Source organism: Polynucleobacter sp. MG-28-Ekke-A2 (assembly GCF_035012985.1).
In the GTDB taxonomy this organism is placed as follows: domain Bacteria; phylum Pseudomonadota; class Gammaproteobacteria; order Burkholderiales; family Burkholderiaceae; genus Polynucleobacter.
In genome coordinates this window covers 1-57,671 of sequence record NZ_JAYGQU010000009.1, presented here as the reverse complement: position 1 = coordinate 57,671, position 57,671 = coordinate 1, and the positions used below count along the sequence as shown (strand labels likewise).

Here is a 57,671-nt window from a genome sequence, read left to right as displayed (position 1 = left end):
GCGCGATGGTGAGCAATCACCAGGTGCATCTATGACCAAAGACGAAAAAGTACGCATTGCGCGTCAGTTAGAGCGTCTTAAAGTAGATGTGATCGAGGCAGGCTTTGCTGCTAGCTCGGAGGGTGACTTCCAGGCAATATCTGCAGTTGCAGCTGCCGTTAAGGACTCTATTGTTTGTTCATTGGCTAGAGCTAACGACAAGGACATCACACGAGCCGCTGATGCATTGCAAGCAGCAAACGCAAAACGTATCCATGCATTCTTGGCAACAAGTCCATTGCATATGGCCGTGAAATTACGCATGTCTCCAGAAGAGGTTTTAGAGCAGGCTAAGCGTTCCATTCGTTTTGCTCGTAACTTAGCTGAAGATATTGAATTTTCAGCTGAAGACGGTTATCGCTCGGAAATGGATTTCTTATGCAGAGTAGTTGAGGCGGTTATTAACGAGGGCGCATCTACCATCAACATTCCAGATACCGTAGGTTATGCAACTCCCGAGTTATATGGCGAGTTTATTAAGACCTTGCGAACCCGCGTGCCTAACTCTGATAAGGCCGTTTGGTCAGTGCATTGCCATAACGACTTGGGAATGGCTGTTGCCAATTCCTTGGCGGGTGTAAAGATTGGCGGCGCCCGTCAAATTGAGTGCACGATCAATGGCTTGGGCGAGCGTGCAGGTAATACTGCCTTAGAAGAAATTGTGATGGCCTTGCGGACCCGCAAGGACTACTTTGATATGGTCTGCGGTATTGATGCAACGCAAATTGTTCCAGCATCTAAATTGGTATCTCAGATCACCGGCTTTGTAGTCCAGCCTAACAAGGCGGTCGTCGGTGCAAATGCCTTTGCGCATACTTCAGGCATTCATCAAGATGGTATTTTGAAGAACCGCGACACCTATGAAATCATGCGTGCAGAAGATGTGGGCTGGTCTGCTAACAAGATTGTTTTGGGTAAGTTATCTGGCCGCAATGCCTTTAAGCAGCGCCTGCAAGAATTGGGAATCACCGTTGAAGCCGAGGCTGATTTGAACGAAGCCTTCACCAGATTTAAAGCATTGGCCGACCAAAAGTCTGAGATATTTGATGAAGATATTATTGCCATCATGTCTGATTCTGCGGCAGCAGAAGAGGGTGAGCACTATAAATTTATCTCATTGAGTCAGCATTCTGAAACTGGTGAGCGACCTAAATCACGTGTGACATTTCGTATGGGTGATAAAGAGATAAGCTCCGAAGCAGAGGGTAATGGTCCAGTGGATGCCAGCTTGAACGCAATTGAGGAGATTGCTAAGAGTGGGGCTGAGCAGTTGCTCTATTCTGTCAATGCCATTACTTCAGGTACGCAGTCTCAAGGTGAGGTGACAGTACGCTTGGCAAAAGGCGGTCGTATTGTGAATGGCGTAGGCACAGACCCAGACATCATTGCTGCTTCTGCAAAAGCCTATTTATCAGCTTTGAATAAATTGCATGATCCGAGTCAGGCCAAGCTCAATGCGCAGATGACCCCTTAATCATAGGGTCATCTGTAACGATTTTTGTTGATGCTTTACTTATTTAAGTCAGTGTTTTTATAGTACTTGGTGCCTTTGCCGGTGATTTCAGCGGCAAGGCCAGAGTCTGTTAGTTGGTACATTAAAACTCCTGGAGCTACTACGGTTGCGTCCTGGTATGCGCCGCCATCTTTTTCGTATTTCGCAGCAGCAGTTATCTGGCCACCGAAAGTCCAGCCTGAGTTAATAAAGTCATTCATGGCCGCTTCCGTTTCAAATACAAAAATATTTTGGAATGATTTAATGCCAAGACCCAAGCCAGCCTGAACTTCGGCCATATTCATGTAGACGGGCTTCTTATTTGCTTTGTTGATCACAACGCCGCTACCAGTTCCGCCCCCTGCAATCAGAATTTTCATGCCGAAGTTACTAAAGGTCGCATAGCCAACTGACTTTTCAATGAGCTCCTTTGCTTTTGGCTGCGCCTCATAAAGCTGCTTCAGAATTGCCTGGTTTTTGATCAAAATATCCTGGCGTTGCTCGGCAACGGTTTTGTCTTGCCCAAAAAAGGATCCAAATTGGGCATAGGCAGGTTGAAAAAGGCCAAATCCGAGGCAGAGAAATGTGATAAGCGGGCGAAATAGTAAGGACATATTTTATAAGTTATTGTTTATTAAGAGAAAAGTGTATTTATTTGGATAAATCTAAGCCTACAGGATAACAAGTTCTATGGCGTAATCCAGCAAATGGGGTCTGGCTCTGCTACAATTCGATGGCTTTGATTTTTAAAGCTTTTTTTGATTTATTTTGTTAATCGCACGACACGGATTGGGTGAAAGCTCAAGTGTTCGCAAGTAAGGAGTATTAAAAATGGCAGTTGCTGATATTAAAACGGCGGAAATCGTCAAAGATAACGCGCGCAGCGCAAACGATACGGGTAGCCCTGAAGTTCAAGTTTCATTGCTCACAGCCCGCATCAATGAATTAACCCCCCATTTCAAGGCTAACGCTAAAGATCATCACAGCCGTCGCGGTTTGTTGAAGATGGTTTCACGTCGCCGTCGCCTCTTGGATTACCTCAAAGGCAAAGATTTGGATCGCTATCGCGCATTGATTGAGAAATTAGGTCTCCGTAAGTAATTCTTATCGGTATGCAATGCCATCTATCTTAGGGTTGTTTCTTAGCGGATTCAGTCTTAAGCAGATGGCATGTTTTTTTGGGCGCTTCAAGATTATTTGTGTAGGGGATTGTGTCATTCCAATGAGCTTCTGAAGGTGGATTCAGAGTCTCCCTGGAATGGCATCCCTTGTGATCTTAAATCGCTCCAGTGTTGTCGTGACACTGCTTTATCCCACGACAAGCGCAACTCTCATGTGAGTTTTGTGTGAACAATTTGGAGAAGATCAGAATGACAATGTTTAAAAAAGCAGTAAAAAGTTTTCAATGGGGCAATCATCAGGTAACTATGGAAACAGGCGAGATCGCCCGTCAATCCGGTGGCGCCGTTATTGTTAACGTCGATGACACAGTGGTAATGGGCACAGTAGTGGCCTCTAAGTCTGCAAAGCCAGGCCAGTCTTTTTTCCCGTTGACTGTTGACTACCTAGAAAAAACATACGCAGCAGGTAAGATTCCCGGCGGCTTCTTCCGTCGCGAAGGTCGTCCATCAGAAGGTGAGACATTGATCTCCCGCTTAATCGACCGTCCATTGCGTCCTTTGTTTCCAGAGGGCTTCTTGAACGAAGTTCAAGTAGTGGTTCATGTGTTGTCTATCAACCCTGATGTTCCTTCTGATATTCCTGCTTTGATCGCTGCTTCTGCAGCATTAGCTATTTCAGGTATTCCATTTGCTGGCCCAGTTGGCGCAGCACGCGTTGGTTATGCTAATGGCCAATACCTCTTGAACCCAACTCGTACAGAGCAAGCTACTAGCGAACTTGATTTGATCGTTGCTGGTACACAAGCCGCTGTATTGATGGTTGAGTCTGAAGCTAACCAGCTTTCTGAAGAAATCATGTTAGGTGCAGTTGTATATGGTCACGACCAAATGCAGACTGCGATTAACGCTATCAACGAATTGGTTTCTGAAGCTGGCAAGCCAGAGTGGGATTGGACTGCTGCTCCTAAAGATGAGCCATTTATCGCCAAGGTTACTGCTTTGGCTGAAGCGCCATTGCGCGAGGCTTATCAGATTCGTCAAAAAGGGGCTCGTTCAGACAAGCTCAAAGAAATTACTAAAGAAGTAGTTGCTAAGTTACAAGAAGAGGGTGATGTTGACGCGGTAGCTGTTAACGACATTCTGTTTGAAATCGAAGCGAAGATTGTTCGTAGCCAGATTTTGAACGGCGAGCCACGTATTGATGGTCGTGACACACGTACTGTGCGTCCGATTGAAATTCGCAATGGCGTATTGCCACGTACACACGGCTCTGCATTATTTACCCGCGGTGAAACACAGGCGCTCGTTGTAGCTACATTAGGTACTGCACGTGACGAGCAAATCATTGATGCGCTTGAAGGTGAGTACCGTGATCGTTTCATGTTCCACTACAACATGCCTCCATTCGCTACTGGCGAAACTGGCCGTGTAGGTAGCCCAAAGCGTCGTGAAATTGGTCACGGCCGTTTAGCTAAGCGCGCATTGATTCCAGTATTGCCAAGTGCTGAAGATTTTGCATACAGCATCCGTGTTGTTTCAGAGATTACTGAGTCCAATGGTTCATCTTCAATGGCTTCTGTTTGCGGCGGCTGTTTAGCAATGATGGATGCTGGTGTTCCAGTTAAAGCACACGTTGCTGGCGTAGCAATGGGCTTGATCCTTGATGGCAATCGTTTTGCTGTATTGACTGACATCTTGGGTGACGAAGATCACTTGGGCGATATGGACTTCAAAGTAGCGGGTACTGCTAACGGTATTACTGCTCTCCAGATGGACATTAAAGTTCAAGGTATTACTAAAGAAATTATGCAAGTGGCTTTAGCGCAAGCCAAAGAAGGCCGTTTGCACATCTTGAGCAAAATGCAAGAAGCGATGGGTTCAGTTCGTACAGAATTGTCAGCTCATGCCCCACGTATGGTTTCTTTCAAGATTCATCCAGACAAGATCCGTGAAGTAATCGGTAAAGGCGGCGCAACAATTCAAGCCTTGACCAAAGAAACTGGCTGCAGCATCGACATCAAAGATGATGGCACTGTAACAATTGCTTCTACTTCCGCTGAAGGTATGGCTGAAGCTAAAGCGCGTATCGAAGGCATTACCGCTGAAGCTGAAGTAGGTAAGATCTACGAAGGCCCAGTTGTGAAGTTGCTCGAATTCGGCGCTTTGGTCAACATTCTTCCTGGTAAAGATGGCCTCTTGCATATCTCTGAGATTTCTAATGAGCGTGTAAAAGAAGTTAAAGACTATTTGGCAGAAGGCCAAGTGGTTCGCGTGAAATTGCTTGCTGCTGATGAGCGTGGCCGTTTACGTTTGTCATTGAAAGCTGCGATGGCTGATGAAGGCGGCACGATTGCTCCTTTAGCTGGCGTTGCTGTTGAAGCAGCTCCTGCATCTGACGAAACTGCCTAAGCAAGAAGCCTCGGGAGTATCTATGCGCGTTATTGAAATCAAGGAATTTGGCGCCCCAGAAATGCTGGTGCCAACTACTCGCCCTGATCCAGCGGCTCCTGCTGCAGGGACTGGCGAAATTCTGATCAAAGTTCTGGCGGCTGGAATTAATCGACCTGACGTTTTGCAGCGTAAGGGGCATTACCCGGTTCCAGCTGGCGCATCTGATATTCCCGGTCTTGAAGTTGCTGGTGAAATCGTTGGTGGCGATTTGGCTCATGCTGATAATGTTTTTAGCTTAAAGCTGGGTGATAAGGTTTGCGCTCTCGTTCAAGGTGGTGGTTACGCTGATTTGTGTACTGCGCCTGTAGCCCAGTGCTTGCCTTACCCTAACGGGTTTACTGACCAAGAAGCTGCAGCATTGCCTGAAACGTTTTATACCGTATGGAGCAACGTCTTCATGCGGGGTCAATTGGCCGAAGGCGAAACATTATTGGTTCAAGGTGGCTCTAGTGGTATCGGCGTGACTGCAATCCTGATTGCTAAAGCTTTGGGCCATAAAGTATTCGTAACTGCTGGTACGGATGAAAAATGTGCCGCATGCGTAGCATTAGGTGCTGATCTCGCTATCAACTACAAGACGCAAGATTTTGTAGAAGAAGTGAAGAAGGCAACTGACGGTAAGGGTGTCAATGTTATTTTAGATATGGTCACCGGCGCTTACGTGCAAAAAGAAATTGACTGTCTCGCTGATGATGGTCGCATTGTGATTATTGCCATCCAAGGCGGCTCAAAAGCGGAAGTGAGTACCAATCAGATTCTGCGCCGTCGCTTAACGATTACCGGCTCAACATTACGTCCACGCCCAGTTTCATTTAAGAAGCAAATTACCAAGCAGCTTTTTGAGAATGTTTGGCCTTTGCTCAATGCTGGCAAACTGAAGCCAGTCATTTATAAAACGTTTTCGCTAGATCAGGCGGCTGATGCTCATGTATTGATGGAGTCATCCGAGCACGTTGGCAAAATTGTTTTAACAGTTTAGAAATATTCATTATCCCTATGCGACCACTCATCGTTATCGGCAATTGGAAAATGAATGGCAGTCTTGCAAGTAATCAGGACTGGATCAAAACCGTTGCTCGTGGCATGGAGAGTGGCATGCCATCAGGACGTAAATATGCGGTCTGCCCGCCATTTCCGTATTTATCTCAATGCGCACAGTTAATTAAAGAGCATTCTTTGGCTTTTTTGAATCTAGGCGCACAAGACGCATCAGCCCATAGTTCAGGTGCTTATACCGGTGAAGTTGCCGCTTCTATGCTCCAAGAGCTCGGTTGTACTTATGTCATCGTTGGGCACTCTGAGCGCCGTCATATGCATCAGGAGGTCGATGAGGTCGTTGCTGCTAAAGCCCTCGAGGTGTTGGACAGTGGGATGACTCCAGTGATTTGTGTTGGTGAGACTGCTGATGAAAGAAATTCAGGTAGGGCTGAAGAGATTGTTTGTGCTCAGGTTGCAAAGCAGACGGGTGTTTTACAAGACCGGCTTGCTGACTGCTTAATAGCTTATGAGCCAGTATGGGCAATCGGTACAGGCAAAGTTGCCAGCGCCCAAGTTGCACAAGATATGCATCGTGCTATTCGTCTGCAATTGGCTGAATTTAATGAGGATGTTGCATCTCACGTTGGAATTTTGTACGGCGGCAGTGTCAAGCCTGATAATGCTGTTGAATTATTTGCCATGCCAGATATAGATGGTGGATTGGTTGGGGGAGCATCCTTGAATCCCCAGGACTTTCTAGCTATTTGTCAGGCATAGATTTTTTATTTGGAGATAAGCTGTGGAATGGTTTAAGACTTTATTGATCGTATTGCAGGTAATTTCAGCTTTGGCTGTCATTCTATTGGTGCTATTACAGCAAGGTAAGGGTGCCGATATGGGTGCAGCCTTTGGCTCAGGCTCTTCTGGCAGCCTCTTTGGTGCTAGCGGATCCGCTAATTTCTTGTCCCATACAACGGCTGTTTTTGCAGCAGTTTTCTTCCTTTGTACTTTAGGAATTACTTGGATTGGTAACAAGAAGGAAATAAGTCCTGGTGTTCTCTCCGGAACTGTAGCCCCGGCAGCAATGCCAGCCGCTCCAGTAGCCCCAACACAGGATCCAAGTAAACCAGCAGTTCCTAAGTAAAACAGTAGGCTTTTACAGATTTTCTAGCCCAGAATTTGGGGTAGTGCACTTGTGCAATGCAGTAGAATTGATGAGTTTTGCAAGATGCCGACGTGGTGAAATTGGTAGACACGCTATCTTGAGGGGGTAGTGGCTTAGGCTGTGCGAGTTCGAGTCTCGCCGTCGGCACCAAAAAAGGGTATTGATGAGCGTTTTTTGCTCCAAATCAATGTCTTATGTAGTGGAATAAGTAATAATTTGTTGTTTTTAGGATTTACCAGACAAACGAATCAGGGCTATTTTGAATCTCGCTAATTACTTTCCTGTTCTGCTTTTTATCCTCGTAGGTATTGGGGTGGGATTAGTCCCCATGTTCCTCGGAAAAATCTTGGCTCCTTCGAAGCCTGACGCTGAAAAACTCTCTCCCTATGAGTGCGGTTTTGAAGCTTTCGAAGATGCGCGTATGAAGTTTGACGTGCGTTACTACTTAATCGCCATTCTCTTCATCCTATTTGACTTAGAAACTGCATTCCTATTCCCATGGGGTGTAGCGCTACGTGACATTGGATGGCTTGGCTACGCCTCTATGGTGATTTTCTTATTGGAATTCATTGTGGGATTTGTATATATCTGGAAAAAGGGCGCTCTCGACTGGGAGTGATAGATATGGCATTAGAAGGCGTACTTAAAGAAGGTTTTGTAACTACCACTGCGGATCAGTTGATTAACTGGACGCGTAACGGCTCCTTATGGCCTATGACCTTTGGTCTGGCTTGTTGTGCGGTAGAGATGATGCATGCGGGCGCTTCCCGTTATGACTTGGATCGATTTGGTGTTGTATTCCGCCCATCTCCACGTCAATCCGATTTGATGATTGTCGCCGGCACTTTGTGCAACAAGATGGCTCCAGCACTCCGCAAGGTTTATGACCAAATGCCAGAACCACGTTGGGTAATCTCTATGGGTTCCTGCGCCAATGGCGGTGGTTATTACCATAACTCTTATTCAGTAGTACGCGGTTGCGACCGCATTGTGCCAGTCGATATTTATGTTCCAGGCTGCCCCCCAACTGCAGAAGCGTTGATCTATGGAATTATTCAGCTGCAATCTAAGATTGCTCGTACGAGCACGATTGCGCGGAAGGCTTAATTTATGTCAGATCGTTTAATTCAATTAGCAGCCAACTTAGAAAAAGTTTTAGGTAAGCGCGCTAAATCCATTGAGATTTCATTGGGTGAGGTGACTGTAGTTGTTAATGCGGACACTTATTTTGAATCTGCCATGTTGTTGCGTGATGATCCTTCGCTTGCTTTTGAGCAATTGATTGATCTATGTGGTGTTGACTATCAAGATTTCCGTGATGGAGCATGGAGCGGTCTGCGCTTTGGTGTTGTAAGCCATCTACTTTCTTTGCAACACAACTGGCGTTTACGTGTTCGTGTTTTTGCGCCCGATGATAGCTACCCATTAGTAGCCTCAATTACACCAGTTTGGGCTGCAGCCAATTGGTTTGAGCGTGAAGCTTTCGATCTCTACGGCATTCTGTTTGACGGTCATGAAGATTTGCGCCGCATTCTGACTGACTATGGCTTTATTGGCCATCCATTTAGAAAAGATTTCCCAATCAGCGGTAATGTGGAAATGCGTTATGACCCAGAGTTAAAACGTGTTGTCTATCAACCGGTCACGATTGAGGCACGAGAAATTACTCCACGCATTGTTCGTGAAGAGCAGTACGGAGGCCCGGTTTAAGTTATGGCACAAATTAAGAACTACACCCTCAATTTCGGTCCTCAGCATCCTGCTGCGCATGGCGTATTACGTCTAGTGCTTGAGCTCGATGGTGAAGTGATCCAGCGCGCTGACCCGCATATCGGTTTATTACATCGCGCGACAGAAAAATTAGCTGAAACACGTACTTGGATTCAAAACGTTCCCTACATGGATCGTTTAGATTATGTTTCCATGATGTCCAATGAGCATGCCTATGTCATGGCCATTGAAAAATTACTGCAAGTTGATGTTCCGTTGCGTGCTCAATATATCCGCGTGATGTATGACGAGCTCACTCGTTTGCTGAATCACTTGCTTTGGATTGGTTGTCATGGTCTGGATGTTGGTGCGATGGCTGTTTTCTTGTACGCTTTCCGTGATCGCGAAGATATCTTTGATATGTATGAGGCGGTATCTGGTGCACGTATGCATGCCGCTTACTATCGTCCAGGTGGCGTTTATCGTGACTTGCCTGATCAAATGGCTCAGTACACCAAGAACAAGATTCGCAGTGCATCTGCTATCAAGCGTTTGAATGAAAATCGTAGTGGCACATTACTTGATTTCATCGAGCAATTTACCAATGGGTTTGATGCCAATGTTGACGAGTATTGCAACCTCTTAACTGATAACCGTATTTGGAAGCAACGTTTAGTGAATATCGGTATTGTGACTCCTGAGCGCGCATTGCAGCTCGGCTTCACAGGTCCAATGCTTCGTGGTTCAGGTATCGAGTGGGATTTGCGTAAGAAGCAGCCATATGAAGTCTATGACCGTTTAGATTTTGATATTCCAGTGGGCGTGAATGGCGATTCTTATGATCGTTATTTAGTGCGCATGGAAGAAATGCGTCAATCTAATCGCATCATCAAACAGTGCGTAGCTTGGTTAAAGGCTAATCCAGGTCCTGTGATGAGCGACAACCATAAGGTTTCCCCACCAAAGCGCGTGGATATGAAAACCAATATGGAAGAGTTGATTCACCATTTCAAATTATTTACTGAAGGCATTCACGTTCCAGATGGCGAGGCTTACTCAGCTGTTGAGCATCCTAAAGGTGAATTTGGTATTTACTTAATTTCTGATGGTGCAAATAAACCCTATCGCATGAAGATTCGTGCGCCAGGATTTGTGCACTTGTCGGCAATGGACGAGATGTCACGTGGCCACATGTTGGCTGATGCAGTAACCATTATTGGTACCCAAGATATTGTGTTCGGGGAGATTGACCGCTAATAGGCGTGCCAAGGAATATTTAATGACTACGACTCTGCAACTATCCGATAAAACACTAGCTGATATTCATCGCAATATCGCTAAGTATCCTGCTGAGCATAAGCAATCCGCTGTGATGGCTTGTTTGATTGCTGCTCAAACTGAGGTGGGCTGGGTTTCTCCTGAAGTTATTGAAACGGTTGCCCAGATTTTAGAAATGCCCAGCATTGCTGTTGATGAAGTCGCAACTTTCTACAACATGTACAACACCAAAAAAATTGGTAAATACAAATTGGTAATCTGCACTAATTTGCCATGCCAATTAACTCATGGTGAAACCGCAGCAACATACCTCAAAGAGAACTTAGGTATTGGCTACAACGAAACTACCCCATGTGGAACGTTTACCTTGAAAGAGGGTGAGTGTATGGGCGCCTGTGGTGATTCACCAGTGATGCTGGTGAATGACAAGCGCATGTGCAGTTTTATGAGCAAAGAAAAGATTGATGCTTTATTGAGTGAGTTACGTGCAGAAGGGAAAGCAGCATGACCAGCTTGCACGATCGCCATATCAAGCCTTTAATCCTCGCTGGATTAAATGGAGATAACTGGCGTTTAAAAGATTACGAAAGTCGTGGCGGTTATCAGCAACTACGTCGTTTAATTAACGACAAAGTATCTCCTGATGCCATCATTGCTGAATTAAAGGCTTCTTCATTACGTGGTCGCGGAGGCGCAGGCTTCCCAACGGGTTTGAAGTGGAGCTTTATGCCCCGTCAATTTCCGGGACAAAAATATTTAGTTTGCAATAGCGATGAAGGTGAACCCGGTACTTTTAAAGACCGTGACATCATGCGCTATAACCCACACGCTTTGATTGAAGGCATGATCATCGGCGCTTACACAATGGGTATTACAGTTGGCTACAACTACATCCACGGTGAAATCTGGGATGTGTATTCTCGCTTCGAAGAGGCGCTTGAAGAAGCGCGAGCAGCAGGATATCTGGGTGACAAAATTTTAGGAAGCGATTTTTCCTTCCAGTTACACGCATCCCCAGGTTGGGGTGCTTATATTTGTGGTGAAGAAACGGCCCTGCTTGAATCTTTAGAAGGTAAGAAAGGGCAGCCACGCTTTAAGCCACCATTCCCGGCAAGTTTTGGTTTGTATGGCAAGCCAACAACCATTAATAACACTGAGACATTTGCTGCTGTGCCATTTATTTTGGCCATTGGCGGTCCAGCCTATTTAGAGCTTGGAAAACCCAATAATGGTGGAACCAAAATATTCTCGGTATCGGGTGACGTGGTTCATCCAGGCAACTATGAAATTCCGTTGGGTACTCCATTTGCAGAGCTCTTAAAGCTTGCTGGCGGTATGCGTGATGGCAAAGCTTTGAAGGCTGTGATTCCTGGAGGATCTTCTGCGCCAGTTGTTCCTGGTGCACAGATGATGGATCTGACTATGGATTACGACAGTATTGCAAAAGCAGGATCTATGTTGGGTTCTGGTGCCGTGATCGTGATGAACGAAACCCGTTGTATGGTCCGCGCCTTAGAGCGTTTGTCCTATTTCTATCACGAAGAATCATGTGGTCAATGCACACCATGTCGCGAAGGTACTGGTTGGTTATGGCGCATTGTTCATCGCATTGAACATGGTGAGGGGCGTCCAGAGGATTTGGATTTGCTTAATGACGTAGCTGCCAATATTCAAGGTCGTACGATTTGCGCTTTAGGTGATGCAGCAGCAATGCCGGTACGTGGCATGTTGAAACATTACATGGATGAATTTGCGTATCACGTAGAACATAAGCGCTGCTTAGATTCTGCACAACCTTTATAAAGATTTAGAGCACGGGATATCTAAAAGTGAGCATGGTAGAAATCGAATTAGATGGTAAGACTGTAGAAGTTCCGCAAGGTTCGATGGTGATGCACGCCGCGAACAAGCTCGGCACCTACGTTCCTCACTTCTGCTATCACAAGAAGTTATCGATTGCCGCTAACTGCCGCATGTGTTTGGTTGAAGTAGAGAAGGCTCCTAAACCTCTACCCGCTTGTGCTACACCAGTAACTCAAGGCATGAAGGTGTTTACGCATTCTGCCAAAGCCGTAGAAGCCCAGCGTTCTGTCATGGAATTCTTGCTCATTAACCATCCATTAGATTGCCCAATTTGCGATCAGGGTGGCGAGTGTCAATTACAAGACTTAGCGGTTGGTTATGGAAAATCAAACTCACGCTACGATGAAGAGAAGCGTGTTGTCTTCCATAAAAATGTTGGCCCATTGATCTCCATGCAAGAGATGACACGTTGCATCCATTGCACTCGTTGTGTACGCTTCGGCCAAGAAGTTGCCGGCGTTATGGAGTTAGGTATGGTCAACCGCGGTGAGCATTCCGAGATCACCACCTTCGTTGGTCAGACGGTAGATTCAGAGTTGTCTGGAAACATGATTGATTTGTGTCCAGTTGGCGCTTTAACCAGCAAGCCATTCCGTTATGCAGCGCGTACATGGGAACTCGGACGTAAGCGTTCAGTTAGTCCGCACGATAGCTTAGGTGCCAACACTACAGTTCAGACTAAAGCTAATAAAGTCATGCGTGTAGTTGCTCTAGAAAACGAAGCCATTAATGAATGCTGGATTAGCGATCGTGATCGCTTCTCTTATGAAGGTTTAAATAGTTCTGACCGTGTAACCACACCAATGGTGAAGCAGGGCGGCCAGTGGTTAGAAACAGATTGGCAGTCAGCTTTAGATTATGTTGCTCATTCTCTGAAAACAATTTCAGCAGAAAGTGGTCCTGAGTCCATTGGTGCTTTAGCCCACCCAATATCTTCTACTGAGGAATTGCACCTCTTGCAAAAGTTAGTGCGTGGCCTTGGCTCCAATCAAATGGAAACTCGATTGCGCCAAACTGATGTAAAAGCTGCAGCAGCAGCGCCATGGTTGGGTATGCCAATCGCCAAGATCAATGAACTGGATCGTGTATTGGTTGTCGGTAGTTTCTTACGTAAAGACCAGCCTGTATTGGCTGCTCGTATTCGTACTGCCAGCAAACGCGCTTTGCAAGTATTACGTATTGATGCAGGTGGTGATGACTGGTTGATTCCAAGTAGCGGTATTTCAGTAGCTCCAAGCGAATGGTTGAATGCATTGAGTGAAGTTGCACTTGCTGTTGCAAAAGCAAAATCAGTAACAGCGCCAGTTGGCACATTTAATCTAACCATTTCTCCTGCGGCGCAGAAGATTGCCGATAGTTTGCTTTCCGGCGAGTCAAAAGCTGTATTGCTTGGTTCTGCTGCTATTGCGCATCACCATGCTTCTGACTTGCACGTCATGGCGCAATTTATTGCTGATCAGACTGGTGCTACTTTGGGCTTCTTACCAGTTGGCGGCAATGCCGTTGGCGCATCTTTAGTGAATGCTAACGGCGTGGGTGTTGAGTCAGTCTTATCTGGCGAACGTCGCGCAGTGATCTTGATGAATATCGAGCCAGATTCAGATTTGCCAAATCCAGCAACTGCTCGTGCGGCTTTGGCAAAGGCTAATACCGTTATTGCTTTGAGCGCTTATAAGAGTGCTGACTTGATGGAGGTAGCTGATGTCATTCTGCCTACTTCAGTGTTTTCAGAAACAGTCTCTACCTTTGTAAATTTAGAGGGAAGAGTTCAAACAGTCCAGCCTTCAGTAAAACCTTTAGGTGATTCACGTCCAGCATGGAAAGTATTGCGTGTATTGGGTGGGCTCTTAGGTTTAGACGGTTTCTTGTTTAATGCTCCTGAGGAAGCGCTAGGAGAAGCATTGGACGATGGTTATTGCAATCGCTTAAATAACAAAGCTACAAGCTCTTCGATTGCCAATGGAAATCTAGCTCCTTTCAATGGTCTCGAGCGTTTGGCAGATGTCAACATTTATGCTGGGGACCAAATCGTACGGCGTTCTTCAGCCTTGCATTTAACGCGTGATGCTAAGCGCGGCAATCAGGTAGGCTTAAATAAAATTACTTTCGCTGAATTGGGTCTCAAAGAGGGTGATGCAGTGCGCGTTACCCAAGACACTCATTCAGTCGATATGCCGGCAACATTAGAAGTTAATTTAGCGCCTGGAGCTGTCAGAATTTCTGCTGGCACCATGGCAAGTGCCAAATTGGGATCGATGTTTGGTCCAGTAACTATTAGTAAGGCATAAGGGACGAGATGGATAATTTCTTGAACCTCATTACCACTCAAGGTGAGGCTATTTTTGGCTCATTGTGGCCCTTGGTTTGGGCATTGATGCGTATTGTGATCATCGTATTGCCGATGTTTGGTTGCGTTGCCTATCTAACCCTTTGGGAAAGAAAGTTGATTGGCTGGATGCATATTCGTCTTGGCCCAAATCGCGTAGGTCCACTGGGTTTATTGCAGCCAATTGCTGACGCATTAAAGCTCTTGATGAAAGAGATCATTGCACCTGCTCAAGCTAGTAAGGTTTTGTACTTCATTGCACCAATCATGGTGATCATGCCTGCATTTGCTGCTTGGGCTGTGATTCCATTTCAGGCAAAGATGGTTTTAGCTGATGTAAACGCAGGCTTGCTGTACATCATGGCTATTTCTTCTATTGGTGTTTATGGGGTTATCTTGGCTGGTTGGTCTTCTAACTCTAAATATCCGTTCCTCGGTGCAATGCGCGCATCAGCCCAAATGATCTCCTATGAGATTGCAATGGGATTTGCATTGGTTACCGTCTTGCTTACCTCGGGTTCATTAAATTTAAGTACCATCGTTACTTCACAAGAGCAGGGCTACTTTGCCAGCATGGGCCTTAATTTCCTCTCGTGGAATTGGTTACCTTTATTACCAATGTTCTTGATTTACTTTATCTCTGGCGTGGCTGAAACAAACCGCCACCCATTTGACGTAGTTGAGGGTGAGTCTGAGATCGTAGCTGGACACATGGTTGAGTACTCAGGTATGTCTTTTGCAATGTTCTTCTTGGCAGAGTATGCCAACATGATTTTGATTGCAGCTGTTGCATCTATCATGTTTTTAGGCGGTTGGTTGCCGATTGTTGACTTGCCAATCTTGCGTGATATTCCAGGCTTCTTCTGGTTATTTGGTAAAACATTCTTCCTCTTATCCTGCGTTATCTGGTTACGCGCCACATTACCGCGCTATCGCTATGACCAAATCATGCGCTTGGGTTGGAAAATCTTTATTCCCATCTCAGTTTTCTGGGTGGTTGTTATCGGCGCGTGGGTTGTCTCCCCATGGAATATTTGGAAATAAGTTGATAAATCATGTTTAAGAAAATTTCCCAATTCCTCGATAGCTTGATGCTAAGAGACATCTTGGTCGGTATGTCTATTACGGGCCGCTATCTCTTCAAGCCTAAAATTACTGTTCAATATCCGGAAGAAAAGACGCCTTTATCCAGTCGCTTCCGCGGTTTGCATGCTCTTCGTCGTTATGAAAATGGTGAAGAGCGTTGTATCGGCTGCAAGCTTTGTGAAGCAGTTTGTCCAGCTTATGCCATCACTATTGAAACTGCCGAGCGTGATGATGGCACTCGTCGCACCAGTCGTTATGACATCGATCTCACGAAATGTATTTTCTGTGGTTTCTGTGAAGAGGCTTGTCCAGTAGACGCCATTGTTGAAACAAATATTTTTGAGTATTTCGGCGATAAGCGCGGCGACTTGTATTTCACTAAAGACATGCTTTTAGCTGTGGGCGATAAATATGAAAAAGATATCGCCGCTAACCGTGCAGCCGATGCACCTTACCGTTAATCGAATCGAGCTTAACTAATATGACATTCGATCCATCTACTTTATTTGCCATGTTCTTCTATGGTTTTGCAGGCTTATTGGTGATTTCTGCGCTTCGCGTGATCACTGCTCGTAACCCAGTGCATGCAGCGCTATTTTTGGTATTAGCGTTCTTTTGCGCATCAGGCCTTTGGATGTTGCTCAAGGCTGAATTCTTAAGCTTGGCTCTGATACTGGTTTATGTTGGCGCAGTGATGGTCTTATTCCTCTTCGTAGTGATGATGCTGGACTTAGATATTGAACATTTACGTCGCGATTTCAAAAAGTTTCTGCCAGTCGCCTTCTTGATGGGTGCCGTTATTGTTCTAGAATTATCGATTGTGATCATTCGTAGCTTTATTGGAACCAATGTTCCAGTGCAGCCTATGCCTGAAGAAATGATGGCTAACAATACCCAAGCTTTGGGTATGCTGATCTTTGTAGATTATGTATACGCCTTTGAGGTTGCTGGTGTGATCTTACTAGTGGCGATTATTGCCGCAGTTGCATTGACATTGCGTAATCGCAAAGACTCTAAATCGCAGAATATTCACGAGCAAGTCAATGTCGTTGCGGCAGATCGCATGCGCATTGTGAAAATGGGTTCAGACATGGCTGCAAAGCAAGATACAAGAGGGGAGAAAAAATGAATATCACTCTCGCTCATTATTTAGTGCTGGGTGCAATCTTATTTGCAACTAGCGTTATCGGAATTTTCTTAAACCGTAAGAATGTCATCGTTTTACTAATGGCAATTGAATTGATGCTTCTCTCGGTGAACATGAACTTTGTGGCTTTCTCCCATTATTTGGGTGATATGGCTGGTCAAGTATTCGTATTCTTTATTTTGACTGTGGCAGCTGCCGAGGCAGCTATCGGCCTGGCAATTTTGGTTGTGCTCTTCCGTAAGGTTGACACAATTAATGCCGATGATCTTGACCACCTAAAAGGCTAGTCATGCAATTGACCTTAAACATACCTGTACTTTGCGCTATTCCTTTGGCGCCATTAGTCGGATCTATCATCGCTGGTTTCTTTGGCACCAAATTAGGCGGCAATCGCATTGGTCATGGGGCCAGTCAGTTTGTAACTATTTTAGGTGTAACCATTGCATTCGTGCTTTCCTGCAATGTATTAGTTCAAGTGATGGATGGCTTCTATTTCAATGGAACTGTTTACCATTGGATGCAATTAGGCGAACTCAATTTAGATATTGGCTTCCTGATTGACCCATTAACAGCAACTATGATGTGTGTAGTGACCTTTGTGTCATTGATGGTTCATATCTATACCATTGGCTATATGCACGGTGAAGAAGGATATAACCGCTTCTTCTCCTACATCTCCTTATTCACCTTTGCTATGTTGATGTTGGTGATGAGTAATAACTTATTGCAACTCTTCTTTGGCTGGGAAGCAGTGGGTGTGGTTTCTTATTTATTGATTGGTTTCTACTTTGAGCGCCAATCCGCAGTGTTTGCCAATATGAAGGCTTTCTTAGTTAACCGAGTCGGTGACTTTGGCTTCATCTTGGGCATCGGCATTCTGTTGGCCAGTACTGGCTCGATGCAATATGACGTGATCTTCTCTCAGAATTCCGCTCTAGCAGCCCAGACATTACCTGGTACTAGCTGGAATTTGATGACCGTTACCTGCATCTGTTTATTTATTGGTGCAATGGGTAAGTCAGCTCAATTCCCATTACACGTTTGGCTACCAGATTCGATGGAGGGTCCAACACCAATCTCTGCATTGATTCATGCAGCAACCATGGTTACAGCCGGTATTTTCATGGTGTCACGGATGTCGCCACTGTTTGAGCTTTCAGATGTCGCGCTGAGCTTTATCTTGGTGATTGGTTCAATCACAGCGCTCTTTATGGGCTTCCTCGGTATTGTGCAAAACGATATCAAGCGCGTTGTTGCGTATTCAACTTTGTCTCAGTTGGGTTACATGACAGTCGCATTGGGTGTTTCTGCATATCCGGTAGCCATCTTCCATTTGATGACTCACGCTTTCTTTAAGGCATTGTTATTTCTTGCAGCAGGTAGCGTGATTCTTGGTATGCATCACGAACAAGATATGCGCAAGATGGGCGGTCTCTGGAAATATATGCCAATTACTTGCTTGATGATGTTGTTAGGCAATCTGGCTCTGGTGGGAACTCCATTCTTCTCAGGCTTCTATTCAAAAGACTCCATTATTGAGGCGGTAGCTGCAAGTCATATCCCTGGTTCAGGCTTTGCCTACTTTGCAGTCATGGCTAGCGTATTCGTGACAGCCCTGTACTCATTCCGTTTGTATTTCTATGTATTCCACGGTAAAGCACGCTGGGGTCATGAGGATTCACATGCCCACAACCATCATCATGATCATGCGGAGCAGGGTGACGATCATGCGCATCATGGTTTAGCTCCAGGTCAAAAGCCCCATGAATCCCCGTTCGTTGTCACTTTGCCATTGATCCTTCTGGCAATTCCATCCGTGATCATTGGCTTCTACACAATCTCACCGCTGTTATTCGGAACTTACTTTGGCGACTCCATCTTTATTGACTTAGCACGCCATCCGGTGATGAAAGAATTGGAAGATGAGTTCCATGGTCCAGTTGCAATGGCAATTCATGCATTCACTTCACCAGTTTTATTGCTGGTAGTGCTTGGTGTGTTGACTGCTGCGATTGGTTATCTCTGGGCCCCTAAGCTACCAGCCAAAGTTGCCGAAACATTTGCACCAATTAAGAAATTATTTGATAACAAGTATTACCTCGATGAAATTAACCAAGCCGTGTTTGCTAAAGGCCTTATTTGGATAGGCAGTTTCTTATGGCATCGTGGCGATCAAAAGATCATCGATGGTTTCTTTGTTAATGGTAGTGCCCATGCAGTAGGGCGCTTTGCCGGAGTAATTCGTCATTTGCAATCCGGCTATCTCTACCACTATGCCTTCGCAATGATTGCGGGCCTAGCTGTATTGTTAGCTTGGGTTTTGTATGCTTACCTGCCTTTTGTTCGCTAGGCCTTTGTTACTTAAGTAGCCACTATGATTCTTTCTTACGCCATTTGGACCCCGATTGTCTTTGGACTCATTATTTTGTTTTATGGGTCTGAAAGATCAACTGCCGGTGTACGCTGGTTGACCCTGATCGGAGCTGTGCTTAGCTTTATTGCAACGCTTCCATTGTTGATTAATTTTGATATCGCTAATTCTGGAATGCAGTTCGTTGAAAAGATCAGCTGGATTCCACGTTACGACATTAACTATTACCTAGGCATTGACGGCATTTCTGTTTGGTTCATCGTGCTTACTGCATTCATCAACGTCATTGTGGTGATTGCAGCATGGGAAGTGATTCAAACCAAGGTATCGCAATACATGGCATCGTTCATGATCCTGTCTGGACTAATGATCGGCGTATTTTGTGCTCTTGACGCATTGCTTTTCTATGTGTTCTTTGAAGCGACATTAATTCCGATGTACATCATCATTGGTGTATGGGGCGGCCACAATCGTATTTATGCGGCATTTAAGTTCTTCTTGTATACCTTGCTTGGCTCTTTGCTTACCTTGATTGCCATGCTGTATTTGTACAACGTGACTAATACATTCGATATTTTGGCTTGGCAAAATGCCCGACTAGATATTGTTGAGCAGATCCTATTGTTTGCAGCATTCTTTATGGCGTTTGCTGTCAAGGTTCCAATGTGGCCATTACATACTTGGCTACCAGATGTCCACGTTGAAGCACCAACAGGTGGCTCAGTAGTCTTGGCTGCCATTATGTTGAAGCTCGGTGCATATGGCTTCCTGCGCTTCTCTTTGCCAATTGCGCCAGATGCAAGCCAGTACTTAGGCCCTTTTGTAATATTCTTATCTTTGGTTGCGGTGATCTATGTAGGTGCAGTTGCTCTTGTTCAAAAAGACATGAAAAAACTGGTTGCCTATTCTTCAGTTGCTCACATGGGCTTTGTAACCTTAGGCTTCTTCCTCTTTAGTCCGCTGGGTATTGAGGGCGGTATTGTGCAGATGATTTCACACGGCTTTGTTGCCGGTGCGATGTTCTTGTCCATTGGCGTACTTTACGACCGTATGCATACCCGACAGATCGCTGATTACGGTGGCGTAGTGCATCGCATGCCTGCATTTACTGCGTTTGCCGTATTAATGGCGATGGCCAACTGCGGTTTACCTGCTACCTCTGGGTTTGTTGGTGAATTCATGGTGATCTTAGCTGCTGTTGACTATGACTTTGTCATCGGTATCCTAGCTGCTACAGCATTGATCTTAGGCGCCGCTTATTCCTTGTGGATGGTGAAACGTGTATTTTTCGGTACCGTTAACAATGCCCACGTTGAAGAGTTAAAGGATTTGAACGGTCGTGAATATTTCTTGATGGCAGTTTTATCTATCTGTGTAATTGGTATGGGTGTCTATCCAAAACCATTTACCGACATCATTCATCCAGCTGTAATTAATCTGTTGCAGCATGTTGCTGTCAGCAAACTTTGAGTAAGTACAAATGCAAGCATTCGACCTTTACGCCATCCTGCCGGAACTTGTTTTACTTGTAGCAACCTGTTTGTTATTGGTTGCTAGCGTTTATGTTCGCGAAAGAGTGGCATCTACCCCTGGTGTTGAGCAAGACATCTTTCATACTCCGCGTGGAGTTGGCTTCGTGTACTTTTTCTCGCTGATCTTATTGGCGTATCTCATTTTTGCTTTCATTGGACGCATGGGCGATCCAGCGCTTGTAGCAATGAATGGGCTATTTCAGTCTGACCCATTTTCTAACTTACTCAAGGCATGTTCTTGCATCGCTGTTTTGGTGAGCTTGATTTATTCTAAGCAATATTTGATGGATCGCGCTTTATTTCGTCCTGACTTCATCGTATTAGCTCTGCTTGCCTTGCTTGGCCAGTTCGTGTTGATCTCCGGTGCAAATCTATTGACTCTATATCTTGGGTTGGAGCTAATGGCTTTGCCTACGTACGCTTTGGTTGCTATGCGACATAGCAGTGAGAAGAGTGTTGAAGCCGGTATTAAGTACTTTATCTTGGGTGCATTAGCATCCGGTTTCTTGCTCTATGGTATGTCTATGCTTTACGGTGTAACAGGATCATTAGATCTGATTGAGATCTTTAAAACGGTTGCTGACCCACGTGTAAATCACTTGGTTATGGCTTTTGGTTTGGTGTTTATTGTTGCTGGCTTGGCCTTTAAGTTGGGTGTGGTGCCATTTCACATGTGGGTGCCTGACGTTTATCAAGGCGCGCCAACTGCTGTGACTTTGATGATTGCTGCGGCTCCAAAATTAGCTGCATTTGCTTTGTTATTCCGTTTATTGGTCAACACATTGTTGCCTTTACTAGGTGACTGGCAGCCAATGCTGGTCTTGCTCGCAGTTCTATCATTAGTTGTTGGTAACGTCACCGCCATTGCGCAAACCAATATCAAGCGCATGCTGGCTTATTCTGCAATTGCACAAATGGGCTTTGTACTCTTGGGCATGCTGTCTGTTTTTGATGACCATGCATTTAGTGCGTCGATGTTCTACGCAATTACTTATGTATTAACAACGCTTGGCACCTTCGGTTTATTGATGGCATTGTCGCGCAAGGGTTATGACTGCGAAACTTTGGATGGTTTAAAGGGTCTCAATAAGAAACATCCATGGTTTGCTTTTATTGGTCTAGTCATGATGTTTTCCTTGGCTGGCATTCCACCTACCGTTGGGTTTGCTGCTAAGTTAGGTGTTTTGGAAGCCCTGGTGGACGCACAGCATACTTTCTTGGCTGTCATTGCGGTAATCGCTTCCTTGATCGGTGCTTTCTACTACCTCAGAGTGGTTAAGGTAATGTACTTTGATGAACCAGAGCATGACATTACAGTTTCCGGTTCCGGCTTTGCGAAGGGTATCCTGAGTCTTAATAGCATTTTGGTTCTAGTTATCGGGATTGTTCCTGCAGGCTTAATGAGTCTTTGTTTGGATGCAATGCGCCGTACTTTGCTGGGCTCCTAATACGAATCAATGTTTTTCTAAAGGCTCCGTAAGGGGCCTTTATTGTTTTAACTGCCATCAAAATGACATTCAATTTAGTTAAGCTGGTTCAATTATCTACAGACGGAAACTTACCAAATCCCATGACTGAAAAATCATTTGAAGACCTAGCTACCGGTGATAAGCATTTGCGTGAAGAGCGTATTTCTGGTGAAGATATTTATGGTGGAATTTTCTTAAAGATGAAGCGGGATAAGGTCTCGTTGCCTGATGGAGAAGAGGCGATACGCGAATATTTAACACACCCCGGAGCGGTAGCCATTGTTGCGATTTTGGATGATGGTCGGGTCTTACTTGAGCGCCAGTATCGCTATCCGATTGCAAAAACCTGTATTGAAATTCCTGCAGGAAAACTAGACCCTAAAGAGGATCATTTGGTATGCGCGCAGCGAGAGCTTAAAGAAGAAACTGGGTATACGGCAAAAAAATGGAGTTTCATTCGCCGTATTCATCCCGTGATTTCGTATTCAACAGAGTTCATTGATATCTATCTGGCAGAGGAGCTGATCCCCGGTAAAAGCCATCTTGATGATGAAGAGTTTTTGGATGTATTTGCTGCTCCATTGGAGCTATTGATTTCTTGGGTTGAGGATGGCGAGATTACGGACGTCAAAACCACGATAGCCACCTATTGGCTTGATCGCTATCGTAGGGGCTTACTAAAACCGCATCCAATCGAATAGGGTGCATTCAAACCCGATTAAAATAGGGTATTGAATTTATCGTTTTTGCCCCTATATACGTTTTATGAAAGTTTATAACTTAGCCTGCCCGCTAGACCATCGCTTTGAAGGGTGGTTTGCTTCAGAACAGGATTGTCTTGCTCAGCAGGACAAGGGGATGCTTGCGTGTCCAGTATGCGACAGCACAGAGATTACTCGCATGCCCTCAGCTCCGCATATTGGTAAATCATCGTCTACCGAGTTAACTGTATCCAAGTCTGAATCTGAAAGTCTTAGTGGGGGCGTTGTTGCTTTGACTGGTAGCGATCATTCTCAACTTGAGGCTCAAGTACAGGCAGCCTTTTTGAAAGGTATGCGTGAGTTAATGGGTCGCTCAGAGGATGTTGGCAATTCTTTTGCCGATGAGGCTAGAAAAATTCACTATAAAGAATCTCCCGAGAGAAGCATTCGGGGTCAAACTACTTTAGATGAGGCTGAGGCTTTAAGAGAAGAGGGTATTGATGTCCTCTCAATGCCAATGATTCCCGCTCTTAAAAATACACTCCAGTAATTTCTAATTTAATCCTGGCAAATAAAAAAGCGATCCGAAGATCGCTTTTTTACCAACTGCTACCTGATATTACTTAGAGGTAGGCATTACAAACTCCGCCCCCTTAGCAATGCTCTCAGGCCAGCGTTGCATTACGCTCTTTTGCTTGGTATAGAAACGTACACCTTCTTTGCCATATGCATGCATATCGCCAAAGATGGATTTTTTCCAGCCGCCGAAGCCGTGCCAGGCCATTGGCACTGGAATAGGTACGTTAATGCCAACCATACCCACTTGTACGCGACGAGCAAATTCACGCGCAATATTGCCATCGCTTGTGAAGCAGGCTACACCATTGCCAAATTCGCAAGAGTTCACCAAGTTCAGAGCATCCGTAAAGTTAGCAACACGCAAGCAGGATAGAACTGGTCCGAAGATTTCTTCTAAGTAAATCTTCATGTCTGGGGTGACATTGTCAAAAAGTGTGCCACCAATAAAGAAGCCATCCTCATAGCCGGGAACTTTAAGTCCGCGGCCATCTACGAGGAGTTTTGCACCAGAAGCTACGCCAGCATCAATATAGCCAGTAATGCGCTCAAGAGCTGCTTTAGTAACGATTGGACCCATTTCGGCATCGAGCTCCATGCCGTTTTTAACTTTGAGTGTCTTAGTGCGCTCGATCAGCTTTGGCATGATCTTCTCTGCCACATCACCAACTAATACAGCTACAGAAATCGCCATACAGCGTTCGCCAGCCGAGCCGTAAGCAGCGCCAACCAAGGCATCAATTGCTTTATCAATATCAGCATCAGGCATGATCACCATGTGGTTCTTTGCGCCACCTAAAGCTTGGGAGCGCTTGCCAAAGTGAGCGCAACGCTCATAGATGTAATTAGCAATTGGAGTGGAGCCCACAAAACTCACTGCTTTAACATCTGGATTTTCAAGTAGGGCATCAACCGCTTCTTTGTCGCCCTGAACAACGTTGAATACGCCGTCAGGCAAGCCAGCTTCCTTGAGGAGCTTAGCCATGAACAGTGAAGCAGAAGGATCTGTAGGGCTAGGTTTGAGAATAAAAGTGTTGCCGCAAGCAATCGCAACCGGGAACATCCACATTGGCACCATGACTGGGAAGTTAAATGGCGTGATACCAGCAACTACACCTAAAGGTTGACGCATAACCCAGTTATCGATACCTGTCGATACTTGCTCTGTGTAGTCTCCTTTGAGAAGCTCAGGAATGCCAGTAGCAAATTCCACAATTTCAATACCGCGTGTCACCTCGCCTTGGGCATCAGTAAATACCTTGCCATGTTCGGCTGTAATAATGGCAGCCAATTCATCGCGATGAGCGTTTAGCAATTCAAGATACTTAAACATGATGCGTGCACGGCGCAATGGGGAGGTTTGACTCCATGACACAAAGGCTGTTTGGGCATTGGCTACAACTTCATCAACTTCTTTACGGCTAGCAAGCGCAACACGGCGTGCTACTGTTCCTTTGGTTGGGTTGTAAACATCGGCAAAGCGACCATCTTTAGGGTTAACTACATTGCCGCCAACAAAGTGGCCAATATCTTCTTTTGATTCAAAGGCTTGAGGTGCGTTCATAATCTCTTGTGGTGAGTATTTTTCAGGTTTTGGGTAAAAAAGCCGTTTGGCCAATTAGCCTGCACGACTTCGCTGTCTCGTTTATTCTGCTTTTTGAGTATTCTATCGCTTTACGGTAATTTTCGTATCTTTGACCTATTTTTGGGCTTTTAAAGGCATTCTATGAGTCTTTTATTTTCAAGCTATACCCTCAGTTCCCCAAGAGGGCCTCTAGACCTGGCAAATCGCATCGTGGTTGCCCCGATGTGCCAGTATTCGGCCAATAACGGCGAGGCAACTGACTGGCACCTCATGCACTGGGGTAATTTGCTGAATAGTGGCGCAGCACTCTTCATTATTGAGGCTACAGGGGTAAGTCCGGAGGCCAGAATTACGCCTGCTTGTCTTGGGCTCTGGGATGATCGCACTGAAGCAGCTTTGAAAGACAAATTAAGTCGAGCGCGCGGGTTGGCTCCTGCCGTACCTGTTTTTATTCAGTTAGCGCATGCAGGTCGCAAAGCATCCAGTGCAACCCCCTGGGATGGCGGACAATTGCTCCCAACGGATCAGGGCGGATGGGAAACTCTAGCACCCTCAGCGATCCCCCAGTTAGATGGAGAGCGTTTACCTCATGAATTGAGTAAGACTGAATTAAAAAAGCTGATTGATGATTTTGTGGCATCAGCAAAACGCGCAGATCGTATCGGAATTGATGGGATTGAACTCCATGGTGCTCATGGATACTTGTTACACCAATTTTTATCTCCTATAGCCAATCAACGCACGGATGAGTATGGTGGCTCATTTGAAAACCGCATTCGCTTTCCATTAGAGTTATTTGCTGCCGTAAGAGCCGCATACCAAGGAGTTCTTGGCATACGGATTTCAGCTAGCGACTGGATAGAGGGTGGCTGGACTCCAGAAGAAACGGCGAATTTTGCAAAACAACTTAAACCTTTGGGTTGTGATTTTGTACACATTTCTTCTGGTGGTATTTCGCCAAAACAAAAGATTGCAATTGGTCCAAACTACCAAGTGCCTTTTGCAAAGATTGTTAAAGATCAATCGGGTTTGCCAACTATGACTGTTGGACTCATTACCGAACCACAGCAAGCCGAAGACATTTTGCAGGCGGGTGATGCGGATCTCATCGCTTTGGCTAGAGCATTCCTATACAAGCCTCGCTGGGGTTGGGAAGCTGCAGCAGCCCTTGGTGGCACAGTTACCGCAAATGAGCGTTATTGGCGTTGTTTACCTCGAGAAGCCCAGGCCGTATTTGGTGATGTAAAAGTAGGGCAGCGATAAACATTAAAAAATCATATGTTGGGGGAGCGCTAATGAAAAAATATTCGGTGATACGCAGTGCGCTTGTAATTTTGGGGTTTGGGATTTCATGCCTAGTTATGGCTGAATCCTTTCCGGATCGTCCAATTACTTTAGTAGTCCCCAATCCACCTGGTGGGCTGGTTGATACTTCGGCACGTCTATTAAGTGAGCCGTTGACGCGTGTGATCGGTCAACCGGTGATTGTTGACAACAAGCCGGGAGCAAGTGGCAATACCGCCTATCAGTATGTTGCCAAAGCAAAACCCGATGGCTACACCTTATTGATTTCCTATTCTGGTTATCACGTTGGTAATCCCGCTTTATTCGATAAGCTTCCGTGGGATCCCATTAAAGATTTTTCTCCAATTGCCTTACTGACTGTTTCAACCAATGTCATTGCAGTACACCCTTCAGTTCCAGTAAACAATCTGAAAGAATTCATTGCATATGCAAAAGCTAATCCAGGTAAATTAAATTACGCCTCACAGGGCAATGGTTCTGTATCGCATATTGGTACGGAGATCTTCAAGCAAACTACCGGTGTGGATATGGTGCATGTTCCATACAAGGGATCTGGCCCAGCCATTCAGGATGTTTTGGCGGGGCAGGTACAGGTATTTATTAGTACGCCACCCTCAGTCATGCAACACGTCCAAAGTGGAAAACTCAAGGGGCTTGCTGTGACCGGCAAAAATCGTCACCCTGGTATGCCAAACGTACCAACCACCGCTGAAGCTGGTCTACCATCATTTCAGTTGGAATCATGGGTGGCCCTTTATGCGCCTGCAGGAACACCTGCAGCAGTGGTTACCAAGCTCACTAATTCTGTAAAGCAGAGCTTGGCATTACCTGAAATTAAAGAGCGTGCGGATGCTGCTGGTGTTGAACTTCGTTACTTAGGACCAAACCAAACTGATGCGCTAGTTAAGAAAGAGATCCCTTTCTGGGCTAAAGCAATTAAAGCGGCAAACATTACTCTCGATTAAGGGCTTGGCTAAGCCTGATCTCGCAGGGTGGGGTCAGGTAATGCCAATGTAAATGCCCGGGCAGCGCTCAATAAGAAATGATCTTTACCTGGGCCTGCAATGAGTTGCACGCCTACTGGCAATCCGTTGGGGCCACTGCTTACGTTGATATTGATGCAGGGCAAACCTAGAAGAGTCCAAGCTCTAGAAAAAAGTGGATCTCCCGTGCCATTTTTAATATTGGGCGCTTCGCCATTTGCACTTGGGGCAATCAAGATATCAACTTCATTATTAAATAAGTCTTCCATGGCCGCCCTTGACTTATCGGCAAGGCTCAAATCTTTTGCATATTGCTCGTAGCTAATTTCAGCGCCTTCACTAAGTTGCTTCAGAAGTTGTGGGCTGAGCTTTTTAGCGTAATGCACACGTTCAAAAGTAAGGCTGCGTGACATTTCAGAGATCATGATGCGAGTTTGCGCTTGGGTGAGTCCATCACATGTCTTTGGTAACTTCAGATCAATTACGGTGCCTTTAGCAATCATCTCGGCAGCATGCCGGGCAACAGCAAGCGCTGTAGCAGTTTCTTTTTGTGCAAACGGCCAGCTAGATGTTTTGCAAATGGCGATGCGGGGTTTGTTATGCAGGACTTCAATATTTGCTAGTTGATGATCGCCACTCATGGCAGCTACACCAAGACCCACATCTTCTACTGTTCTACCAAAGCAACCCATGGTGTCGAGTGTTATAGAAAGACTTTTAATTCCCGCAATACTCACTTTGCCATGACTAGGTTTAAAACCCACTACACCACAAAAAGACGCAGGGCGAATGATTGAGCCAGCAGTTTGACTGCCGGTTGCTAGTGGAACCATAAAATCGGCTACCGCAGCCGCAGAGCCGCTAGAAGAACCGCCGGGTGTGTGCTTTGGGTTATGGGGATTTGTTGTTAAGCCACTCTTAAATGTTGCAAATTCTGTTGTAACGGTTTTGCCTAAAATAATGGCACCAGACTGTCGCATCAGGGCAACCGCCACAGCATCGGCAACTGGATAGTGGTTGGCGTAAATGGGTGAACCATAGGAGGTCGGCAAATCATAGGTGTCATAAAGATCCTTAACCCCAATTGGGAGACCATGTAATAGGCCCTGAAAGGCACCTTTATCAAGCTGTTTGGCGCGAGATAAGGCATTTTCCTTTCCTAGGCTTGCCCAGGCCTTAACAACGCTCTCTTTTTGTCCTATGCGGTCTAGGCAGGATAGGAGTAAATCAGTGGCTTTAATTTCCCTCTTAGAGAGGGCTTTGATGGCTTGGGTAGCGCTTAGGCTTTCTAGATCTTTCATGGACTCATTCTACTTATGGTGGCGTATGATCGCAATTGATGGTTTTTGTCCTAGATTTCGATAGAAGAGAAGTTAAATGAAGCAACATACAGTCCGTGAGGCTTGGCTAGAAGACGCCGTAAGGCATCTTGAGCCGGTCTTTTCAAAAGCAGGTTATGCCATCCCTCCCGTCAGGGTCTCATGCGGATTCCCGGCCTCTAGTAGTCCTAGAACAACACTAGGCCAATGCTGGCCACGTGAGCGCTCAGGTGGTGGCGTAAATGAGATATTCATTTCCCCTAAGTTGGATGAGCCTGTTCAGCTTTTAGATACCTTAGTTCATGAACTCTGCCATGCAGTGGATGACTGTTTTAGTGGCCATGGCGAAGATTTCAAGGGAATCGCTCAAACGGTGGGTCTGGAAGGCCCTGCCAGAATGGCTCATGCCACTGAGGAGCTCACTGTAAGACTGATGATGATTAGTCAGGAGCTTGGCCCTTACCCGCATCAAGCGATTGTTTTCCCGCCCCCAAGGCCTAGCAATGCTAGTCGAAGTAAGGCTAAATGTGGGCAATGTGGCTACGAGGTAACTTTGCTCAAGAAGTGGGCCAGTTATGGAGCGCCAATCTGCCCCAAGGACAATATTCGGATGCTAGAAGCTGTTCCAGAGACCATTGAAAATACCACTGATTACGATAGTGAATCAGTTGAAAAGGGTAGCAAGAAGGCGCCAGATGAAATCCGTCGCGCTATTAGCTAGTTATTTGTAAAATTCATCTTCAACAAAATAAAACGAGACACATCATTTATGAACGCAAAGAAAATATTTAAGAATCCAAAGATTGCCGTTATTCCTGGGGATGGTATTGGTAAAGAAGTGATGCCGGAGGGCGTACGTGCGCTAGAGGCAGCCAATCGTAAATTTAATCTAGGTATGCAGTTTGATCATTTTGATTTTGCAAGCTGTGATTACTATCTCAAGCATGGGAAGATGATGCCGGATGATTGGTTCGATATCCTCATGAAGTACGATGCGATCTTTTTTGGCGCTGTAGGTATGCCGGATATTCTGCCTGACCATGTTTCACTCTGGGGCAGCTTAATTCAATTCCGCCGTGGCTTTGACCAGTATGTCAATTTGCGTCCAGTACGTTTATTGCCCGGTGTGCCTTGCCCACTTGCCAACCGTAAGCCCGGTGACATCGATTTCTTTGTAGTACGTGAGAACACTGAAGGTGAATACTCCAGCGTTGGTGGCAAGATGTTCCCGGATACCGATCGTGAAATCGTGATTCAAGAATCTGTCTTCACTAGACAGGGTGTTGACCGAATTTTGCAATACGCTTTTGACTTAGCCCAAAGTCGCCCTAAGAAGCATTTAACTTCTGCAACCAAATCAAATGGTATTGCCATCACTATGCCTTATTGGGATGAGCGTGTAGAGGCAATGTCTAAGAAATTTGCCGATGTAAGAGCCGACAAATACCACATTGATATTTTGGCGGCTCACTTCGTTATGAATCCAGATCGCTTTGACGTTGTCGTTGCAAGTAATTTATTTGGCGACATTCTCTCGGATTTGGGTCCTGCATGTACCGGCACCATTGCGGTAGCACCATCTGGCAGTATCAATCCTGAAGGTAAATTCCCTTCCTTGTTTGAGCCGGTTCACGGTTCAGCGCCTGATATCTTTGGCAAAATGATCGCCAACCCAATTGGTCAGATCTGGAGTGGGGCGATGATGTTAGATCACCTTGGTTATCCAGAGGCTGGTAAAGCAATATTTAGTGCCATTGAAAAGGTATTGGCATCTGGTCCAGGACATGCGCCTTTGACACCAGATCTTGGTGGCACCGCTAAGACAGATGATTTGGGTAAGGCGATTGCCGCAGCAATCTAACTAGTAATCTACTAATTAGGCAGTAGCATTTAAAGGACTCCAAACGGGGTCCTTTTTACTTGCCTTGGCAATTTCTGCCAAGATTTTTTCATGGCTTTCAAGGTCATCATCTGATGCAGACAGCACCATGAGATTAGTTGGTAAAGCTTTGGTATGACCAGTAGAGTCTGCTCCCACTGTGTAGTCAATCAGATCAATCGAAAGGTCTTCTTGACCCCTTGTCATCGATACGTAAACTTCAGCTAGTAACTGGGCGTCTAATAACGCGCCGTGCAAAGTACGGTGTTTATTACTAATTGAAAAGCGTTCACACAGCGCATCTAATGAATTGCGCTTTCCAGGGAACATTTGACGCGCGTCGAGCAGTGTGTCGGTAATCTTGGAGGCTAAATTTCTGAAGGGAGGGCGCTTTAGAAGGGCAAACTCGTTATCTAAGAATCCCAAATCGAAGGCTGCGTTATGAATCACAATTTCAGCGCCATCAACAAACTCAATTAACTGCTCAACGATGTTTGCAAAAATCGGTTTATCAGATAAAAACTCTCTAGAAAGTCCGTGGACTGCAAAGGCACCAGCATCAATATCGCGTTCAGGATTAATGTAGTAATGGAAAGTTCTATCGGTAAGACGACGACCAACCATCTCCACGCAACCAATTTCAATAATGCGGTCGCCGGTGGCTGGATTAAGGCCAGTAGTTTCAGTATCGAGAATAACTTGACGCATTAGGTGCCCTCTAGAACAGCAGGTGGAATATCCAACGGACCGTTTCCAGCATATTTATCCAGATAGAGATAAATCACCGGTGTAATGATCAACGTTACGAACTGAGAAAAAATCAGGCCACCAGCAACACTAATGCCTAAGGGTTGACGTAACTCTGCACCGGCACCCAAACCTAAAGCAATAGGAATAGCGCCCATCAGCGCTGCAAACGTAGTCATCATGATGGGTCGGAATCGCAAGATGCAAGCTTCACGAATGGCCTTCTCGGGAGACATGCCTTGATTGCGTTGAGCATCCAGGGCAAAGTCAATCATCAGAATTGCATTCTTTTTAACAATACCAATCAAAAGCAAAATACCAATAGAGGCAACTATGGTCAGCTCAAAACCAAATAAGCGTAATGTCAAGATTGCACCTATCGCTGCCGATGGTAAGCCAGCCAAAATGGTGAGAGGGTGAATGTAGCTCTCATAAAGAACGCCAAGCAAAATATAAATTACGCCCAGCGCAGAGAGAATGAGGATTAATTGGCCTGATTGGTTACTTTTAAATACAGCCGCATCACCACCGTAGCTGGTAATGATGGAAGACGGTAGATCGATAGCTCTTGTAAAGGACTCAATCTGCTTGGTTGCGTCACCCAGGAAAACGTCAGGCGCCAAGTTAAACGAGAGTGTTACTGCCGGAATTTGGCCTTGATGGTTTACGGCTGTTGGTCCAACGGTGCGGGTAAAGCTAGCCAGGCTTGATAACGGAATAAGTTTGTCAGTCGCACGACCGCGCACGAAGATTTTGTTCAGATCAGACTCATATTGACGATCTTCAACAGCGCCCTCAAGGATGACGTAATAGGTGTTTACTGGGGTATAAATGGTAGATACCTGCTTTTCTCCATAAGTGGAGTAGAGGGCTGATCGGATATCTGCAACACTAACGCCAGCGCTTGCAGCCTTTTCACGATCGATATCGATTTTGACGTTCAAGCCTTTCATTTGAGAGTCGCTAGTTACGTCCCTGAACATCGGATCAGCACGCATTTTCTGCATTAATTTATCGGCCCACTCATTTACACCTTCAAAGCCTACGCTTTGCAGTGTGAATTGATAGCGGCTCTTGCTGCTCTTTCCGCCAAGCTGCAAGTTCTGCACGGGGCGCATATAGACCTGAAGACCCGGAATTTCTTTGAACTTATTACGTAAGCCCTCCATAATCTTCGCCATTTTGGCTCGATCACTTTTGGGTTTGAGAATAATAAATATCCTACCGGTGTTGTAACCAGAGCTAGCGCCACCGCCAATGACGGAAATAGAGCTAGCCACATTGGGATCAGTGTTTACCAATTCAGCAGCTTGATCTTGCAGGGCAAGCATGGCTCTAAAGGAGATATCTTCGGAAGCTTCTGTAGTGGCCAGAATTTGGCCAATATCCTCTTCCGGGAAGAAACCTTTGGGGCTGTTCATGAAGAGTGCAACCGTAATGACAAAGGTAGATAGAGCGCCCCACAAAACTACTTTACGATTTTTCAGAGCTAGATCTAGGTAGTGAATATAGGTTTTGAGCATCCAATCAAACAGACGATCAAACTTTTTATTGATTGCAAACTCTTTGGCATGCTGCCCTGGTTTTGGTAGAAAGCGACTACAGAGCATTGGGACCACAGTCAGCGATACAACTGCAGAGACCAAAATAGATAGAGAAACTACTACAGCAAATTCTCTAAAGAGGAGGCCAATCGGACCGGCCATAAAGAAGAGTGGAATAAATACAGCTACCAAGGAGATGGAAATAGAGATGATGGTGAAGCCAACTTCTTTACTTCCTTTGAGTGAGGCCTTCAGTGGATCCATGCCTTGCTCAACATAGCGCATGATATTTTCAAGCACCACAATAGCATCGTCCACCACCAGACCAACGGCTAGAGTGATACCAAGGAGTGAAATATTGTCTAGGCTATAGCCCATGAAATACAACAGGAAAAATGCACCAATCAGTGAGATTGGAAGGCTGATAGATGGGATTACAGTGGCTGATATATGTTTTAGGAACAGAAAGATCACCAGAATCACCAGCAAGACTGTCAGTGCTAGTGTGAAATTAACGTCATGAATCGCTTCAATAATAGAAAGGGAGCGATCATTTAATAGTTGCAGCTTGATTGACTCAGGCATTTGCTTTTGCAGCTGAGGCAATAAGTCTTTAACTGACTTCACTACTTCAACAGTATTGGCACTTGGTTGCCTTAGAACAGCAACTGCTATGGAGCGTTCGCCATTTGAGCTGGCAAGTGTTTTGACATCCTCATAACTTTCAACAACATCAGCTACATCTTTTAAATAAATTGGTAAGCCATTCTTTTGGCTCACAATTAAATTAGCATATTCTTCTGGTCTGACTAGCTGAGGATTGGCATAGATGGTGATCGCTTGACGTGGCCCATCCAATACTCCCACTGGGCTATTAGAGTTTGCTTTATTTATGGCTAAGGCAATGTCGTCGACAGTCAGGTTTCGATTGGCTAGTGCATCAGGATGAACGCGGACGCGAACGGCATAACGTTTGGCGCCGTAAACCAATACCTGTGCAACACCACTAATTGTGGATAAATTTGGTGAAACGAGATTTTCTGCGTATTGATTGATATCAGAAAGGCTGATTGACGGTGAGCTCATGCGCACAACCAATACAGGTGTATCTGCCGGATTAATTTTGCGATAGGAGGGCGGTACCGTCATCTCTATCGGAAGACGCTTTTGGGCTCGCAGCAACGCAGCCTGCACATCGACAGCGGCCTTATCAATATCTCTGTCATTATTAAATTCGAGAGTAATACTGGTGCTACCGAGAGAGTTGGTAGAGCTAATGACGTTAATTCCGTCAATTGTCGAGAACTCTTTTTCAAGAGGAAGTGCAACTGCAGATGCCATGTTTTCTGGAGAGGCGCCGGGTAAGGAGGCGCTGACAGAAATAACAGGAGTATTAAAACTTGGTAATGCCGCTACTGGAATCTTGACGTAAGCTACTGCGCCAGCTATGACGGTAGCTACAGAGAGCAATACCGTCATTACCGGACGCCGAATACATAATTCGGAAAGTGTCATTTCTTATCTGTGGCTGAAGGAGTTGCAGGGGCAGTCGCACCGGCATTGGCTGGGGCTGCTGGCGATGGATTCTTGGCTTCACGGACTTTGCCACCAGGACGCAAGTTTTGCTTACCTTCTACTACCACTCTATCACCAGCCTCAATGCCAGTTACAACGGTTGAGCCTAAATATTCGTAAACCACTTTAATTGGTTTAGCAACAGCTTTGCCATCCTTATCTACAACATAAACCATTTTTCCACGGGCATTAATAATCACCGCTTGAGATGGAATTGCCAAAGCATCCTTCAAGGTATTTGCTACTAAGGATACGCGGGCAAACTGGCCAGGCAGCAAGGTTTTGTCATCATTGGGAATCTGCGCTTTAACACGGACTGCTGCGATCGATGGATCTACTTGATTGTCAATCACCAAGACCTTTCCTTCGTATGTCTTTTTTCCGCTATCACCGACGACTACTTTGACGGTCATAGCTTCGCCATCCAGCTGATTCTCGAGCATGACGGGAATGTCTTTTTCGGGAATAACAAATTGCACATTAATTGGGTTTAACTGCGTAATGGTGACCATAGAGCCTACACTTGAAGTGGCAGTAGAGCTGGTTGCAGTTGAAACGATGTTGCTGGCTTGAACTAATGAACCTGGAAATACATTCACGATTCCGGCGCGACCATCAATTGGTGACTTAATGTAATCAAAGGACAGTTGCACTTCTGCGGAACGAGCTGCCGCTTGCGCTGACTTAGCATTGGCTAAGGTGGTCTCTAAGGCTGCTTTAGAAATAAAGTTCTTCGCAACGAGCTCTTTGGCTCTGAGGTATTGCTTTTGGGCATCATCGGCAAGGGCTTTAAGCTTTTCAAAGTTAGCCTTGTCGTTGCGGTCATCCAATGTAAACAGCAAATCGCCGGCTTTAACTTCTTGACCATCTTTAACTTCAATCTTAGCTACGGTATTGGTAACCATTGGTCGGATATCAACAATACTGTTGGAGACGATCGTGCCAGTGGCCTCGATAATGAGAGGAACATCTTTCTTCTCGACTACTACTGAAGTAATCGTTACAGGACCGCCCGATTTTTCAGAAGCGGGGAAGAAATAATCGTAAGCCTTAGAACCCGCGTAAAGAACAATCAGCACGAATAAGATGCGCCACTTAAATTTCACTACAAATGATTTAACGGTTGGATAGTCCAGCTGCTTGATTTGATTTAATCGAGGAGAGTGTTGTTGCCAAAGTGAGCATAAGCGAGCCTTGCCACTGTTTTTAAATTGCACGAGTTTGGCAACAGCCTTATCGAGTGAAGATTCTATTTTTGACACAGTCTCGTTTTTCTAGGTTTTATGTGGGTTTTATGCTGTTTCTAAGCTATTTAGAGCAGGATCATTCTCTCATAAGATGGCTGAAAAGGAGGCTCTTGAGATGCATTTGCCTTATGGCAAAAACTCCTCAACACCCTTATTGGCTAATTGGTCGGCCAACTCATTTCCGGGGTGTCCGTTGTGCCCTCTAACCCAGTGCCAGGAGATCTCATGTCCTGGGAGTAGTGAGTCCAGCTCCTGCCAGAGATCTGCGTTTTTGACCGGATCCTTGCTAGCAGTCTTCCAACCCCGTTTTTTCCAACCCTCTAGCCATTCTGTGACGCCTTTTTGGACGTATTGAGAGTCTGTCCATAGCTCAACAGTGCTACGTTGTTTGAGTGCTTTGAGGGCAAAAATGACGGCACAAATCTCCATGCGGTTGTTGGTGGTGAGCTTTTCGCCCCCGTGAATATGCTTTTCGTGCCCACCAGATCGCAATACAGCTCCCCAGCCTCCAGGGCCGGGATTCCCTTTGCAGGCACCATCGGTATAAATCACGATATGAGGGGGGTGGGAGTGTGATTTGGTATGCGGCATGGCAATAATTTACCTGGTATTGCCTCTTTTGAAGCGTTTTTGGAGATTGCTTCTCTCAGCAGCTGGACTTAGCTGCTTAATGGCTGGTATGCGAACAAGTGATGCCGGGCCAATGAGACGTATTCCTTGTTGGCGCTTAATGGCTGAAACTAAAAAAACAGCCCCAAATATTGGCCACCATCGGTTTCCCATTTTCTCAAGAAAATTCATCTTGCCCATCACAGATTCACCCTGCAGGGGAAATTTATAGCAACCAAAGTGACCTCGGTCCAAAGAGAAGTTAAGTAACTCCAGCCAATCTTTTATGCGGATGAGACTAATAAATTGCCCATCCCTAGGAAGGTAAGGGGTTCCAACCAATCTGCTCAGATATTGTCTGGCGCCCCATAGGCTTGCGGGGTTGAAGCCGGAAATAATCAAACGACCTTCGGGTCGAAGTACTCGATCGACTTCGCGTAATATTTGATGGGGATCTGTGGCAAATTCTAAAACATGGGGCAGAACAATTAAATCTATACTTTCGCTGGCAAAAGGGAGGTCTGTCGAGTCACCTTCAATTAAATGCCAGTTGTAATTAGTTGTATGAGAGCGACTATCGTTAGAGTGAATCAGGATGGCATGCAAAGGCATCCGATTTTCACTAAGCGTATTTATCTGAGGTAGACCTATTTGCACTGCATGAAAGCCAAAGACATCGGCAACAATTTGGTCAAAACACCGTTGCTCCCACGCTAGCACGTAGCGTCCAGGAGGAGATTGGAGCCATTTTTCCCATGAGCTCCAGGGAGGTGCAGGTGTCTGAGAGGGTATGAGTGGGGTTGGTATCATCGGTCTATGGATAAGAATACTTTATTGCAGGTTTGGCCCATTCCGGCTTTTGATGATAACTATATCTGGTGCATTCACGATGGCAGCTCTGCTTTAGTGGTGGATCCAGGTGATTCAGCACCAGTTTTGGAGTACCTGAGCACAAATCATTTGACCCTTAAAGGCATTCTTATTACCCACCACCATGCGGACCATACGGGTGGCATTCTCAACTTATTGGAAAGTTTGGGTGCGGATCTGCCTGTTTATGGCCCAGTTGGTGACAATATTCCAGGTCGCACTAATGTCGTAATGCAAGACGATAAATTTGAAATTGCTTCCCCGCGTATTAGCTTGAAGGTTCTCGAAGTTCCTGGGCATACCTTAAGTCACATCGCTTATTTTGCAAACATGCAGGCAAATGTTGTTGAGCCAATGCTTTTTTGTGGGGATACCTTATTTGCCTCTGGCTGTGGAAGATTGTTCGAGGGGACACCAACCCAAATGACGGAGTCGCTTGGTAAGTTTGCCGCACTGCCAAAGAATACTTTGGTTTATTGCACCCATGAGTACACCTTATCGAATATTCGTTTTGCTTTAGCAGTAGAGCCCAACAACCTTAATCTATTCTCATGGGCAGAGCAGGCTAAATCTTTGCGAGAGCAGGGTTTGCCAACTCTTCCAACCACTATTGGACAAGAGCTGCAAGTTAATCCATTCATGCGTTGTGATCAAGCCGAAGTCATTGCGATGGCTAAAGAGGTTTCTGGCCAGTCATCATTACCAACACCAGCGCATGTATTGGCAGTCATTCGCGGCTGGAAAGATCGCTTCTAATGCGGATGATGTATGCAGTATTGGTAATTGCTGCTTTGCTGAGTGGTTGCGCAAGTACTGATTGGTCTTCTGACGCACCAACAAAGGCAAATTCAAAAACATCTAAGGCTGCCCGAGTAAATCTCAAAAATCAATCCGTTAGCAAGGTTTATGCACCTTCTGACAACCTGTGGATACGCATTCGTGATGGCTTTCAAATGGAGCCCATGAATACCCCTCTAGAGATTGAACAGGTTCGCTGGCTTGCGGCAAGACCGGACTATGTGAATCGCTCGATGACGCGTTCTTCACGCTATTTGTTTTACATTGTTCAAGAGGTAAATGCGCGCAATATGCCTACCGAGATTGCATTACTACCATTTGTTGAAAGTGCGTTTGTAACCAATGCAAAGTCAAATGCAAAGGCAGTGGGTCTATGGCAATTTATGCCTGCCACGGGCAAAGACTTTCGTCTCACACAAAACGTATTTAGAGATGAGCGACGCGATGTTGTGCAGTCAACGGATGCGGCCTTGGATTACCTACAACGTTTGAATAATCAATTCGGTAGCTGGGAACTAGCCTTAGCAGCCTACAACTGGGGTGCTGGCAATATTATAAAAGCACAAAAGCGTAATGCCGCCGCAGGATTGCCTATAGATTATGAGAGTTTGACCTTACCGCGTGAAACTCGAAATTACGTTCCTAAATTGATGGCATATCGACAAATTGTCCTGGATCCACAGGCATATGGAATTGTGCTGCCTGATTTAGAAAATCACCCATACTTTGTCGCGGTTGATGTTGGAAACGATATTGATGTTGCTCTTGTAATTAAGTTGGCCGAGATACCTGCAGATGAATTTCAAATTCTGAATCCATCATTTAATAAGCCGGTAATTTTAAGCAATGCTAACCAGCAAATTCTTCTGCCGTTTGCGCATGCTGAGATCTTTCAAGATAACCTCAAGCAATACCCTAAACCTCTTTCGTCGTGGACTGCTGTTCAAGTTTCCAAAACAGAAAGTGTTGATCAGGCAGCTAAAACGTTGGGGGTGGATGTAGATACCCTGCGCGAGGTCAACGGCATTCCAAGGGGAATGCGTATACGAGCAGGCTCTACCGTGCTAATTCCCAAAACCAGTCGCCGTCCGGGTGATGTTTCAACTGCTATGGCAGAAAATGCCAGTCTCAACCTAGAAAAGCCAGCTCCGCCTGCTCCTAAGTGCCCCAAACCAGCAAAGGGTACAAAAGGAGCTAAATCAAGTAAATGTGCTGCACCCAGCAACTCCAAAAAAGGAGATAAGGGCGCCTCTAAGGGTAATTCTTCTGCAAAAAATGCTGCATCTCAGCATAAATCCGAATCGACAGGGCTTGCAAAATCTGCGAAAAATGGTAGTTCACCTGCCTCAGCTAGCAGCAAGGCTAGTAAAGGGGTGAGCAAAAGCCAGTAATTTGAGTAACTTTTTAAGAGATCAGGTTGACCATGTCCTACAAAGCACACCACGAACGCTCAATTAAAGATCCGGATGGATTTTGGGGTGAGCAAGCGCAGTTAATACATTGGGAAAAACCTTTTAACAAAGTTCTTAATTACGACAACCCACCATTTGCTAAATGGTTTGAGGGTGGCTTAACCAATCTTTGCTACAACTCAGTAGATCGCCACTTAAAAGATCGTCCAGATCAAATTGCCTTAGTTGCAGTTTCTACAGAAACCAATCAAGAGAAGGCATATACCTTTAAAGAGTTATACGAAGAAGTGAATCGTATGGCAGCAATTTACAAGGCAGCGGGCGTTAAAAAGGGTGATCGCGTACTTATTTATATGCCGATGATCGCCGAAGCTTGTTTTGCTATGTTGGCGTGCGCCCGTATTGGTGCTATTCACTCCGTTGTGTTTGGTGGCTTTGCATCCCACAGCTTGGCATCTCGTATTGATGATGCAAAACCAAAACTGATTGTTACTGCAGAAGCAGGTGCACGTGGCGGCAAAGCAGTTCCTTACAAGCCATTGCTAGATGAAGCAATTACTCTGGCTGAATACAAGCCTGAGAAGGTTTTGATGGTGAATCGCGGCTTAACTGAATTCACCACCGTCGCTGGACGTGATTTAGATTACGCAAGCGAACGCCAAAAACATTTAAATGATGTAGTGCCTGTTGAATGGGTTGATGCAACACATCCTTCTTATATTTTGTATACCTCCGGTACAACTGGAAAGCCTAAAGGTGTTCAGCGTGATACAGGCGGCTATGCAGTAGCTCTCGCCGCCTCAATGAAACATATCTTTACCGGTAATGCTGGTGAGACCATGTTCTGTACGTCCGATATTGGTTGGGTTGTTGGCCACAGCTATATTATTTATGCGCCATTGCTATCTGGCATGGCTACGATCATGTACGAGGGCACCCCATTGCGCCCTGATGCAGGCATTTGGTGGGAGCTGGTAGATAAGTACAAAGTGTCAGTCATGTTCTCTGCACCAACAGCGGTTCGCGTTCTGAAGAAACAAGATCCCGCTTTCTTAACCAAGTATGACCTTTCTAAATTGCGCGCTCTTTTTTTGGCAGGTGAGCCCTTGGATGAACCGACTGCTAGTTGGATTCATGGTGCAATTAATAAGCCTATTGTTGATAACTACTGGCAGACAGAAACGGGTTGGCCAATGCTGGCAATTCAGCGTGGGGTTGAAGTCATGCCACATAAATTTGGCTCACCAGGTGTGCCATCGTTTGGTTACAACATGAAGTTACTCGATGATGCTACTTCCGAAGAGCTGGGCCCAGATCAGAAGGGCGTCATTGCTATTGAAGGTCCATTACCTCCAGGTTGCATGCAAACTGTTTGGGGCGATGACAAGCGCTTTGTCAGCACCTACTGGGAAACAATTCCGGGCAAATTAGTCTACTCCACCTTTGACTGGGGCATTAAAGATAAAGATGGCTATTTCTTCATCTTGGGCCGAACAGATGACGTGATCAACGTAGCTGGACATCGCCTTGGTACTCGCGAAATCGAGGAAAGTATTTCCAGTCATCCGAATGTTTCAGAAGTTGCCGTGGTTGGCATTGAAGATAAATTAAAGGGGCAAGCCGCGATTGCCTTTGTGATTCCTAAAGATGCATCCAATACTGCTACTTTGGAAGCTGAGTGCATGAAGACTGTGGATACCACCTTAGGGGCTATTGCACGTCCTGGACGGGTTTATATAGTTACAGCTCTACCCAAGACGCGTTCAGGAAAAATCGTTCGTCGTGCACTTCAGGCTGTAGCTGAGGGTCGCGATCCTGGTGATATCAGCACGATGGATGACCAGTCAGTTCTAGCTCAAATTAAGACCATTATTGAGCAGAGCGCCAAGGCTTAAAACGCCCAACTTTGAACAAATTGCTCCTCCAGCCATTAGGCCGGGGGAGCTTTTTACCTTCCAGCCCCCATTTGACTTGATATCCAAGGGTTTACGAGCAAAAATGTTATGATTACAGGGTTCGAAACTTAATATATACCCTAGCGCTTAAAGACACTCACCACCCGCAAAAATATCCCCGGGCTAGTCTTTTTTGGGGTTTTGAGCGTCGGATGGAGCAGGGACTGGAGATGGTTTGTCACCCTTGCTTCCTTCTTTTCCCCCAGCCGTGTTGGCCTTAGCCGACGGCACATTATTTCCCGGTTTTAGCATTGGCGCCTCTGGCGAAACTACTGGCGAAGTCGTATTCAACACTGCATTGACTGGCTATCAAGAGATCATTACTGATCCCAGCTACTCACGCCAAATTGTTACCTTAACCTACCCACATATCGGTAATGTCGGTGTCAATGCCCAAGATGCGGAATCAGATCAGATTCATGCAGCAGGCTTAGTAGTGAAGGATCTTCCAAAACGCGTATCCAATTTCCGTTCGGAAGGCTCTTTAGATGACTACCTTACCAAAGCAGATGTTTTAGGGATTGCTGGCATCGATACACGCAAGCTCACCAGAATTCTGCGTGATAAGGGTGCACAATCCGGCGCTATTGTTGCTGGTAAATTAGGTGATAACTATGAATCCTTAGGGGCGAAGGCTCTTGAGCTTGCTAAAGCTTTCCCTGGCATGTCAGGCCTAGATCTTGCAAAGGTAGTGACTACCAAGAAAGCCTATCAGTGGCGCGAGGCAGAATGGGATCTTCATGGGCCAAATGGCAAGCCTGCTTACAGAACATTAGATACTAGCAAGCCAATTAAAAAGGTAGTTGCTTATGACTTTGGTGTGAAACGCAATATCTTGCGCATGCTGACTGAGCGAGGCTGCGAATTAACAGTTGTGCCTGCGCAAACTAGCGCAGCAGAAGTGCTAGCCATGAATCCGGATGGCGTGTTCTTCTCAAATGGCCCTGGCGATCCTGGTCCATGCGATTACGCTATTGCTGCCGCAAAAGAAATTATTGAAAAAGGTGTGCCAACCTTTGGCATCTGTTTAGGCCATCAAATCATGGGTCTTGCAGCAGGCGCAAAAACACTAAAGATGAAATTTGGCCACCATGGCGCTAATCATCCTGTGAAAGATTTAGATACAGGACGTGTTGCTATCACCTCACAGAATCATGGTTTTGCCGTTGATGCTAATACCTTGCCAAGCAATATTCGCGTAACCCATGTTTCTTTATTTGATGGATCCTTGCAAGGTTTGGCGTGGAATGACAAGCCAGCGCTGTGTTTCCAAGGGCATCCTGAGGCCTCACCAGGCCCTCATGACATTGCCTATTTATTTGATCGTTTTATGGAGCTAATGAATGCTACCAAGAAGGAGGGCAAATAATGCCTAAGCGTAGCGACATTAAGAGCATCCTGATTATTGGAGCTGGTCCGATTGTGATTGGCCAGGCCTGTGAGTTTGACTACTCCGGAGCGCAAGCTTGTAAGGCATTGCGTGATGAAGGATACAAAGTTATTTTGGTCAACAGTAATCCTGCAACCATCATGACTGACCCAGAGATGGCTGATGTAACCTACATCGAGCCGATTACTTGGGAAGTGGTCGAACGTATTATTGCTACAGAAAAGCCTGATGCCATTTTGCCAACTATGGGCGGCCAGACTGCGCTGAACTGCGCTTTAGATCTACACCGTCATGGCGTTTTAGAGAAATACGGCTGCGAATTGATTGGCGCTTCACCAGAAGCCATTGATAAAGCAGAAGATCGTCAAAAGTTTAAAGAAGCCATGACCAAAATTGGCCTAGGCTCTGCAAAGTCCGGCATTGCGCACTCAATGGATGAGGCTCATGAGGTTCAGCAGCAAATTCAGAAGCAAACTGGCAGCTCAGGTTTCCCGGTAGTCATTCGTCCATCATTCACCATGGGGGGATCAGGTGGCGGCATTGCCTATAACCGTGAAGAATTTGAAGAAATTTGTAAACGTGGTCTCGATTTATCACCAACACGTGAGCTCTTGATCGAAGAGTCTCTCTTGGGGTGGAAAGAATTCGAGATGGAAGTCGTGCGCGATCGCAATGACAACTGCATCATCGTTTGTTCAATTGAAAACTTAGACCCAATGGGCGTACATACCGGTGACTCAATTACCGTGGCGCCTGCGCAAACGTTGACGGATAAAGAATATCAAATCATGCGTAATGCATCGATTGCTGTTCTGAGAGAAATTGGTGTTGATACCGGTGGGTCTAACGTTCAGTTCTCGATTAATCCAGTAGATGGTCGCATGATCGTCATTGAGATGAATCCAAGGGTATCCCGTTCATCGGCTTTAGCATCAAAGGCTACAGGTTTCCCAATTGCAAAGATTGCGGCTAAATTGGCCGTAGGTTATACACTTGATGAACTCAAGAATGATATTACTGGTGGTGCCACACCAGCATCATTTGAGCCTTCAATCGATTACGTTGTTACCAAGATTCCACGTTTTGCATTTGAGAAGTTCCCGCAGGCTGATTCCCGCCTAACAACGCAGATGAAGTCAGTTGGCGAAGTCATGGCCATTGGCCGGACTTTCCAAGAGTCTTTCCAAAAAGCGCTCCGCGGTCTTGAGGTTGGTGTTGACGGCTTGGATGAAGTATCCACAGACCTTGATGACATCATTAATGAAATCAATGAGCCTGGTCCGGATCGCATTTGGTATTTGGCAGACGCATTCCGCATGGGTATGGGTCTTGATGAGATCTATAGTGAAACGAAAGTTGATCCTTGGTTCCTGGAGCAAATTGAAGAACTGATCACCATTGAGACTGAGCTTAAGCAGCGCAAGATCGATAGCCTAACAGCCCCAGAGTTACGCTTTGTAAAGCAAAAAGGTTTCTCCGATCGCCGCTTAGCAAAGTTACTCAATGTTGATGCTGCATCCGTTCGTGCTGCGCGCCATCGATTGAAAGTTGTTCCGGTTTATAAGCGTGTTGATACATGTGCTGCTGAATTCTCGACTAACACTGCTTATTTGTATTCAACCTATGAAGCAGAGCACGGAGAGTGCGAGTCACAGCCGACCAATAAAGAGAAGATCATGGTTTTGGGTGGAGGCCCTAACCGCATTGGTCAAGGTATTGAGTTTGACTATTGCTGCGTGCATGCTGCTTTAGCAATGCGTGATGATGGTTACGAAACCATCATGGTTAACTGCAACCCTGAAACCGTTTCGACTGACTACGACACATCGGATCGCTTGTACTTTGAGCCGCTGACTCTTGAGGATGTATTGGAGATTGTTGCTAAAGAAAAACCAAAGGGCGTTATCGTTCAATACGGCGGTCAAACTCCTTTGAAATTGGCTTTAGATCTTGAACGCAATGGTGTGCCAATTATCGGCACTTCACCAGACATGATTGATGCAGCAGAAGATCGTGAACGCTTCCAGAAGCTACTACAGGATCTCGGATTGCGTCAGCCACCTAACCGTACAGCGCGTACTGAAGAAGAGGCTCTCAAGCTTGCTGAGGAAATTGGCTACCCATTAGTAGTCCGACCTTCGTATGTCTTAGGTGGTCGTGCAATGGAAATCGTTCATGATGGTCGCGACCTTGAGCGTTACATGCGTGAAGCCGTTAAGGTATCCCATGACTCTCCTGTGCTTCTAGATCGCTTCTTGAATGATGCTATCGAATGTGACGTCGATTGCATCAGCGATGGTACAGCCGTATTTATTGGTGGCGTCATGGAGCATATTGAGCAAGCCGGTGTTCACTCTGGCGATTCAGCCTGCTCATTGCCTCCATATTCTTTATCCGATGCAACGGTGGAAGAGATTAAACGCCAAACTGCAGCGATGGCAAAAGGACTGAATGTTGTTGGCCTGATGAACGTCCAATTTGCGATTCAAAATGTAGATGGCAAAGATGTCATCTATGTCTTGGAAGTAAATCCACGCGCTTCACGCACCGTACCGTTTGTGTCAAAAGCCACTGGTTTGCAGTTGGCGAAGATTGCTGCACGTTGCATGGTTGGTCAGACTTTAGAGCAGCAGGGTATTAAGACTGAAATTAAGCCACCATACTTCTCAGTCAAGGAAGCTGTATTTCCATTTAATAAATTTCCAGGTATAGATCCAATTCTCGGTCCAGAAATGCGTTCAACTGGCGAAGTGATGGGTGTTGGCAAGACCTTTGGCGAGGCTTTATTTAAGTCACAGTTGGGTGCCGGCATCAAATTGCCAAAGAGCGGAACAGTTCTTTTGACCGTCAAAGATAGTGACAAGCCAAAAGCAATTGAAGTTGCTAAGTTGTTGCATCAACTGGGCTTCCCGATGGTTGCGACAAAGGGTACAGCAGCAGCAATTGAAGCGGCTGGTTTGCCGGTAAAAGTAGTTAATAAAGTAAAGGATGGGCGCCCCCATATCGTGGATTTCATCAAGAATGGTGAGATTTCACTTGTCTTTACTACTGTGGATGAGACCCGGACAGCGATTGCTGACTCTAGATCAATTCGAACCAGCGCTCAGGCTAATGGTGTTACTTATTACACGACCATTAGTGCCGCACGAGCAGTGATGGATGGTTTGTTAGCCTCAGAAAATGGCCGACTCGACTCCCTCGAGGTTTATTCCTTGCAAAACTTACATCGGGAGCTCATTTAATCTAAAATTGACTTTTATACGCGCTATTTTGCGCAAGAATTTAAGTTAGGTTAGTTTCATGAGCACAATTCCGATCACCAAGCGCGGTGCAGAACTTCTCAAAGAGGAGCTGCACCGTCTTAAACACGTTGAACGTCCTTCCGTTATCAATGCGATCTCTGAGGCACGCGCTCAAGGCGACCTTTCTGAGAATGCTGAATACGATGCTGCCAAAGAAAAGCAAGGCTTTATTGAAGGCCGCATTCAAGAGTTAGAAGGCAAGTTATCGGCAGCTCAAATTATTGACCCCGCTACTTTAGATGTTGCTGGACGCATAGTCTTTGGTGCTACCGTCGATCTTGAGGACTTAGAAGATGGCACTAAGCTCACCTATCAAATCGTTGGGGATGATGAGGCGGATATCGCCGTTAAGAAAATCTCCATCAGCTCACCTATTGCCCGTGCATTAATTGGCAAAGAGGAGGGTGACGTTGTTGCCGTGCAAGCCCCAGGCGGCAATCGCGAAGTTGAAATCTTGGCCGTCCGATACGTTTAATGCACCATATCCGCACCCAGAGAATATTCAGCCTAATTTCAGGTCTTTGGGTAGGTAGTTTTATTACCATTGGATTTTTAGTTGTGCCTATCTTATTCTCTAGTTTGGGAGATAGACAGGTTGCCGGCATGGTTGCAGCAAATCTCTTTAAAACCACGGCGTATATCGGTGTCGCCTTAAACGTATTTCTAATGGTGATGGCAAATCACCTAGTAAGACATGGTTACGAATATTACCGTATCACCCGCTGGATCCTATTGGGAATATTCTCATGCACTGTTGGGGCTGCATTCATTTTCATTCCTTGGATGGATTCATTACGAGATCAAGCGCTCTATTTAGGCCTGTCAGTTCGCGAGTCTACAAATGCAGCATTATTTGCTCGCCTGCATGGAGTTTCTAGTGCAATCTTTATGATTCAATCGGTACTCGGCCTAGCCTTAGTTTGGCGGTCAACAAAAAACGCCGACTAGCGGCGTTTTTTTATTTCACTTGCCAGAATTAAGAGCCAAGTGACTTTTTCTTAGTGCTGCTCATTCTGACTTTACGCTTCTTAATCGGAGCTGGTGCAGCAACTGCTTTTCTATAGCCGGGAGAAGACCAGCCAATTTTTGATTCCGCCGCTTCAGAGCGCAAAACCCGCTTCTTAGGTGTTGCTGATTTCACTGCCGCAGCACGTGCAAATGGTGCTGCATTTGAAGCGGAGCGACGATCCGATCTTTCGGAAGTGCTAGTACGCACGCCAGCTTTTGCTGGGGCACGATTTGGCTGGCGTTTCGTGCGAGGAGCCTGCAAAGATTTCTTGGTTTGCTTGCTTGATCTACCAAGATTGCTAAAAGCTTCATCCACCATATCTTTTGGTTTCCATAACACGAGTAACTTGCCGATATGTTGAACTGGAGCAGCATTAAGTTTGTCGCAAAGTTCTTCATACATAGCAATGCGTGCTTCGCGCTCATCACCAAAAACACGAATCTTAATTAATCCGTGGTGATTAATGGCCAATTTAGCCTCTTTGATGACAGCAGGTGTTAAGCCATCGCCACCAATCATGACAACAGGACTTAGATCGTGAGCGTCAGCTTTGAGGGATTTACGTTGTGCAGGGGTAATAGTGAGTGAAGTCATGGGGTTGATGATAGAGCATTGAGGGTCTAAATTGCCCTTTTAACTTGAATTTGCCTGTATTTTGATCGATTCCTTTTGCTTTAGAGCTCAGAAACTAGGAAAATAGACTGCGAAAGTGGGTAAGTTGTGGCAAAGAATAAATTTAATAAAAGTTGGTTGCAGGATCATCTATCCGATCCCTATGTGAAGATGGCTCAAAAGGAGGGCTATCGCGCTAGAGCGGTTTATAAGCTCAGTGAAATTGACGAGCAAGATCATCTTATCAAGGCAGGCATGACTATCGTGGACTTAGGGAGCGCTCCTGGGAGTTGGTCTCAGTACGTCCGCAATCGCCTCACTGAATTTGGTAAAAGCAATCCCAAAATTGATTCCGGCAAACCGGATGGTCAGATTATTGCCATTGATATTTTGCCAATGGAGGATATAGCTGATGTGAGCTTTATTCAGGGTGACTTTAGGGAAGAAGAGGGGCTAGCTGCTTTAGAGGCGCTTTTACCGAAGAGTGCAGAAGGCAAAGTTGATTTGGTTTTATCAGACATGGCGCCAAATCTTTCTGGTGTTGGTGTCGCTGATGCAGCCAGGATGGCCTTTTTAGCAGAGATAGCCTTAGACTTCGCTACCGCTCATCTGAAGCCTGAGGGCGCGCTTTTAATCAAATGTTTTAACGGTAGTGGCTATAGCCAGATAGTGGAATCCTTTAAAAAGGTCTTTAAAACCGTTGCCTCCCGTAAACCTAAAGCATCTAGAGCAAAGTCTTCTGAGATCTTCCTTTTGGGTAGAAACCTAAAACCTCCGAAATAGGCTCTAAATACTGGCTAATAACCCCGTTTTTATAGGGTTTTATCAAATATATACGCCTTTAGCTCTTGAAAAAGGGTGGTAGTAGAATCAAATACTTAGGAAGCAAATCGCTTTAACTCCTGGTTCAATCCAGAAAAGGACTCATTTTGAACAGCAATATGTTCCAAAAAATCGGTGTGTGGCTCATTGTGGGCTTGGTGCTTTTCACTGTTTTTAAACAGTTTGATAAGCCTAAGGACCAAACTCAGGTGACGTATTCCCAATTCATGGATGACGCTAAAGCCGGCAAAGTAAAGCGCGTAGATGTACAAGGTCGTACATTGCAAGTAACGCCTGCTGACGGCGCTAAATACTCCATCATCTCTCCAGGTGATATCTGGATGGTTGGTGATCTCATGAAATATGGAGTTCAAGTTACCGGCAAAGCTGATGACGAACCGAATATGTTGGTTTCTGCTTTGTACTATCTTGGCCCTACCTTATTAATTATTGGCTTTTGGTTTTTCATGATGCGCCAAATGCAAGGTGGCGGTAAGGGCGGTGCATTCTCCTTTGGTAAATCTAAAGCGCGCTTGATTGATGAGAACAGCAATACGGTTACCTTTGCCGATGTTGCAGGTTGCGATGAAGCCAAAGAGGAAGTCTTTGAGATTGTTGATTTCTTAAAGGACCCACAAAAGTTTCAAAAGCTTGGTGGCCGCATTCCGCATGGTGTATTGCTCGTAGGCCCTCCGGGTACTGGTAAGACCCTTTTAGCTCGCGCCATCGCGGGTGAAGCTAAGGTGCCATTCTTCTCGATCTCCGGCTCGGACTTCGTGGAGATGTTTGTTGGTGTTGGTGCATCACGTGTTCGTGACATGTTTGAAAACGCCAAGAAAAATTCTCCTTGCATCATCTTTATTGATGAGATTGATGCTGTTGGTCGTCATCGCGGTGCCGGCATGGGCGGCGGCAATGATGAACGCGAACAAACGCTAAACCAAATGCTGGTTGAGATGGATGGTTTTGAAAGTAATAGTGGCGTGATCGTAGTAGCCGCTACTAACCGCTCTGATGTGCTTGATAAAGCTTTATTGCGTCCAGGACGCTTCGATCGACAAGTGCACGTAGGTTTGCCAGATATTCGCGGTCGTGAACAAATTTTGCAAGTGCATATGCGCAAAGTACCGATTGATCCTGATGTCAACGCCGCCGTTTTGGCAAGGGGCACTCCAGGCTTCTCAGGCGCAGATTTAGCGAACCTGGTGAATGAATCTGCATTGTTTGCAGCACGTCGCAATAAGCGTGCAGTAGATATGAAGGACTTTGAAGACGCTAAAGACAAGATTTATATGGGTCCTGAGCGTAAGTCTGCTGTTATGCGCGAGGAAGAGCGTCGCAACACCGCATATCACGAGTCTGGCCATGCTGTTGTAGCTAAGGTTTTGCCTAAAGCTGACCCTGTTCATAAAGTTACCATCATGCCGCGAGGCATGGCTTTGGGTGTGACTTGGCAGTTACCAGAGTTTGATCGCGTGAACTTGTATAAAGATCGCATGATGGAAGAGTTGGCCATATTGTTTGGTGGTCGTGCTGCTGAAGAGGTGTTCTTGCATTCTTCAAGTACTGGCGCTTCCAATGATTTTGAGCGCGCCACGAAAATGGCTCGTGATATGGTGACTCGTTATGGCATGAGTGATAGCTTGGGTACCATGGTCTATGTTGATACCGAATCAGAAAGTATTTTTGGTCGCAACAGCACCAAAACAGTTTCTGAACTAACCCAACAAAAGGTAGACGCTGAAATACGTACGTTGATTGATAGCCAATATGCCTTAGCTAGATCGATCTTGGAACAGAACCGAGATAAGGTTGAGGCGATGGTTGCAGCTTTACTGGAATGGGAAACCATTGATGCAGAGCAAATCAACGACATCATGGAGGGTCGCCCGCCGCGTGCACCAAAGCCCCCACCCGCAACTCAGTTTGGTAATTCCGCTGGTACCCCTGGCCCTGCTGCTGGCAGCGCTCCAGCCACCGCTTAATTACCCTGTTTAGCTGTGTCTTTGATGCATCATCAAAGCCTTCAAGAGATGCCCACAACTTGGCGTTGTGGGCGTTTTCTTTTTGACTTCTCCAAACGCAAGCGCCCGATTGTGATGGGCATTCTGAATGCAACTCCGGATTCATTTTCTGATGGCGGTAAATTCAGAAATGCTGATGATGCTATTGCACAAGCGGAGTTAATGATCGAAAACGGGGTTGATCTCATTGATATTGGCGGGGAATCAACTCGTCCTGGTGCTGAACCAGTAGCGCTGCAAGAAGAGTTGGATAGAGTGCTTCCGGTCATTGAGGCATTAAAGGATTGCGGTGTCCCTCTATCAATAGATACTTATAAAGCAGAAACAATGCGCCAAGCTTTGCTTGCTGGCGTTGATTGTGTTAATGATATTTGGGCCCTCAGGCAAGCAGGGACTTTAGAGGTCGTGTTGGAAAGTAGCGACTGCGGGATTGTATTAATGCACATGCAACGCGACCCCTTAACAATGCAATTTAACCCTGAATATCAGGACATCATTGCAGAGGTAAGACAGTTTCTAAATGATAGAGCGAAGCTTTTAATCTCCAAAGGCATTAGTGGTAACCGCATTGCTATTGATCCAGGATTTGGCTTCGGTAAGAGCTTGGAACATAACCTCAATATGCTGGCAAACTTTGCCGACTTCTCCGCTTTAGGCCTGCCCGTATTAGCGGGAATTTCACGTAAATCGATGATTGGCAAAATCACTGGTAAGGATGCTAATGACCGTGTAGCCCCAAGTATTGCGGCGGCAATCATGGCCGCAGATCGTGGCGCTCAAATTATCCGGGTTCATGATGTACCCGAGACTGTTGATGCTCTAAAGCTTTGGGAGGCTATAAACACTTAGTGACGCATCTAAGTTTTATAATGAAATTCATGAAAAAACAATACTTTGGTACTGATGGCATTCGAGGAGAAGTAGGGCTATTTCCAATCGTTCCAGAATTTATGACTCGCTTAGGCTACGCTGCTGGCAAAGTGTTAACAAGTGATGCCAAACAGGGTGAACGGTGCAAAATTCTCATCGGTAAAGATACGCGCGTTTCGGGATACTTATTAGAGGCAGCATTGGAGGCTGGTTTCGCTGCTGCAGGTGTAGATGTGATGCTCTGCGGTCCTATTCCAACCCCTGGCGTTGCATATCTCACTAAGGCATTGCGTTTGTCTGCTGGCTTAGTGATTTCAGCTTCTCATAACCCCTATCAAGATAATGGCATCAAGTTTTTCTCTGCAAAAGGCGATAAGTTGTCTGATGAGTTTGAGCTTGCCATTGAAGCTGAATTAGAAAAACCTATGGGTTGTGTAAATTCAAAAGAACTTGGTAAAGCCTTTCGCTTAGATGATGCTGCAGGACGCTACATTGAGTTTTGTAAATCAACATTTCCAGGTGAGTTAAATCTCAAGGGATTGAAACTTGTAGTGGATTGCGCTAATGGAGCCGCATATCACACAGCTCCCCATGTTTTTCATGAGCTAGGTGCTGAAGTGATCCCAATTGGCGTTAGCCCTGATGGTCGCAATATCAATGATGGTTGCGGAGCAACGGCACCGGCAGCTTTAATTGCTAAAGTTAAGGAAGTGAATGCAGATCTCGGTATTGCTCTAGATGGTGATGCTGATCGCCTGCAAATGGTTGATGCTTCTGGTCGTTTATTTAATGGTGATGAGCTTTTGTATGTACTTGCAAAAGATCGCTTGGATCGTGGACAGCAGATTGGTGGTGCTGTAGGCACTTTAATGACTAATCTTGCAGTTGAAAACGCTATTAAAGATCTAGGCATCGGTTTTGAGCGCGCCAATGTAGGTGATCGCTATGTTTTGGAATTACTCAAACAAAATGGTTGGATCATTGGTGGCGAAGGGTCAGGTCATCTGCTTTGCTTAGACCAGCACTCCACAGGTGACGGCACAATTGCGGCACTTCAAGTGTTAGCGGCAATGAGTCAAAACAAAAAGAGCCTTGCGCAATTATTGGATGCTGTCAAAATATTCCCGCAGGTACTTTTGAATGTGAAGTTTAAACCCGGTTACGACTGGAAGAGCGACGAAAGACTAAAAAACCAAATCACCAAGGTTGAGACTGATCTCCAAAACATTGGTAGGGTTCTGATTCGTGCATCCGGTACGGAGCCTTTATTGCGCGTTATGGTGGAGACTAAAGATGCTGATATTGCAATGAGTGCAGCCAAAAGTATTGCTGATTTGGTTCGCACTGCCTAACCCACTCAATTCGCTAAGAGCTTGGTTTACCCACTTACAACCTCATGAACTGATTTAATTTCACGAGTTGGTGATAAGCTCAAGAAAAAAGGATTATTTTATGAAGCTGCATCCATCCATTACCAATAGAGAATTTAAATTACTCATCAAGCCAAAGGGTCTTGATCGTCACGGCAGAATTTTGCTTCTTAGCGAACAAATTGTGAAGTTTTGCAAGAAAAGTAAGGTGGATTTTTTTCACCTTGATAATGCAAATACCGGGCTACGAAATATTTATTTTTACGATACTCCCGGTGAAGATTTCCGTTTAAATAATATTATTTTGCTAGTTCGAGAGTCACGACAAAACGTGTGGGTTGATGACTATGCAGAAGTCACCCTCAAGTGTCGAACCCATGACATGGAGCATGCGTCCAAATTTAATCCAGCCCCACAAAAGAAAATAAAATCCAGGGCTCGCTTTAAAGAGGAAATCTTACGTGGCGATGCCTTGGGTTCTAAACGTCAAATCTTCTCAAACAATGCAATTTTGGATGCCGTTCCAATTAATAGTTTATTTGACAGATCAATTAGTGCGATTTGTGAGTATTTTCCAGGCATGGCAAATCTTTCGATAGATAAAAAAACTCCCGTACATATAGTTGGTGGTCCTACCAATAAGATTCTTGAAGCCTGCTTGCCATTAGGAAACCTGGTTTTTGGAGATGGTGTGCAAGCGCATTGTGAAATTGCCATTTGGATGAGGACTGCTGGCGACCCTATTGTAGGCGAGCTTGCCTTTTCATATCGCGTAAACGATGAAAATCGCTCACAATCCAAGGCTCACAAGAGGGCTGATAAGTTTTTTAAAAAGCTTCAAACTGAATTAGCTGATTGGTTAGAAATTGGTAGTACAAAAACGGCGCTAATCTATGGAAAGCCTGAATGAGCTCTACAAACTTAACTGATAAAAGGTTGTCAGTAAGTTTATATGACTTTTTTTCCAGTTTTTGCTCATCGGCGGCATAAGTTTTGGTGGGGGAATTATTGCCTATGAGCGCATTCTTTTAATTGAAAAAAGATGCTGGCTGACTGCCGATGAATTCATGGGCTATCTTGCAATTAGCCAAACTATGCCAGGCTTAAATTCAGTGAACTTAGCGGTGTTAGCCGGAGATCATTTGCGCGGCATGTTAGGCGCTTTCGTGTCAACCATCGGCCTAATACTTCCTGGATCTCTATTTGTACTAATTATTGGTGTTGCATACACCACGAATACAGATCACCCACTAGCAAATATCATTTTGTCTGGAGTTGCAGCAGCTGCATGTGGTTTACTGGCGGCAATTACTTATCGGATCGGTGACGAGCACTGGAAGCGTCTCAAGTCACTTCTCATTATTGTGCCAACCTTTATTTTGATGAGTCTGGTAAAGCTAAGTCTACCCATCGTCCTATTAATAATGGCTCCGATAGCAATTTATATTTATCGCCCAAGAGTTAGCTCATGAACCATTTAGTTTCATTAGCACTCAGCTTTGGCTTACTGTCACTCCTGGCGGTAGGTGGCGGGACCGCTGTATTACCGGAGATGCAATCCTTACTAGCTCATCAATTTGGCATTGATCACCTGCGTTTTGTACATATTTATAGTATCGGACAAATTGCACCAGGCCCTAATATGTTGATGGTCTTGGTGATCGGATTTCAGGTTGCTGGCCTAGTAGGAGCGGGAGTTGTTCTGCTCTCATTTTTCTTGCCATCGAGTATTTTGTGCTTTTATGCTGGTCGTATTTGGAATCGCTTTGGTGAAAGCCCTTGGCGCAGAACCATCCAAAATGCTTTGGAGCCCATTTCGATTGGACTAATGATATCCGGCGTCTATGCTGTTGCCAAATCTTCTATCGTTAGTCCTATCACTTTGGGATTGGCTTTAATTTCCCTGTATTTCATTTTGAGAACAAAAATCAATCCTGTATTTGTAATTCTGGGTTCAGGGCTGCTTGGTTTTTTTCTACACAGATATCTTTAGTGCAGCCTTTATTAAAAAGCAGCCCTAACGCCAGCCATCAAACTTCTTCCAGGTTGCGGAGCATATAGTCTCACCGACATCGGTGTGGTTGCATATCGAATCTCTTCATTCAAAATATTTTTCAACATCAGATAACCAGTCCAATTTACCTTTCCAATGCGCTCAGTGTAGGAGAGGTTGGCATTTACTAAGTTGTAACTCGGCGTAGGACCAATTTCCCAACTAGCTAATTTATTTTGTTGATAACTATAAATATAGGTAGCACTTGTTAGCCAGCCGTTACGTTGGTAAGCCAATTCAGTGCCTAGTCGAGGAGCTGGCTGTAATGGAAGATTGCCCCCAGAGGTAAATGTTCCTTGCGAAACATCCCCAAATAATCTACCCCCAACACCAGTTTCATTCCAGTTATAGCTAAGCTCAGCTTCTGCGCCCTGGATAGAGGCATTCGCTTGAGAGGCCTGAACCACGGAAAAGTTTGCATTGGCTTGACTGTAAGCCCCCGTGTAATAGCCATAAATATAGTTACTAAATTGGTTCCTATAGATGCTAGCTTTGCTACGGATTATGCCCAAGCTTTTCTGAAAGCTTAGCTCTAGATTGTGTGATGTTTCAGTGCTTAAATTTGCATTTCCGATATCAAATGTTGCCGTTGAATCATGTGGACCATAGGAGTAAAGCTCTTGTGCAGAAGGCGCTCTTTGAGAAACCGTATAAGCAAGGCCTATGCCATAACCTTTGGCAATATCCAACATTCCTCCAGCAGAATAGGACATTAAATTAAATTGCCGACTTTGAAGTGATGGGGGCCCATAGGAGGTGGGCACAAATGCTTGACTACTTGTGCTTGGAAACTGCGTTCCTGAATTGGGGTTTTGAGTGGCATAGTTATAACGCGCCCCCAGATTTGTTTTTATAGGGCCATATCTACCTTCCTCCACCAAGAAAAGTGCAGTTGAATTTGATTTTGTCTGTGGAACAATGGCGTAATTATTCGTAGATAAATCAGTTGCATTTAGATTGGAGCCAATTAACTGCACCCCCAGAATGCCCTTAGATCCCAATAGCTCTTTATGAGCCATCTCTAATCTCGCCTCAGTGGCGGTGTTGTTCCATTGTGTGGAGGCTACCCCATTATTGGTAAATTCAGTATGTTGGTAATTGGTATTGGCAGCACTAATTTTGACTGAGCTAAAGCCATCAAACGGATCATTAGTTTGGTGAGCAAAATCGTAACGATTCTGAGACTGCTGAATAAAGCCACCTTCAGCAGTAGGAATTCCGTAGTTATGATTCATGCGCTCTAAGGAGACGCCGGTATATCCATCGGAGCGAACATAACTTGCGCCTAGCCCCATGCTATTTTCATTGCTAAAAGAGAATGGAAGCTTGCCGCTATAAGGAATATTCACGGGCTGACCAGGGTTGATAGACCAATTGGCATTTGGTCCGCCTTGTTCTGCAAATCCTGGGATGCGATAGTTATTAGAATTACTAATCGCCGAATCAAAATGAAGCGCTAAAGGTCCAGCAGGCGCATCTAATTCAATATTGGCAGTCTTGCCTTGATTCACTGTTTCATAGCTTGTATTAAGAGCGCCTGAGACCATATCGGGCATCGTAGTAACAATGCGATCATTCACAACGTTTACCAAGCCACCGCTTGAGCCGGATCCATAAAGCAGGGCAGAGGCACCGCGCAAGATTTCGATCTGATGCGTATTTTGCATAGGACTTGCCACTGCATGATCCGCGGAAATACTAGATACATCCCCGGCAGATAAGCCATTTTGAAGAATCTGAACACGGGAACCATCTAACCCTCGAATAACCGGCCTTGATGATCCCGCACCATAACCCGTCGCAGATATTCCCAGCTCATTGGCAAGTGTTGCTCCTAGTGTTCCGGAAAGCTTATTTTGAAGTTCATCCCCAGCTAATACTTTATTCGGCGAGAGGAATCCTTGACCGCCATCTCGCACACCCGTGACATCTAGTTGAGGCAAAGCCTCTGCCTGGTTTTGAGACCAAGCAGGATTCATTAGCAAGATACAGGCCAGTGCTATTAGGTGGGTAAAACTAAATTGTTTAAAACGATAATTCATATTCATCCAGATTCACCAATACATGGTGAGCAATTAAAACGGAGGTGCGCAATAGAGCGCTTTGTTTTAAAGGATGAAAGTAGGAGGAGCGCGTGAGTGGTAAGAGTTACCAGTCAAACTTCGTAACGAAGGATTGCTTGAATTTTGTTGATCTGAGGCGCTGATCAAAATGACTTCAGCATCAGTGTGACTGCTCGGTACAAATCCTGCAAGTGAAAGTGCATCAAACAAATGACATGTATCAGAGCTGTGATTGAAGCTCTTATCAATATTGCTCGATGCGTTAGCTTCTATAGATTGCTTTTGGAAGCCTGCATGAGAAATACCGTGTGAGAGGCCTACCCAGTGGGTGCCTAGCAAACAAAATACTAGCAATGCCGCTGTAAGCGCGGCATGAATTTGCTTTGTAAATTTGCTTGAAAAATAGGCAATCATGGGACGAATCTTACAGGATTTGCCTCGAATGGCTCTCTCGGTGTAGAATATCGGTTCCGTCGGAGTGTAGCGCAGCCTGGTAGCGCACCTGCTTTGGGAGCAGGGGGTCCAAGGTTCGAATCCTTGTACTCCGACCACTTTCCCTTATTGTTCTAAATATACCCAGCATATAACTGCCCATAGCTCAGCTGGATAGAGCAACGCCCTTCTAAGGCGTAGGTCGCACGTTCGAATCGTGCTGGGCAGGCCAAAGGCCCGACTGGCCGATGAGATTGCTCCAAGAAACCTTGTTTTTTTGAATTCAGTTGAACAAGCTCGACCATCTTATGGACCGCCGCAGGAGGGCGTAGATTGATTTTAGATGGCTGCTTTCGGCCGAGGCTGTGTAAAAACCCCCAATAATCTCCCTGTTTTTGTAAACACCTAAGCACCCTCAAACGTTAATTAAGTATCACTAATTAACGGGTGTTCATGAAGATGAAACGATTCATTACTGGCCAAGATCGAACCCAAAGTACGTTGTTACCAGAGTTACTTGATGAGTACATCACCGAAGAAAACCCCGTACGCGTCATTGACCTCTTTGTTGACCAGCTTGATTTAGCCAGC

General features: G+C 45.5%; 50 protein-coding genes, 3 tRNA genes and 1 pseudogene (1 of these 54 running past the window's edge). 43 read left to right on the top strand and 11 right to left on the bottom strand.

Features of this window, described 5'->3' with window-relative positions; genetic code table 11:
- Positions 1-1,513: the 3' portion of a 2-isopropylmalate synthase gene (locus VC188_RS07220; RefSeq protein WP_215356898.1), read on the top strand. 35 nt of this gene lie to the left of the window's left edge; the window shows 1,513 of its 1,548 coding nt (coding positions 36-1,548); its start codon lies off the left edge, out of view; the stop codon is at positions 1,511-1,513.
- 35 nt (positions 1,514-1,548) lie between these two features.
- On the opposite strand, the gene VC188_RS07215 is transcribed toward VC188_RS07220, so the two are convergent.
- On the bottom strand, positions 1,549-2,145 hold the full coding sequence (locus VC188_RS07215) for a YSC84-related protein (protein WP_323483490.1): 597 nt from the start codon (positions 2,143-2,145) through the stop codon (positions 1,549-1,551).
- Between the two features lie 217 nt (positions 2,146-2,362).
- Between VC188_RS07215 and rpsO the strand changes: the two genes are divergently transcribed.
- The 22 genes from rpsO to VC188_RS07105 all read left to right on the top strand — a co-directional run bounded on the left by rpsO (position 2,363) and on the right by VC188_RS07105 (position 23,279).
- Positions 2,363-2,632, top strand: a complete 270-nt coding sequence (gene rpsO, locus VC188_RS07210) for a 30S ribosomal protein S15 (protein WP_011902897.1) — start codon at positions 2,363-2,365, stop codon at positions 2,630-2,632.
- 269 nt (positions 2,633-2,901) lie between these two features.
- A complete protein-coding gene (gene pnp, locus VC188_RS07205; protein WP_323483489.1) occupies positions 2,902-5,061 on the top strand; it encodes a polyribonucleotide nucleotidyltransferase in 2,160 nt (719 codons plus the stop codon).
- A 22-nt stretch (positions 5,062-5,083) separates the two neighbouring features.
- Entirely contained in the window at positions 5,084-6,082 is a 999-nt protein-coding gene (locus VC188_RS07200; protein ID WP_323483488.1) for an NAD(P)H-quinone oxidoreductase, read from the top strand.
- 17 nt (positions 6,083-6,099) lie between these two features.
- A complete protein-coding gene (gene tpiA, locus VC188_RS07195; RefSeq protein ID WP_216156029.1) occupies positions 6,100-6,858 on the top strand; it encodes a triose-phosphate isomerase in 759 nt (252 codons plus the stop codon).
- A 22-nt stretch (positions 6,859-6,880) separates the two neighbouring features.
- Positions 6,881-7,225: a preprotein translocase subunit SecG gene (secG, locus tag VC188_RS07190; RefSeq protein ID WP_072582491.1), complete on the top strand. Its 345-nt coding sequence runs from the start codon at positions 6,881-6,883 to the stop codon at positions 7,223-7,225.
- A gap of 86 nt (positions 7,226-7,311) precedes the next feature.
- A tRNA-Leu gene (locus VC188_RS07185) sits at positions 7,312-7,396 on the top strand.
- Between the two features lie 109 nt (positions 7,397-7,505).
- Entirely contained in the window at positions 7,506-7,865 is a 360-nt protein-coding gene (locus VC188_RS07180) for an NADH-quinone oxidoreductase subunit A (RefSeq protein WP_012357790.1), read from the top strand.
- A 5-nt stretch (positions 7,866-7,870) separates the two neighbouring features.
- On the top strand, positions 7,871-8,353 hold the full coding sequence (locus tag VC188_RS07175; RefSeq protein WP_011902891.1) for a NuoB/complex I 20 kDa subunit family protein: 483 nt from the start codon (positions 7,871-7,873) through the stop codon (positions 8,351-8,353).
- Positions 8,354-8,356: 3 nt separating this feature from the next.
- Positions 8,357-8,956, top strand: coding sequence for an NADH-quinone oxidoreductase subunit C (locus VC188_RS07170; RefSeq protein ID WP_216121123.1), 600 nt, complete (start codon positions 8,357-8,359; stop codon positions 8,954-8,956).
- 3 nt (positions 8,957-8,959) lie between these two features.
- Positions 8,960-10,213 carry an NADH-quinone oxidoreductase subunit D gene (locus tag VC188_RS07165; RefSeq protein WP_072582489.1) on the top strand — a complete coding sequence of 418 codons (1,254 nt, stop codon included), beginning with the start codon at positions 8,960-8,962 and terminating at the stop codon, positions 10,211-10,213.
- 22 nt (positions 10,214-10,235) lie between these two features.
- Entirely contained in the window at positions 10,236-10,742 is a 507-nt protein-coding gene (gene nuoE / locus VC188_RS07160; RefSeq protein WP_323483487.1) for an NADH-quinone oxidoreductase subunit NuoE, read from the top strand.
- Positions 10,739-12,037 (top strand): NADH-quinone oxidoreductase subunit NuoF, encoded by a 1,299-nt coding sequence (gene nuoF / locus VC188_RS07155; RefSeq protein ID WP_215356886.1) that lies wholly within the window; start codon positions 10,739-10,741, stop codon positions 12,035-12,037. The genes nuoE and nuoF overlap by 4 nt, the downstream gene beginning before the upstream one ends.
- A 32-nt stretch (positions 12,038-12,069) precedes the next feature.
- On the top strand, positions 12,070-14,385 hold the full coding sequence (nuoG, locus tag VC188_RS07150; protein WP_323483486.1) for an NADH-quinone oxidoreductase subunit NuoG: 2,316 nt from the start codon (positions 12,070-12,072) through the stop codon (positions 14,383-14,385).
- A gap of 8 nt (positions 14,386-14,393) precedes the next feature.
- On the top strand, positions 14,394-15,467 hold the full coding sequence (gene nuoH / locus VC188_RS07145) for an NADH-quinone oxidoreductase subunit NuoH (protein ID WP_323483485.1): 1,074 nt from the start codon (positions 14,394-14,396) through the stop codon (positions 15,465-15,467).
- An 11-nt stretch (positions 15,468-15,478) separates the two neighbouring features.
- Positions 15,479-15,970: an NADH-quinone oxidoreductase subunit NuoI gene (gene nuoI, locus VC188_RS07140; RefSeq protein WP_215319862.1), complete on the top strand. Its 492-nt coding sequence runs from the start codon at positions 15,479-15,481 to the stop codon at positions 15,968-15,970.
- A 20-nt stretch (positions 15,971-15,990) separates the two neighbouring features.
- Positions 15,991-16,638, top strand: a complete 648-nt coding sequence (locus VC188_RS07135) for an NADH-quinone oxidoreductase subunit J (protein ID WP_215319860.1) — start codon at positions 15,991-15,993, stop codon at positions 16,636-16,638.
- Entirely contained in the window at positions 16,635-16,943 is a 309-nt protein-coding gene (gene nuoK, locus VC188_RS07130) for an NADH-quinone oxidoreductase subunit NuoK (protein WP_072582482.1), read from the top strand. The genes VC188_RS07135 and nuoK overlap by 4 nt, the downstream gene beginning before the upstream one ends.
- 2 nt (positions 16,944-16,945) lie before the next feature.
- Positions 16,946-19,006 carry an NADH-quinone oxidoreductase subunit L gene (nuoL, locus tag VC188_RS07125; protein WP_323483484.1) on the top strand — a complete coding sequence of 687 codons (2,061 nt, stop codon included), beginning with the start codon at positions 16,946-16,948 and terminating at the stop codon, positions 19,004-19,006.
- Positions 19,007-19,030: 24 nt separating this feature from the next.
- The gene (locus VC188_RS07120) at positions 19,031-20,497 is read left to right on the top strand and encodes an NADH-quinone oxidoreductase subunit M (RefSeq protein ID WP_323483483.1); all 1,467 of its coding nucleotides are present in this window, start codon (positions 19,031-19,033) and stop codon (positions 20,495-20,497) included.
- Positions 20,498-20,507: 10 nt separating this feature from the next.
- A complete protein-coding gene (gene nuoN / locus VC188_RS07115) occupies positions 20,508-22,007 on the top strand; it encodes an NADH-quinone oxidoreductase subunit NuoN (RefSeq protein WP_323483482.1) in 1,500 nt (499 codons plus the stop codon).
- 122 nt (positions 22,008-22,129) lie between these two features.
- On the top strand, positions 22,130-22,729 hold the full coding sequence (locus VC188_RS07110; protein ID WP_323483520.1) for an NUDIX hydrolase: 600 nt from the start codon (positions 22,130-22,132) through the stop codon (positions 22,727-22,729).
- A gap of 64 nt (positions 22,730-22,793) precedes the next feature.
- A complete protein-coding gene (locus tag VC188_RS07105; protein ID WP_323483481.1) occupies positions 22,794-23,279 on the top strand; it encodes a DUF1178 family protein in 486 nt (161 codons plus the stop codon).
- A 69-nt stretch (positions 23,280-23,348) separates the two neighbouring features.
- Here the strand turns inward: VC188_RS07105 and VC188_RS07100 are convergent, their stop codons facing one another.
- Positions 23,349-24,869 carry a CoA-acylating methylmalonate-semialdehyde dehydrogenase gene (locus VC188_RS07100; RefSeq protein WP_215319849.1) on the bottom strand — a complete coding sequence of 507 codons (1,521 nt, stop codon included), beginning with the start codon at positions 24,867-24,869 and terminating at the stop codon, positions 23,349-23,351.
- Positions 24,870-25,031: 162 nt separating this feature from the next.
- On the opposite strand from VC188_RS07100, the gene VC188_RS07095 reads away from it, so the two are divergent.
- On the top strand, positions 25,032-26,153 hold the full coding sequence (locus VC188_RS07095) for an NADH:flavin oxidoreductase/NADH oxidase (protein WP_323483480.1): 1,122 nt from the start codon (positions 25,032-25,034) through the stop codon (positions 26,151-26,153).
- Positions 26,154-26,251: 98 nt separating this feature from the next.
- On the top strand, positions 26,252-27,160 hold the full coding sequence (locus VC188_RS07090) for a Bug family tripartite tricarboxylate transporter substrate binding protein (protein ID WP_416350499.1): 909 nt from the start codon (positions 26,252-26,254) through the stop codon (positions 27,158-27,160).
- Positions 27,161-27,168: 8 nt separating this feature from the next.
- Here VC188_RS07090 and VC188_RS07085 read toward each other — a convergent pair whose 3' ends face one another.
- Complete coding sequence (locus tag VC188_RS07085; protein ID WP_323483478.1) at positions 27,169-28,479, bottom strand: amidase; 1,311 nt, start codon at positions 28,477-28,479, stop codon at positions 27,169-27,171.
- Positions 28,480-28,555: 76 nt separating this feature from the next.
- Here VC188_RS07085 and VC188_RS07080 point away from each other — a divergent pair, with 76 nt between their 5' ends.
- Together VC188_RS07080 and VC188_RS07075 are read left to right on the top strand one after the other, a co-directional pair.
- On the top strand, positions 28,556-29,218 hold the full coding sequence (locus tag VC188_RS07080; RefSeq protein WP_072582473.1) for a SprT family zinc-dependent metalloprotease: 663 nt from the start codon (positions 28,556-28,558) through the stop codon (positions 29,216-29,218).
- Between the two features lie 48 nt (positions 29,219-29,266).
- The gene (locus VC188_RS07075; RefSeq protein ID WP_216862533.1) at positions 29,267-30,358 is read left to right on the top strand and encodes a tartrate dehydrogenase; all 1,092 of its coding nucleotides are present in this window, start codon (positions 29,267-29,269) and stop codon (positions 30,356-30,358) included.
- A 15-nt stretch (positions 30,359-30,373) separates the two neighbouring features.
- Here VC188_RS07075 and dnaQ read toward each other — a convergent pair whose 3' ends face one another.
- From dnaQ to VC188_RS07050, 5 genes are all read right to left on the bottom strand, one after another.
- A complete protein-coding gene (gene dnaQ, locus VC188_RS07070) occupies positions 30,374-31,084 on the bottom strand; it encodes a DNA polymerase III subunit epsilon (RefSeq protein WP_072582471.1) in 711 nt (236 codons plus the stop codon).
- Positions 31,084-34,182 carry an efflux RND transporter permease subunit gene (locus tag VC188_RS07065; protein WP_323483477.1) on the bottom strand — a complete coding sequence of 1,033 codons (3,099 nt, stop codon included), beginning with the start codon at positions 34,180-34,182 and terminating at the stop codon, positions 31,084-31,086. The genes dnaQ and VC188_RS07065 overlap by 1 nt, the downstream gene beginning before the upstream one ends.
- Positions 34,179-35,504 carry an efflux RND transporter periplasmic adaptor subunit gene (locus VC188_RS07060; protein WP_323483476.1) on the bottom strand — a complete coding sequence of 442 codons (1,326 nt, stop codon included), beginning with the start codon at positions 35,502-35,504 and terminating at the stop codon, positions 34,179-34,181. The genes VC188_RS07065 and VC188_RS07060 overlap by 4 nt, the downstream gene beginning before the upstream one ends.
- Before the next feature lie 111 nt (positions 35,505-35,615).
- Complete coding sequence (gene rnhA / locus VC188_RS07055) at positions 35,616-36,080, bottom strand: ribonuclease HI (protein ID WP_323483475.1); 465 nt, start codon at positions 36,078-36,080, stop codon at positions 35,616-35,618.
- A 9-nt stretch (positions 36,081-36,089) separates the two neighbouring features.
- Positions 36,090-36,908 carry a class I SAM-dependent methyltransferase gene (locus tag VC188_RS07050; protein WP_416350497.1) on the bottom strand — a complete coding sequence of 273 codons (819 nt, stop codon included), beginning with the start codon at positions 36,906-36,908 and terminating at the stop codon, positions 36,090-36,092.
- Between the two features lie 6 nt (positions 36,909-36,914).
- On the opposite strand from VC188_RS07050, the gene gloB reads away from it, so the two are divergent.
- From gloB to VC188_RS07015, 7 genes are all read left to right on the top strand, one after another.
- The gene (gloB, locus tag VC188_RS07045) at positions 36,915-37,724 is read left to right on the top strand and encodes a hydroxyacylglutathione hydrolase (RefSeq protein ID WP_323483473.1); all 810 of its coding nucleotides are present in this window, start codon (positions 36,915-36,917) and stop codon (positions 37,722-37,724) included.
- Positions 37,724-39,157: a transglycosylase SLT domain-containing protein gene (locus VC188_RS07040; RefSeq protein WP_323483472.1), complete on the top strand. Its 1,434-nt coding sequence runs from the start codon at positions 37,724-37,726 to the stop codon at positions 39,155-39,157. The genes gloB and VC188_RS07040 overlap by 1 nt, the downstream gene beginning before the upstream one ends.
- Positions 39,158-39,189: 32 nt before the next feature.
- Positions 39,190-41,073, top strand: a complete 1,884-nt coding sequence (locus VC188_RS07035) for a propionate--CoA ligase (protein ID WP_216191657.1) — start codon at positions 39,190-39,192, stop codon at positions 41,071-41,073.
- 244 nt (positions 41,074-41,317) lie between these two features.
- Positions 41,318-42,502 (top strand): glutamine-hydrolyzing carbamoyl-phosphate synthase small subunit, encoded by a 1,185-nt coding sequence (carA, locus tag VC188_RS07030; protein WP_215319828.1) that lies wholly within the window; start codon positions 41,318-41,320, stop codon positions 42,500-42,502.
- Positions 42,502-45,765, top strand: a complete 3,264-nt coding sequence (gene carB, locus VC188_RS07025; RefSeq protein WP_323483471.1) for a carbamoyl-phosphate synthase large subunit — start codon at positions 42,502-42,504, stop codon at positions 45,763-45,765. The genes carA and carB overlap by 1 nt, the downstream gene beginning before the upstream one ends.
- Positions 45,766-45,823: 58 nt before the next feature.
- The gene (gene greA, locus VC188_RS07020) at positions 45,824-46,300 is read left to right on the top strand and encodes a transcription elongation factor GreA (protein ID WP_072582463.1); all 477 of its coding nucleotides are present in this window, start codon (positions 45,824-45,826) and stop codon (positions 46,298-46,300) included.
- Positions 46,300-46,773 carry a DUF4149 domain-containing protein gene (locus VC188_RS07015; protein ID WP_216191653.1) on the top strand — a complete coding sequence of 158 codons (474 nt, stop codon included), beginning with the start codon at positions 46,300-46,302 and terminating at the stop codon, positions 46,771-46,773. Before greA ends, VC188_RS07015 begins: the two co-directional genes overlap by 1 nt.
- A gap of 28 nt (positions 46,774-46,801) precedes the next feature.
- On the opposite strand, the gene VC188_RS07010 is transcribed toward VC188_RS07015, so the two are convergent.
- Complete coding sequence (locus VC188_RS07010) at positions 46,802-47,428, bottom strand: YhbY family RNA-binding protein (protein WP_323483470.1); 627 nt, start codon at positions 47,426-47,428, stop codon at positions 46,802-46,804.
- Positions 47,429-47,554: 126 nt separating this feature from the next.
- Here VC188_RS07010 and VC188_RS07005 point away from each other — a divergent pair, with 126 nt between their 5' ends.
- From VC188_RS07005 to VC188_RS06975, 7 genes and pseudogenes are all read left to right on the top strand, one after another.
- Positions 47,555-48,229: an RlmE family RNA methyltransferase gene (locus VC188_RS07005; RefSeq protein ID WP_323483469.1), complete on the top strand. Its 675-nt coding sequence runs from the start codon at positions 47,555-47,557 to the stop codon at positions 48,227-48,229.
- A gap of 146 nt (positions 48,230-48,375) precedes the next feature.
- Positions 48,376-50,253, top strand: coding sequence for an ATP-dependent zinc metalloprotease FtsH (gene ftsH, locus VC188_RS07000; RefSeq protein ID WP_216191649.1), 1,878 nt, complete (start codon positions 48,376-48,378; stop codon positions 50,251-50,253).
- A 24-nt stretch (positions 50,254-50,277) separates the two neighbouring features.
- Positions 50,278-51,141, top strand: a complete 864-nt coding sequence (gene folP / locus VC188_RS06995; protein ID WP_416350498.1) for a dihydropteroate synthase — start codon at positions 50,278-50,280, stop codon at positions 51,139-51,141.
- A gap of 29 nt (positions 51,142-51,170) precedes the next feature.
- Positions 51,171-52,514 (top strand): phosphoglucosamine mutase, encoded by a 1,344-nt coding sequence (glmM, locus tag VC188_RS06990; RefSeq protein ID WP_323483468.1) that lies wholly within the window; start codon positions 51,171-51,173, stop codon positions 52,512-52,514.
- A 70-nt stretch (positions 52,515-52,584) separates the two neighbouring features.
- Positions 52,585-53,442, top strand: a complete 858-nt coding sequence (locus VC188_RS06985; protein WP_323483467.1) for a hypothetical protein — start codon at positions 52,585-52,587, stop codon at positions 53,440-53,442.
- Between the two features lie 58 nt (positions 53,443-53,500).
- Positions 53,501-54,004, top strand: a pseudogene (locus tag VC188_RS06980) (chromate transporter); the annotation flags it as partial.
- Positions 54,001-54,525: a chromate transporter gene (locus tag VC188_RS06975; RefSeq protein WP_215319810.1), complete on the top strand. Its 525-nt coding sequence runs from the start codon at positions 54,001-54,003 to the stop codon at positions 54,523-54,525. The pseudogene VC188_RS06980 and the gene VC188_RS06975, both read left to right, overlap by 4 nt.
- Positions 54,526-54,536: 11 nt before the next feature.
- Here VC188_RS06975 and VC188_RS06970 read toward each other — a convergent pair whose 3' ends face one another.
- Complete coding sequence (locus tag VC188_RS06970; protein WP_255533323.1) at positions 54,537-56,627, bottom strand: TonB-dependent receptor; 2,091 nt, start codon at positions 56,625-56,627, stop codon at positions 54,537-54,539.
- A 66-nt stretch (positions 56,628-56,693) separates the two neighbouring features.
- Positions 56,694-57,062, bottom strand: coding sequence for a hypothetical protein (locus VC188_RS06965; RefSeq protein WP_215319808.1), 369 nt, complete (start codon positions 57,060-57,062; stop codon positions 56,694-56,696).
- Between the two features lie 60 nt (positions 57,063-57,122).
- Here VC188_RS06965 and VC188_RS06960 point away from each other — a divergent pair.
- Positions 57,123-57,199 (top strand) — tRNA-Pro (locus VC188_RS06960).
- A gap of 36 nt (positions 57,200-57,235) precedes the next feature.
- Positions 57,236-57,312 (top strand) — tRNA-Arg (locus VC188_RS06955).
- The last annotated feature ends 359 nt before the right edge of the window (positions 57,313-57,671 follow it).

Excerpts from the sequence above, each read along its gene's own strand:
- VC188_RS07215 (WP_323483490.1), bottom strand. The coding sequence starts at position 2,145 with ATGTCCTTACTATTTCGCCCGCTTATCACATTTCTCTGCCTCGGATTT.
- rpsO (WP_011902897.1), top strand. The coding sequence starts at position 2,363 with ATGGCAGTTGCTGATATTAAAACGGCGGAAATCGTCAAAGATAACGCG.
- pnp (WP_323483489.1), top strand. The coding sequence starts at position 2,902 with ATGACAATGTTTAAAAAAGCAGTAAAAAGTTTTCAATGGGGCAATCAT.
- VC188_RS07200 (WP_323483488.1), top strand. The coding sequence starts at position 5,084 with ATGCGCGTTATTGAAATCAAGGAATTTGGCGCCCCAGAAATGCTGGTG.
- tpiA (WP_216156029.1), top strand. The coding sequence starts at position 6,100 with ATGCGACCACTCATCGTTATCGGCAATTGGAAAATGAATGGCAGTCTT.
- VC188_RS07175 (WP_011902891.1), top strand. The coding sequence starts at position 7,871 with ATGGCATTAGAAGGCGTACTTAAAGAAGGTTTTGTAACTACCACTGCG.
- VC188_RS07170 (WP_216121123.1), top strand. The coding sequence starts at position 8,357 with ATGTCAGATCGTTTAATTCAATTAGCAGCCAACTTAGAAAAAGTTTTA.
- VC188_RS07165 (WP_072582489.1), top strand. The coding sequence starts at position 8,960 with ATGGCACAAATTAAGAACTACACCCTCAATTTCGGTCCTCAGCATCCT.
- nuoE (WP_323483487.1), top strand. The coding sequence starts at position 10,236 with ATGACTACGACTCTGCAACTATCCGATAAAACACTAGCTGATATTCAT.
- nuoF (WP_215356886.1), top strand. The coding sequence starts at position 10,739 with ATGACCAGCTTGCACGATCGCCATATCAAGCCTTTAATCCTCGCTGGA.
- nuoG (WP_323483486.1), top strand. The coding sequence starts at position 12,070 with ATGGTAGAAATCGAATTAGATGGTAAGACTGTAGAAGTTCCGCAAGGT.
- nuoH (WP_323483485.1), top strand. The coding sequence starts at position 14,394 with ATGGATAATTTCTTGAACCTCATTACCACTCAAGGTGAGGCTATTTTT.
- nuoI (WP_215319862.1), top strand. The coding sequence starts at position 15,479 with ATGTTTAAGAAAATTTCCCAATTCCTCGATAGCTTGATGCTAAGAGAC.
- VC188_RS07135 (WP_215319860.1), top strand. The coding sequence starts at position 15,991 with ATGACATTCGATCCATCTACTTTATTTGCCATGTTCTTCTATGGTTTT.
- nuoK (WP_072582482.1), top strand. The coding sequence starts at position 16,635 with ATGAATATCACTCTCGCTCATTATTTAGTGCTGGGTGCAATCTTATTT.
- nuoL (WP_323483484.1), top strand. The coding sequence starts at position 16,946 with ATGCAATTGACCTTAAACATACCTGTACTTTGCGCTATTCCTTTGGCG.
- VC188_RS07120 (WP_323483483.1), top strand. The coding sequence starts at position 19,031 with ATGATTCTTTCTTACGCCATTTGGACCCCGATTGTCTTTGGACTCATT.
- nuoN (WP_323483482.1), top strand. The coding sequence starts at position 20,508 with ATGCAAGCATTCGACCTTTACGCCATCCTGCCGGAACTTGTTTTACTT.
- VC188_RS07110 (WP_323483520.1), top strand. The coding sequence starts at position 22,130 with ATGACTGAAAAATCATTTGAAGACCTAGCTACCGGTGATAAGCATTTG.
- VC188_RS07105 (WP_323483481.1), top strand. The coding sequence starts at position 22,794 with ATGAAAGTTTATAACTTAGCCTGCCCGCTAGACCATCGCTTTGAAGGG.
- VC188_RS07100 (WP_215319849.1), bottom strand. The coding sequence starts at position 24,869 with ATGAACGCACCTCAAGCCTTTGAATCAAAAGAAGATATTGGCCACTTT.
- VC188_RS07095 (WP_323483480.1), top strand. The coding sequence starts at position 25,032 with ATGAGTCTTTTATTTTCAAGCTATACCCTCAGTTCCCCAAGAGGGCCT.
- VC188_RS07090 (WP_416350499.1), top strand. The coding sequence starts at position 26,252 with ATGGCTGAATCCTTTCCGGATCGTCCAATTACTTTAGTAGTCCCCAAT.
- VC188_RS07085 (WP_323483478.1), bottom strand. The coding sequence starts at position 28,479 with ATGAAAGATCTAGAAAGCCTAAGCGCTACCCAAGCCATCAAAGCCCTC.
- VC188_RS07080 (WP_072582473.1), top strand. The coding sequence starts at position 28,556 with ATGAAGCAACATACAGTCCGTGAGGCTTGGCTAGAAGACGCCGTAAGG.
- VC188_RS07075 (WP_216862533.1), top strand. The coding sequence starts at position 29,267 with ATGAACGCAAAGAAAATATTTAAGAATCCAAAGATTGCCGTTATTCCT.
- dnaQ (WP_072582471.1), bottom strand. The coding sequence starts at position 31,084 with ATGCGTCAAGTTATTCTCGATACTGAAACTACTGGCCTTAATCCAGCC.
- VC188_RS07065 (WP_323483477.1), bottom strand. The coding sequence starts at position 34,182 with ATGACACTTTCCGAATTATGTATTCGGCGTCCGGTAATGACGGTATTG.
- rnhA (WP_323483475.1), bottom strand. The coding sequence starts at position 36,080 with ATGCCGCATACCAAATCACACTCCCACCCCCCTCATATCGTGATTTAT.
- VC188_RS07050 (WP_416350497.1), bottom strand. The coding sequence starts at position 36,908 with ATGATACCAACCCCACTCATACCCTCTCAGACACCTGCACCTCCCTGG.
- gloB (WP_323483473.1), top strand. The coding sequence starts at position 36,915 with ATGGATAAGAATACTTTATTGCAGGTTTGGCCCATTCCGGCTTTTGAT.
- VC188_RS07040 (WP_323483472.1), top strand. The coding sequence starts at position 37,724 with ATGCGGATGATGTATGCAGTATTGGTAATTGCTGCTTTGCTGAGTGGT.
- VC188_RS07035 (WP_216191657.1), top strand. The coding sequence starts at position 39,190 with ATGTCCTACAAAGCACACCACGAACGCTCAATTAAAGATCCGGATGGA.
- carB (WP_323483471.1), top strand. The coding sequence starts at position 42,502 with ATGCCTAAGCGTAGCGACATTAAGAGCATCCTGATTATTGGAGCTGGT.
- greA (WP_072582463.1), top strand. The coding sequence starts at position 45,824 with ATGAGCACAATTCCGATCACCAAGCGCGGTGCAGAACTTCTCAAAGAG.
- VC188_RS07015 (WP_216191653.1), top strand. The coding sequence starts at position 46,300 with ATGCACCATATCCGCACCCAGAGAATATTCAGCCTAATTTCAGGTCTT.
- VC188_RS07010 (WP_323483470.1), bottom strand. The coding sequence starts at position 47,428 with ATGACTTCACTCACTATTACCCCTGCACAACGTAAATCCCTCAAAGCT.
- folP (WP_416350498.1), top strand. The coding sequence starts at position 50,278 with ATGCATCATCAAAGCCTTCAAGAGATGCCCACAACTTGGCGTTGTGGG.
- glmM (WP_323483468.1), top strand. The coding sequence starts at position 51,171 with ATGAAAAAACAATACTTTGGTACTGATGGCATTCGAGGAGAAGTAGGG.
- VC188_RS06975 (WP_215319810.1), top strand. The coding sequence starts at position 54,001 with ATGAACCATTTAGTTTCATTAGCACTCAGCTTTGGCTTACTGTCACTC.
- VC188_RS06970 (WP_255533323.1), bottom strand. The coding sequence starts at position 56,627 with ATGAATTATCGTTTTAAACAATTTAGTTTTACCCACCTAATAGCACTG.
- VC188_RS06965 (WP_215319808.1), bottom strand. The coding sequence starts at position 57,062 with ATGATTGCCTATTTTTCAAGCAAATTTACAAAGCAAATTCATGCCGCG.